The organism is Bradyrhizobium septentrionale (assembly GCF_011516645.4).
Classification (GTDB): Bacteria; Pseudomonadota; Alphaproteobacteria; order Rhizobiales; family Xanthobacteraceae; genus Bradyrhizobium; species Bradyrhizobium septentrionale.
This window is the reverse complement of sequence record NZ_CP088285.1, coordinates 2496174-2553844: the sequence shown is the minus strand read 5'-3', so window position 1 is coordinate 2553844 and position 57671 is coordinate 2496174. Positions and strand designations below refer to the sequence as shown.

The window sequence follows — 57671 nt, the reverse complement described above, 5'->3', positions numbered from 1 at the left end:
GCTCGACAACCGCGCCAGCGACATCAACAACCTGCTGGACGGCATCGGCAACGGCGTGCAGGTGCTGCAGGCGGCCAACACCGGCATCACCTCGCTGCAGAAGCTCGTTGACAGCGCCAAGTCGGTCGCCAACCAGGCCCTGCAGGCCGCGGTCGGCTATTCCCAGAAATCGCAGGTGACGACCGCAGTGGTCACCGGCGCGACCACCGACGATATTCGGGGCACCGCCACCTACAGCAATGCCACCCTCGCTGGTACGGCCGTCAACAATAATCTCACGACGCCTGCGGCGATCACGACCGCCACCAAGCTCGTCAGTGCGACCAACGCGGATACCCTGGCGACGACCCCGACCGGTGTGATCAACGTCAACGGCAAGTCGATCACGTTCTCGACCTCGCAGACCACTTCGACGACCGATTCGGCCGGCAACGTGACCCTCGGCACCGGCACGGGCAGCACGCTGACGGTCGGCGACCTGCTCACGGCGATCGACGGCATCACCGGCGCGGCCACCGCCTCCACCGTGTCGGCTGGTGGTGCGCTCCAGATCAGCACCGGCACCGCCCAGGATCTCAACATCTCCGGCTCGGGGCTGGCCGCCTTCGGTCTTACGGCCGGAACCACGGCACGCACCGTGGCAACGCCTTCACCGCTGGATGGTTTGACGCTGACGATCGGCGCGACCGGCAACGGCACCGCCACCAACATCACCTTCGGCAGCGGCACGGGCAAGGTGAAGTCCCTCAACGACCTGAACGCCGCACTGTCGGCCAACAACCTGCAGGCGTCGCTCAGCGCGGGCGGTGCGCTCACCATCAGCACCACCAACGATGCTGCGTCCGCGACCATCGGCACGATCGGTGGCACGGCAGCCGCTTCCGGCAAGCTGTTCAACGGCCTGGCGGGCAGCGCCCCGGTGCAGGATCCCAATGGGCTGGCGAACCGCGCCAACCTGGTCAACCAGTACAACAACATCCTGGATCAGATCACCACGACGGCCCAGGACGCGTCGTACAACGGCATCAACCTGCTCAATGGCGATCAGCTCAAGCTGACCTTCAACGAGACGGGCTCCTCGACCTTGAAGATCCAGGGCGTGACCTTCGATGCCTCCGGCCTCAACCTTACCAAGCTCGTGGCCGGCACCGACTTCATCGACAACGCCTCGGCCAACGCCACGCTGAAGACGCTCAACTCGGCGAGCGGCCTGCTGCGCACCCAGGCTTCGACCCTCGGTTCGAACCTGTCGATCGTGCAGATCCGCCAGGACTTCTCGAAGAACCTGATCAACGTGCTGCAGACCGGCTCGTCCAACCTGACGCTGGCCGACACCAACGAGGAAGCGGCCAACAGCCAGGCGCTGTCGACCCGCCAGTCGATCGCGGTGTCCGCGCTGGCGCTGGCCAACCAGTCGCAGCAGAGCGTTCTGCAGCTGCTCCGCTAAGCGTAGCCACGACAGACATCAAATAGCGAGGCGGCGGAGGAAACTCCGCCGCCTTTGCTTTTGCGTGCGTTGATCACCCCGCCGGTTTCAACCAATGGGCGATCGCGCGCTGATGCGATCCGACGTCATGGCCGCGAATGTTTCGCAGGGCTTATCGATCCTTCGCGCTCATTTGGTTCAAATTGCGATGACCGTTGGAACGGCCTCTTTCCCGTCCGGGTGGTAAGGGCCTGTCCTGGTGAGACTGTCCGTGATGTCGTGATGCTCGTCCGACGGCTTGAGAGCTTCACCGTCCGTAGTTGCACGGACGGCAAAATTAACGTCGCCGTGAAGCCGGCCAAGTTATCGATGCGAGGCGAGCGTTCTGTAGCACCTTGAGGGGACCGATTCATGGACGATCTGTTGCGCGAGTTCCTGACGGAGAGCAGCGAGAGCCTGGATACGGTCGACAACCAGCTGGTGCAGTTCGAGCAGGATCCGAACAACGCGAAGATCCTGGATAACATTTTCCGCCTGGTGCACACCATCAAGGGCACCTGCGGCTTCCTCGGGCTGCCGCGGCTGGAAGCGCTGGCGCATGCCGGCGAGACCCTGATGGGCAAATTCCGCGACGGCATGCCGGTGAAGGCGGAAGCCGTGACGCTGATCCTGTCCTCGATCGACCGCATCAAGGAGATCCTTGCAGGGCTCGAGGCCACCGAGGCCGAGCCTGAAGGCAACGACCGCGGTCTGATTGATCAGCTGGAAGCGATGGTCGAGCGCGGCATGGCCGCAATGGCCGCTGGTGAGACGGCCGAAGAAGACGTGCCTGTCGTCGAAGCGCCGTCCGTGCAGGCTGACATGACCCAAGCGATGACTGAAGGCACGCTGGTGGTGCAGACGCTGGAGCGTCCGCTGCGTCCGGGCGAGGTCTCGCTCGACGAGCTCGAGCGCGCCTTCCGCGAGACCGCGACCGAAGTCGCCGCACCCACTGCCGTTGCCAAGCCTGCGGCCGTGGCTCCCGCTGCCGAAGCTGCCGAGCCCGCGAAGAAGCCGGCCCGCAAGGCCGCCGGTGAGGATGTCCAGGAAGGCGACAAGATCGCCAACCAGTCGATCCGGGTCAATGTCGACACCCTCGAACACCTCATGACCATGGTCTCCGAGCTGGTGCTGACCCGCAACCAGCTGCTCGAGATCTCAAGGCGCAACGAGGACACCGAGTTCAAGGTGCCGCTGCAGCGGCTCTCCAACGTCACCGCCGAGCTGCAGGAGGGCGTCATGAAGACGCGCATGCAGCCGATCGGCAATGCCTGGCAGAAGCTGCCCCGCATCGTCCGCGACCTCTCCGGCGAACTCGCCAAGCAGATCGAACTGGAAATGCACGGCGCCGACACCGAGCTCGACCGCCAGGTGCTCGACCTGATCAAGGATCCCCTGACGCACATGGTGCGCAACTCCGCCGACCATGGCCTGGAGACCACCGCCGAGCGGGTCGCGGCCGGCAAGCCCGAGCAGGGCACCATTCGCCTCTCCGCCTATCACGAGGGCGGCCACATCATCATCTGCATCGCCGACAATGGCCGCGGGCTCAACACCGAGCGGATCAAGGCCAAGGCGCTCCAGAACGGCCTCGTCACCGAGGCTGAGCTGGAGAAGATGACCGAAGCCCAGACCCACAAGTTCATCTTCGCGCCGGGCTTCTCGACCGCAGCGCAGGTGACCTCGGTATCCGGCCGCGGCGTCGGCATGGACGTGGTGCGCACCAACATCGACCAGATCGGCGGCACCATCGACATCAAGAGCGTGGCCGGCGAGGGCGCCTCCGTCACCATCAAGATCCCGCTGACCCTGGCGATCGTCTCCGCCTTGATCGTTGAAGCCGGCGGCGACCGTTTTGCCATTCCGCAGCTCTCGGTCGTTGAGCTGGTACGGGCCCGCGCCAACTCCGAGCACCGCATCGAGCGGATCAAGGACACCGCGGTCCTGCGGCTGCGCAACAAGCTGCTGCCGTTGATCCATCTCAAGAAGCTGCTCAAGATCGACGACGGCGCGACCACCACCGACGCCGAGAACGGCTTCATCGTGGTCACGCAAGTCGGCAGCCAGACCTTTGGCATCGTGGTCGACGGCGTGTTCCACACCGAGGAGATCGTGGTCAAGCCGATGTCCACCAAGCTGCGTCACATCGACATGTTCTCCGGCAACACCATTCTGGGCGATGGCGCCGTGATCATGATCATCGATCCCAACGGCATCGCCAAGGCGCTCGGCGCCTCCGGCTCCTCGGCCCATGACATGGCCGAGGACAATGCGAATGCCCACGCCTCGAGCGGCGAGCAGCTGACCTCGCTGCTGGTGTTCCGCGCCGGATCGAACCAGCCCAAGGCGGTGCCGCTCGGCCTCGTCACCCGGCTGGAAGAGATCGCAACCGACAAGATCGAGCTCAGTAACGGCCGCTACATGGTGCAGTACCGCGAGCAGCTGATGCCGCTGGTGCAGATGGCCGGCGTCGAGGTGCAGACACAAGGCGCGCAGCCGATCCTGGTGTTCGCCGACGACGGCCGCTCGATGGGGCTCGTGGTCGACGAGATCATCGACATCGTCGAGGAGCGGCTCAACATCGAGGTCGCAGGCTCGCAGGACGGCATTCTGGGCTCGGCCGTGATCAAGGGCCAGGCCACCGAGGTGATCGACGTCGGCCACTTCCTGCCGATGGCGTTTGCCGACTGGTTCTCGCGCAAGGAGATGCGCCCGTCGGCGTCGGCGCAGTCGGTGCTGCTGGTCGATGACAGCGCGTTCTTCCGCAACATGCTGGCGCCGGTCTTGAAGGCCGCCGGCTACAAGGTGCGGACCGCGCCGAACGCCCAGGAAGGGCTCGCCGCGCTGCGCTCCGGGCAGGCCTTCGACGTGGTGCTGACCGACATCGAGATGCCCGAGATGAACGGCTTCGAGTTCGCCGAGAACATCCGCTCGGACCACAATCTGATCGGGCTGCCGATCATCGCGCTGTCGGCGATGGTGTCGCCGGCGGCGATCGAGCGCGGCCGGCAGGCCGGCTTCCACGACTATGTCGCCAAGTTTGACCGTCCCGGACTGATCGCGGCGCTGAAAGAACAGACCGCCGAGCTGCGTCGGGCGGCCTAGAGCATGATCCGGAAAAGTGGGAACCGGTTTTCCGATCGGATCATGCTCAAACAAAGGACTCGAAGGAAACAGGATCGATGACCAGCAAGACCGAGACCAGCGAAGGCGCGATGGCCGAATACGTCACCGCCGTGATCGGCGGGCAGCTGTTCGGGCTGCCGATCTCGCGGGTGCAGGACGTGTTCATGCCGGAGCGGCTGACGCGCGTTCCCTTGTCGTCGGCCGAGATCGCCGGCGTGCTCAACCTGCGCGGCCGCATCGTCACCGTGGTCGACATGCGCGCCCGGCTCGGGCTGCCGAAGGCCGCTGACGGCCAGCCGCCGATGGCGGTCGGGGTCGACCAGCGCGGCGAATCCTATGGTCTCCTGATCGACCAGATCGGCGAAGTGCTGCGGCTGCCCGACGACAGCCGCCAGGACAACCCGGTCAACCTCGATCCCCGCATGGCCAAGCTCGCCGGCGGCGTCTACCGCCTCGACGGCCAGCTCATGGTCGTCCTCGATATCGATCGTGTGCTCGAACTGGTGCCCAAGACAGCTGCTGCAGCGTAACGCTCCGTCGCGTAGACGGCGGATTCTACAAGGAGGCCAACACATGAAGACATGTCTCGTCGTCGACGATTCCGGTGTGGTGCGAAAGATCGCGCGCCGCATCCTCGAAGGAATGCAGTTCACCGTCATCGAGGCCGAGGACGGCGCGGTGGCGCTCGAAGCCTGCAAGCGGGCGCTGCCCGACGCGGTGCTGCTCGACTGGAATATGCCGGTCATGGACGGTTTCGAATTCCTCGTGCAGCTTCGCCGCATGCCCGGCGGCGATCAGCCCAAGGTCGTGTTCTGCACCACCGAGAACGGCATAGACCACATCTCGCGGGCGCTGCATGCCGGCGCCAACGAGTACATCATGAAGCCATTCGACAAGGACATCGTGATCGCGAAATTCCAGGAAGTGGGCCTGCTGGCGCTCGATGCGTCGGCCGAAGCCTGATAGCCAGTTTCACCCTTTTGTCCTTGCGAGGCTCCCGTGACGCCCCCCGACTACGAGTATCTGCGTAAACTCCTGAAGGACCATTCCGGCCTCGATCTGTCTGCGGACAAGCAGTATCTGATCGAGAGCCGCCTGTTGCCGCTGGCGCGCAAAAGCGGCCTGTCCGGCATCCCCGACCTGGTGGCGAAGATCAGGGCCGGCTCGTCCACGCACACCGTTCAGGTGGTCGAGGCCATGACCACCAACGAGACCTTCTTCTTCCGTGACAAGGTGCCGTTCGAGCATTTCCGCGATACCATCATGCCGGAGGTGCTGAAGGCGCGTGCCGCGCGCCGCAGCGTCCGGATCTGGTGCGCCGCCGGCTCGACCGGGCAAGAGCCCTATTCGCTGGCGATGAGCCTGAAGGAAATGGGCGCGGCGCTTGCGGGATGGCGGGTCGAGATCATCGCGACCGATCTGTCGCAGGAGGTGCTGGAGAAGGCGAAGGCCGGCATCTACAGCCAGTTCGAGGTGCAGCGCGGGCTGCCGATCCAGATGCTGGTCAAGTACTTCAAGCAGTCGGGTGAACTCTGGCAGATCAATCCCGAGTTGCGCTCGATGGTGCAGCACCGTCAGCTCAATCTGCTGCACGATTTCTCCGCGCTCGGCGCTTTCGATGTGGTGTTCTGCCGCAACGTGCTAATCTATTTCGATCAGGACACCAAGATCAACATCTTCAACCGTCTCGCCCGCTCGATGGAGACCGACGGCTTCCTGGTGCTGGGCGCCGCCGAGACCGTGGTCGGTCTGACCGACACGTTCAAGCCGATTCCCGAACGCCGCGGCCTGTACCGGCCGAGCGGGGTACGGCCGGCGCTCGCCATGCCGAGGGCCGCCATGGCGGCCGGATATTGAGCGATGACTGAAGACGGCAAATCCGTTGAGCGGGTCACGTTCAGCCGGGGCGTCGATGTCTGCATCATGGCCATCGACGGCACCTGGCGGCGCGACTGCCAGCTCAACGCCATCTCCGATAATGATGCGTCGCTGACGGTCGAGGGTTCCATTCAGGGGCTCAACCTGAAGGAGTTCTTCCTGCTATTGTCCTCGACCGGGCTTGCCTACCGCCGTTGCGAGCTGGTCCGCGTCAACGGCACCGAAATGGACATCAGCTTCCTCAAGGGCAAGCCGAGCAAGCGCCGGGCGACCGCCGACGAAGAGCGGGCCAGAGCCTGACCTGACTTGACCTGATCTGAATTGGCCCGACCCGGCCAGGCGGGCACGGCCTGCCGTCAATCCGAATGCGTGGAACGGATGGTCGTCCCAAGGGTTGGCGCGTGTTGGGGCGTCGTCGGACGATCTGCATGATGGCGCCAAACCCGGGGGCTGCCGGCCCTGCGGGTCAATTCAGAAGGCGCGCCGGTGCCTCAGAATAGCGCATCCGATCGAGTGCCATGCCGAGGCCGGCGTCGCAGGCTCTCAGGGCCGTGGATGCGGCCTCGTAGCGTGGGGTGACGTCGTCAAGCACGGCGATGTTGGCGGCGGCGTCCTGCTCGGCCAGCAATGCCTCGCGCGCAATCGCCGCTTCGATCAGTCGCAGGCTCGCCCGGAGATGGCCGATCAGCGCGACGAGGTCCGTCACGATCAGGTTGCAGGGATCGTTGCCCTCGTCCAAACGCCCTGCAACGCCGTCCGCCGCTGCATTTACCATGCATGTTTTCTCCACCGTCCCCGGTTTTAGGGAACGCGGTGCTACTTGTGCGTTAAGCGGACGTCCCGTACAAATACGGGTCCATTGATCGAGATGGTCGAGTTACTTCTTGTGCGGTCGGGTCAGCACGCTTCACCACTGATGGACGATGCAAATGGTTGAGAATGGCGCTCCTCGCGGGGAAATTTTCGTGGTCGACGACGAGCCCGCCGTCCGCGAGACGCTTTCCGTGGTCCTGTCGACCGCTGGTTACAAGGTGATCTGCTTTGCGGATGGTGCGGCGCTGCTCTCGGTGGCGCGCAGCAGGACGCCGGCCTGCATCCTGCTCGACGTGCATATTCCAGGCAAATCCGGCCTCGATATCCTGCGCGAGCTTCACGGCGAGGATTATCCGGCGCCGATCTTCATGATCTCCGGTCAGGGCGACATCCAGATGGCGGTCAGCGCCATCAAGAACGGCGCGCTCGATTTCATCGAGAAGCCGTTCCGCGGCAACGAGATCGTCAGCCGTCTCAATGAAGCGATCGACGCCTACACGCGGCGCCAGGCCGAGGCCTCGGCGTCGCGCATCGCCGCACTGCACTTCCCGGGGCGCGAGCCGCTGACCCGCCGCGAGCGCGAGGTGCTCGAGCAATTCACCGCGGGCGCCTCCAACAAGGAGGCCGGGCGTCATCTCGGCATCAGCCCGCGCACGATCGAGGATCACCGCGCAAACATCATGAAGAAGCTCGGCGCGCGCAACGCCGCCGATCTCGTCCGCATCGTGATGACGGCGCAGCGCCAGAGCTAGCAAAGGCTGCATTCCGCGCTGATTTCCAGATTGCGGAGTTTGTGCGGAGCACGCCCGGCACACCGGCGGCGAACGGCACGTCTGCGCCTTGCGCGGGGCGACAGGTCCCGAAATCGAGTATATGCGTTGCGCAGGGCATGCGCTGAGACGACGCGCGTGCAGGCAATCTCGAGACACGCAATATCGAAGCACGCAATATCGAGCACATGGCGCACCGAAGATGACGAAGAAGAACAAGACCCCCGATCAATTGCGCAGCGCGCGCTGGTTTGCGCCCGACGATCTCAGAGCCTTCGGCCATCGCTCGCGCGCGATGCAGATGGGCTACGCGCCGGAGGAGTGGCGCGACCGGCCGGTGATCGCGATCATCAACACCTGGTCGGACGCGCAGCCCTGCCACATGCACTTCAAGAGCCGGGTCGACGACGTCAAGCGCGGCGTGCTGATGGCCGGCGGCTTTCCGCTCGAGCTGCCGGCGCTGTCGTTGTCGGAATCGCTGCTGAAGCCGACCACAATGCTCTACCGCAACATGCTGGCGATGGATGCCGAGGAGCTGTTGCGCGGCCATCCGGTCGACGGCGTGGTCTTGATGGGCGGCTGCGACAAGACCACGCCAGGGCTCCTGCTCGGCGCCACCAGCATGAATCTGCCGGCGATCTATCTGCCAGCGGGGCCGATGCTGCGCGGCAACTGGAAAGGCCGCACGCTGGGCTCCGGCTCGGACGCCTGGAAATACTGGGACGAGCGCCGCGCCGGCAAGATTTCCGACAAGGATTGGGTCGACATGGAGGCCGGCATCGCCCGCAGCTATGGCACCTGCATGACGATGGGCACGGCTTCGACGATGACCGCGATCGCGGAAGCGATCGGCATGACCTTGCCGGGGGCCTCGTCGATCCCCGCGGCCGACGCCAACCACATCCGCATGAGCTCGGAGGCCGGCCGCCGCATCGTCGAGATGGTATGGGAGGATCTCACGCCGCAGAAGATCCAGAGCCGACGAGCGTTCGAGAACGCGATCACGGTCGCGATGGCGATGGGCTGCTCGACCAACGCCATTATTCACCTCATTGCGCAGGCGCGCCGGGCCGGCCAGGATATCTCGCTCGATGATTTCGAGACGGCGAGCCGCAAGGTGCCCGTGATCGCCAATGTGCGGCCGAGCGGCGACCACTATCTGATGGAGGATTTCTTCTATGCCGGCGGGCTTCCCGGCCTGATGAACCGGATCAAGCAGCATCTGCATCTCGATTGCGTGACCGTGTCAGGCAAGACGTTGGGCGAGAACATCGCAGGCGCCGAAGTCCATATTGACGACGTCATCCGCACCGTCGACAATCCGATCTACAAGGAGGGCGCGCTTGCGGTGTTGAAAGGCAATCTCGCGCCCGACGGCTGCGTCATCAAGCCTTCTGCCTGCGATCCACGCTTCCTCAAGCACACCGGGCCGGCGCTGGTGTTCGACGATTATCCGTCGATGAAGAAGGCGGTCGACGATCCCGATCTCGATGTCACGGCCGATCACGTGCTGATCCTGCGCAATGCCGGGCCGCAGGGCGGGCCGGGCATGCCGGAATGGGGCATGCTGCCGATCCCGACCAAGCTCGTGAAGCAGGGCGTGCGCGACATGGTGCGGCTGTCCGACGCGCGGATGAGCGGCACCAGCTACGGCGCCTGCATCCTGCATGTCTCGCCGGAATCCTATATCGGCGGTCCGCTGGCGCTGGTCAGGAACGGCGACCGCATCACCCTCGACGTCGCCGCGCGCACCATCAATCTCGACGTGCCGGAGGCGGAGCTGGCCAGGCGCCGCGCCGAATGGAAGCAGCCCGAAAAGCGCTTCGAGCGCGGCTATGGCTGGATGTTCTCGAAACACATCAAGCAGGCCAATGAGGGCTGCGACTTCGATTTCCTGGAGACCGGTTTTGGCAAGCCGGTGGGAGAGCCTTCGATTTACTGACCGTCGTTCCGGGGCGCTGCGCAGCAGCGAACCCGGAACCTCGAGATTCCGGGTTCGCTCGCTGTCGCGACCATGAGAAAGCAACGCACCGATGTCAAAACTCAGCGACGCCACCCGCAACAAGCTGAAGACCGTCTCCACCGCAACGGTTGCAACCGCACTGTTCAAGCGCGGCTTCCGCATCCAGATGATCCAGGACGTTCACCCCCTGAGCCCCGATCAGCCGACCATGGTTGGCGAGGCCTTCACGCTGCGCTACATGCCGGCGCGCGAGGACCTCAACACGATCGAGGTGTTCCGCGATCGCGCGCATCCGCAGCGCAAGGCGATCGAGGACTGCCCGGCCGGCAGCGTGCTGGTCATGGACAGCCGCAAGGACGCGCGCGCGGCCTCGGCCGGCGCCATCCTGGTGACACGGCTGATGAAGCGCGGCTGCGCCGGTGTCGTCACCGATGGCGGTTTTCGCGATTCTGCCGAGATCGCGCGGCTCGGCTTCCCGGCCTTCCATCACCGCCCGAGCGCGCCGACCAATCTGACGCTGCATCAGGCGATCGACGTTCCGATCGGCTGCAGCGACGCGCCGGTGTTTCCCGGCGACGTGGTCCTCGGCGACAGCGACGGCGTCATCGTCATCCCCGCTCATCTCGCCGACGAGATCGCCAATGAGACCTTCGAGATGACCGCGTTCGAGGATTTCGTCACCGAGCAGGTTCAGAACGGCCGCGGCATCTTCGGCCTCTATCCCGCGACCGACGAGCAGACGCTGAAGGATTTTGCGGCGTGGCGGACGGCCAAGGGGCGGTGACACGCCTCACTCTCCGCCGTCGTCCTGGCGAAAGCCAGGACCCATGACCACAGGGAGGAGTTTGGCGAAGGCCGGCTGTTCCGCACCGTGGTACTGCTACCTCTTTGCTCGATAGATCACGCGGTTGATGGTGTGGACGGCCCCCTACGGCATCAGTGTGCCAGAATGAGGTTGTCTAGATCTCATACATGGGAGCCGTCCGTGAACCAGATTATCCGCATTGGGATTGATACGTCGAAGTATATTTTTGTGTTGCATGGGGTTGATGCGAGGGAGCAGGTGGCGCTGCGCAAGAAGCTGTCGCGCAAACAGGTGCTGGAGTTCTTCGCCAAATTGCCGCCGACCGTGATCGGGATGGAGGCATGCGGGGCTTCGCAACATTGGGCGCGGGAGCTTTCCAAGCTCGGTCACGAGGTGAAGCTGATGGCACCGCAATTGGTTAAGCCCTACGTGATGCGGAACAAGAATGACGGGCGGGATGCAGAAGGTCTGTGTGAAGCGATGAGCCGGCCGAGCATGCGCTTCGTGCCGGTGAAGACGGCCGAGCAGCAGGCTGCGCTGATGCTGATGGGTGTCCGCGACGGATTGATCGTCCGGCGCACCCAGCTGACCAATACGATACGCGGCCATGCGGCGGAGTATGGCCTGATCGCACCCAAGGGATTGGACGCGATCGAACCACTGCTGGCGCGGATCGCGCAGGACGAGACGCTTCCCGTTCTGGCGCGCGAGCTGTTTGTGGTGCTGGGCCGGGAGCGCATCAGGCTCGAGGGTGAGTTGGAGGCGATTGAGGCCAAGCTGATGGCCTGGCACCGCGCCGATGCCACGGGCCGGCGCTTGGCTCAGATCCCCTCGGTCGGTCCGATCGTTGCAACCGCGCTGGTGATGAAGACACCTGATCCGCGCGCGTTCCGTTCTGGTCGTCATTTTGCGGCCTGGCTGGGATTGACACCCAAGGACCACTCCACCGCTGGCAAGACCAGGCTTGGCAAGATCACGCGGGCGGGCGATGAGGACCTGCGCCGTCTGCTGGTGGTCGGGGCCACAGCGGTGATCCAGCAGGCGAGGCGGGGACGCGGTCATCACTCGCGCTGGCTGCTGGCGCTGATCAAGCGCAAGCCGCCGAAGCTTGCGGCCGTGGCGCTCGCCAACAAAGTGGCCCGCATCGCCTGGAAGCTGATGGCGACGGGCGAGAGTTACGAGGCGGCACGGATGAATCCCATGACAGCCGCCGCCTAATAGATTGGCCAGCCGGCGGGCTCGCTCGCCGACCGACCGGAGCTGCAAGAGCAGATGGAGCGATCGATCGAGCAACGATGCGAGACAGTCCGCAGGACCCATCGGCCGCCAACAGGTCGCGTGGTTGTTTGGAACTCGCATCGCGCAAACCATCTTGGCCAGCGATCCATTCGATCGCACTCAAAAGGCCGGACATATGGATGCAAGCGATCCGATCTCACCAAACAGCTCTTGTGCCACGGGGGCCGTCCACATATGGGTCCTGGCTTTCGCCAGGACGACGATGGGGAGGTATCCGGGCTACGATGTCCTACACCTCCGCCTTGTCCGCCATCCCGACCGCCCACAGCGCGAACGCGTAGACGATCGCGACCTCGTCGAGGCGGTTGAAGCGGCCGGATGCGCCGCCGTGGCCGGCGCCCATGTTGGTGCGCAACAGCACTGGGCCGCCGCCGCGCATGGTGGCGCGCAGCCGTGCGATCCATTTCGCCGGCTCCCAATAGGTGACGCGCGGATCGGTGAGCCCGCCCATCGCAAGGATCGCGGGATAGTCCTTCGCCGCGACATTGTCGTAGGGCGAATAGGACAGGATGGTACGAAAATCCTTCTCGCTCTCGATCGGGTTACCCCATTCCGGCCATTCCGGCGGCGTCAGCGGCAAGGTGTCGTCGAGCATGGTGTTGAGCACGTCGACGAACGGCACCTCGCCGACGATGCCGGCGAACAGCTCGCCGGAGCGGTTCGCCACCGCACCCATCAGCATGCCGCCCGCCGAGCCGCCATGACCGACGATGCGCTTGGCGCTCGTATATTTCGCATCACACAGCGCGCGGCCGGCGGCGGCGAAATCGTCGAACGTATTGGTCTTCTTTTCGCGCTTGCCGTCGAGATACCAGCCCCAGCCCTTGTCGGCGCCGCCGCGGATATGCGCGATCGCATAGACGAAACCGCGGTCGACCAGCGAGAGCCGGTTCGCCGCAAACGACGCCGGCATCGCCATACCGTAGGAGCCGTAGCCATAGAGCAGCAGCGGCGCGTTGCCGTCGCGGGCAAAGTCCTTGCGATGCAGGATCGAGACCGGCACCTGCGCGCCGTCATGCGAGGTCGCCATGATGCGCGTGGTGACGTAGTCGGCCGGGTTGTGGCCGGATGGGATCTCCTGCCGCTTGCGCAGCACCCGCGTCCGCGTCGCCATGTCATAGTCATAGACTTCCGACGGCGTCGTCATCGACGAATAGGCAAAACGTAGATTGGTGGTCTCGAACTCGTAGCCGCCCATGGTGTCGAGCGAATAGGCCGCCTCGTCGAACGCGATCGCGTGCTCCTCGCCCGTCTTGAGGTCGCGGATGATGATCGCCGGCAGCGCGTTGGCGCGCTCCAGCCGCACCATGTGGCCGGCATAGAGCTCGACGTCGAGCACATAGACGCCCTCGCGATACGGGATCAGGTCGTGCCAGTTGGTGCGCTCCGGCGCCGCCAGCGGCGCGGTGACGACCTTGAAGTCGATGGCGTCGTCGGCATTGGTCAGGATGAAGAGTTCGTCGCCGCGGTCGGCGATCGAATATTGCACGCCTTCCTCGCGCGCCGCGACGAGCCGCGGCGGGGCGTCGGGATTGGCGATATCGATCAGCCGCTGCTCGGAGGTTTCGTGGTCGCCGCCCGCGATCACGCAGAAACGGCCGCTGGCGCTCTCGTGCAGATGGGTGAACCAGCCGGGATCCTGCTCCTCATAGATCAGGATGTCGTCGGCCTGTTTGGTGCCGAGCTTGTGCCGCCACACCTGCATCGGGCGGTGATTGTCGTCGAGCTTGACGTAGAAGAAGCTCTTGGAATCCGCGGCCCAGACCACGCCACCATCGGTTTCCTCGACGATATCCTCGAGATCGCCGCCATCGGCCCAGCCGCGCACCCGAATGGAAAAGTATTCGGAGCCCTTGGTGTCGGCGCTCCAGGCGTGCAGCCGGTGATCGTTGGAGTGCCGGCTGCCGCCGAACTTGAAATATTTGTGGTCCTTCGCCAGCGCATCGCCATCGAGCACGACATGCGCGTCGCCGCCGTCGCGCGGCGTGCGGCAGAACAGCTCGTGCTGACCGCCCTCGCGGAACTTGCGGAAATAGGCGAACGGGCCGTCCGGCGACGGCACGCTGGAATCGTCTTCCTTGATCCGCCCGCGCATCTCCTTGACGAGCTGCTTCTGCAAGCCGTCGGTATGGCCGAGCAGGCTCTCGGTGTAGCCGTTCTCGGCTTCGAGATAGGTCCGGATATCGGGGTCGAGGATCGAGGGATCGCGCAGCACCTCCTGCCAGTTCGGATCCTTGATCCAGGCATAGTCGTCCGTCACCGTGATGCCGTGGGTGGTGAAGGAATGCGGCCGGCGCGGCGCGACAGGGGGTGAATTCTTGGTGGTGGATTTGGTCACACGATCCTCATATGCGGGGTTCCGCCTTATATCGGGATGAATGTGGCGATTGCCAGATCGACAGGTCCGTGAGGTGCACCATGCTCACATGTCCGTGCCCCGGACGCAGTGCAGCGCGCAGCGATGCACTGCTGAGCCGGGGCCCATGTTTGCCGGGTCCCGGCTCTGCGCAGCAGCGTTGTCACGCTGCAGCGCGTCCCGGACACGAGATCGAATTACCCGTTCCTCAGCTTCGCGCCCGAATTGCCGCCGGACATCGGGATCTGGTTCACCGCCAGCACCACGGCAAATGTAATCACCAACATCGCGATGCCGAGCACCGCGATCGCGGCGAGGTCGCCGCCTTCGTTGAGATCGTAGATCAGGACCGACAGCACCTTGGTCTGCGAGGTGAACAGCACGATCGCGGCCGACAGTTCCCGCATCACGCCGATGAAGATGAAGCACCAGGTCGCGATCACGCCGGTGCGCAGCAGCGGCGCGGTGATCTGGCGCAGCGCCTGCAGCCGCGTCGCGCCGAGGATGCGGCTTGCCTCCTCGAGCTCAGGATGGATGGTCGCGAACGCCGCCTGCAATTGCTGATAGGCCGAGGGCAAATTGATGGTGAGGAACGCCAGCAGCAGGATCCACAGCGTGCCGTAGAGCACGAAGGGTGGCCGCGTGTAGCTCAGGAACAGGCCGACGCCGAGCACGGCGACCGGCGCGGTGGCAAGGAAGCCGAGCACGCGATGGCCCGCGATCACCTTTCGCGTCGTCACATAGGCGATGACCAGCGCCAGGATGGTGCCGATGGTCGCGGTCGCGGCGCCCAGGATCACGGTGTTCTTCAGCGCCAGTTGCGTCGACGACAGCTCCGTGAACACGAAGACGATGTTGTGCAGCGTCAGCGTCGACGGCGTCACCAGCGTGGTCGCATTCGGCGAGAACGCGGCGTTGAGCAGCGCGAAGTAGGGCAGGAACACCGGGTTGAGCAGCACCAGGAGGCAGAAGCCGAGCGCGGCCCAGCGCCATCCTTTCAGCTCCACGCGGCGCGGCGCGCCATATTTGCCGCCGATCACCGAATAGCCGCGCCTGCCGAGCAGCGCCTTCTGGCCCTGCAGCAGCAGGATGGTCAGCACCAGCAGCGGCACCGCGGCGGCGGCCGCCAGCTCGAGTTTTGGCGGATACTGGAACAGGCTCCAGATCTTGGTCGTCATGGTGTGGAAACCGGCCGGGAGCGCCAGGATCGCCGGCGAGCCGAACAGCGTCATCGCCTGCAGGAAGGCGATCAGGGCGCCCGCCACCAGCGCGGGCATGGCGAGCGGAATCGTCACCCGCCGCGCCGTGGTCCAGGCATTGCCGCCGAGGATCGCGGAGGCGTCCTCCAGCTCGCCCGGCATGGTGTCGAGCGCATTCGCCACCAGCACGAACACGAACGGGAAGGTGTAGCAGGAGATCACGAAGATGATCCCGGTCATCGAATAGATGTTGAACAGCGCGTCCGCGTCCTCGCCCGCGAACAGCCGGTAGAGCTGGTTCAACAGCCCCGAATTCGGCGCTGCCAGCAATTCCCAGGCGACCGCGCCGAGGAACGGCGGCGTCACGAACGACGCCGTCACCAGCGCGCGGATGGTCTGCCGGCCCGGCATGTCGGTGCGCGACACCAGCCAGCTCAGCGGCGCCGCGACGATGCAGCAGATCACCGCCGACGTGGTCGCGATGATCGCAGTCGTCAGCAGCGGATCGAGGAAGTCGGGATTGCTGAACAGCGTGACGAAGTTCTGCAGCGTCGGATGGCGGTTCTTGTCGGTGAAGGCAAACACCGCAAGCCATGACAGCGGCAGCAGGATCAGCAGGATGAGCACCGCCGCGAACAGCCAGAGCACCGGACGCGTCCAGTCGATGCGGGCGCGGGGGGCTGGGGAGGTGGTTGTGGTTGTCGTCATGTTGACCCGCGGTGAACTTTCTCAGCTCCCTCGCCCCGCTCTTGCGGGGAGAGGGTTGGGGTGAGGGGCTGCTTCAGCGAGCACGGTACGTGGAGGGCCCCCTCACCCGCCGCGCATCTTGCGATGCGCGGCGGCCTCTCCCCGCAAGCGGGGCGAGGCAGGGAAGCATGCGCCGCGGCTCGCATCCTCACACCCGAAACAACTGCGCATAGCGCGTCTTGATCTCTTCGGTCATCGCCTCCACCCCCGCCGGATCCTCCTTCATCAGCTTGATGTCGGCGAGCCTGCGCCGGCCGGCCTTCGGCTGCACCTGGGCGTGCAGCGAATATTGTCCGGTGAAGTCGACGAAGAATTGCTGGGTCTCGCGGGTGTGCAGCCAGGCCTGGAACAGCTTTGCGGCGTTCGGATGCGGCGCGCCGGCGAAGATGCCTGTCGGTCCCGAGATCGTCGGCGTGCCCTCGGTCGGATAGACCGGCTCGACCAGCTGTCCGGCCTCCTTCAACAGCACGATGCCATATTCATTGCCGTCGGCCATCACGGCGCGTTCGCCGAGCGAGAGCTTCTTCGGCGGGTCGGTCGAGGACTGCACCTGCATCACGCGCTGCTTGGCGAGCTTCTCCAGATACGGCCAGCCGAGCTCGCGGACGATCTGGAACGTCGTGGTCATGATGGTCCCGCTATAGGCCGGATGGCCCTTCACCATCTTGCCCGCCCATTTCGCGTCGAGCAAATCGGTAAAGCTTTTCGGCGCGTCCTCGGCCTTCACCAAATTGGTGTTGTAGGCGATCGACGACAGCCACAGCCGCGTGGTCACGGCCATCCCGTCCGGATCGCGATAATTGTCGGGAAAATACTTCGCGACGTCCTCGGGCACGAACGGCATCAGCCAGCCGCTCTTTTTCCATGGGATAAAGTGCGAGGCATCGGCGCTGTTAACGACGTCGGCGGCATGGATGTTGGCGTCGAATTCCTGCGCGACGCGCTGGAACAGCCGCTCCGAGCCGGAGCGCTCGATCTGCACCGCGATGCCGGGATACGCGGCCTCGAACGCCTTGCCGAGCTTCTCGCCGACCGGCAGGTCCATCGACGAATAGAACACCAGCGTGCCGTCCTTCTTCGCGGCGGCGACGAGGCCGGGCGTGATCGCTGTCGACTCGGGCGCTGCGGCGCGCGCGGGCGATGCGAACACCGTGCCGGCTGCAAGCGCCGCAGAGCCTTTCAGGACATCGCGTCTGGAAATTGGTTTCCGCATCGCGTCCCTCCGTTTCTTGTTCATTAACGGCTGAGCGCGCGGCAGCGCTCGGGCGGCAGTGTCAGCCAGACCTCGCTGCCTTTCTCGACCGCGGTTTCCGCTGGCGTGGTCACGCGCAGCGAGGTGCCGTCGGAGGTTTCCACCATGTAGTCGCGGTTCATGCCGAGATAGACCTGCCGCGTCACGATGGCCTTGAGCGTGTTCTGCGTTGCGGCCGGCGCGTGCGTCGAGAGCTGGATCTCGTGCTGGCGGATCGCGACCGGCGCGCTCTGGCCGGCTGTCAGTTTCGCGCCGACCACCTCGAGCGTCGCGCCGGCGAATTCCACGTGGGTCGCATCGCGCGCGGTGCCTTTGATGACATTGGCAGCGCCGATGAAGCGCGCGACGAATTCGGATTCCGGCCGCGCATAGATGTCCTCAGGCGCGCCGAGCTGGTCGATCTTGCCGGCGTTCATCACCGCGATCAGATCGGCTGTCGTCATCGCCTCGGATTGATCGTGGGTGACGTAGACCGTGGTGTAGCGATATTCGTCGTGCAAGCGGCGGATTTCGAACCGCATCTCCTCGCGCAGATTGGCGTCGAGGTTGGACAGTGGCTCGTCGAGCAGCAGCGTCTCGGGGCCGACGATCAGCGCCCGCGCCAGCGCGACGCGCTGCTGCTGGCCGCCGGACAACTCGCCCGGATAGCGCTGCGCCAGCGGTTCCAGCTTGGTCGTCGCCAGGATCGCGCCGAGTTTTTTCGCGATGGTGTCGCGATCCATTTTGCGTAGGCGCAGGCCGTAGACGATGTTCTCGGCCACCGTCATATGCGGCCACAGCGCGTAGCTCTGGAAGATCATCGACATGTTGCGCTGCTCGGGCGGCAGCGTGCGCGCTTTCGACGACACCACGCGATCGCCGACGCGGATTTCGCCGTCGGATGGTTCGAGGAAGCCGGCGATCAGCCGCAGCGTCGTGGTCTTGCCGCAGCCGGACGGCCCGAGCAGGCAGACCAGCTGGCCGTGATCGATCGTCAGCGAGACATCATCAACTGCGACAAACGATCCAAACCGCTTGACCAGGCCGCGCAACTCCACCGATGCCAAGCGATCCCCTCCATTTTGTTGTCTCGCAGGGATCCGTGCCCGGCTGTTGCCGGCAGTAAAGCTGAAAATGATGACGGCGAATAGTGTTCGTGCCCCGTAATAAAGTCGTGGCTCCTGTTCGTTGCGTATCCCCCACCACTCTCCCGTCATCCCCGCGCAAAGGCTTCGCCTTTGTCGCTGGAGGAGCGCGCTCTTGCGCGCGTCTCGAAGGATGCACGGCCCGGATATCTCGGCGTACTCCGATTCTCTCGCGGCGGGGGCTCGGCCGTCGATCCTTCGAGACGGCGGCTTCGCCGCCTCCTCAGGATGACGGGGAAGGGGTTACTCTGCGTCGATGAGCCAGTCGGCTGATCGTGCCCCAATCCGACTGAATCAGCGCTTCCTTCTTCGCCCGGCTCCAGCCCTTGATCTGCCGTTCCGCGGCGATGCCATCGGTGATGCGCTCGAAATACTCTGACCAGACGAGGACCACTGGTCGACGGTTCAGAGTGTAGCCGGGGAAGGTACCCGCATTATGCTGATCGATGCATGGCGCAAGATCGTCGCCCGTGGCACTGCCGACGTAGAAGGACTCGTCGGCACAGCGAAGCATGTAGACGTAGATGCTCATGGCGATGATCCTGCCCTTGCGCGTGGATCAAGAATGGCGTGAATGTGGCCACGGTCAATGAGCAATGCTACTCCATCATCCCGCGAACACCTCGACCCGTCATCCCCGCGCAAAGGCTTCGCCTTTGTCGCTGGAGGAGCGCGCTATTGCGCGCGTCTCGAAGGATGCACGGCCCGACTATTTCCGCGTCCAGAGTTCTCGCGGCCACTGCGGGGCCGTCGATCCTTCGAGACGCCGCGCAAAAACGCGGCTCCTCAGGATGACGGGCTTCAAGCCGCGGCTTTCTGCTCCTACGCCTTCACGTTCTCGCCGAGCCACTGGATCGCGGCGTCGGCACCGGCCTTGCCGTGTGGAATATTCAGCGCGGTGAGCGCGACCTCGACGACGCCGAGCGTGCCGAGGATCATCGGCGCGTTGACGTGGCCCATATGCGCGATGCGGAAGGCCTGACCCTGCAAATCGCCGATGCCGGTGCCGAGCACCACGCCGCATTTCTCCTTGGCGTAGCGCTGGATCGCGGCGGGATCGGCGCCCTTCACGGTCACGGTCGTCACCGTGTTGGAACGCTCGGCGGCTTCAGTGATGTTGAAGCCGAGCACCTGGCCTTCGGCCCAGGTGGCAACCGCGCGGCGCACGGCTTCGCCGAGCAGCCGGTGCCGTTCGAAGGCATTCTCCAGGCCTTCGGCATGCAGCATGTTGATCGCCTCGCGCAGTGCGAACAACAGATGCACCGGCGCGGTGCCGGCATATTTGCGGTAGTGCTCCGAGCCTTCGCGCTCGGTCCAGTCCCAATAGGGCGTGCGCAGATCGGCCTTCTTGTGTGCGTCCCAGGCGCGGTCATTGGCGGCGACGAAGCCGAGGCCGGGCGGCGTCATCAGGCCCTTCTGCGAGCCGGACATCGCGACGTCGACATACCATTTGTCCATCTCGAACGGCATGCAGCCGAGCGAGGCGACTGTGTCGACCATGAACAGCGCGGGATGGCCGGCGGCCTTGATCGCCCTGCCGATCGCCTCGATGTCGTTATAGGCGCCCGACGCGGTGTCGACCTGCACGGCGAGGATTGCCTTGATGTTGTGCTCCTTGTCGCGGCGCAGCCGCTCCTCGACCTCGGCCGGACGGATCGCGCGGCGCCAGTCACCCTTCAGCACCTCGACCTCGGCGCCCATCGCGGCCGCCGCCTGGCCCCAGCCGATCGCAAAGCGCCCGCTCTCCAGCACCAACACCTTGTCGCCGCGCGACAGCACGTTGGAGAGCGTCGCCTCCCAGGCGCCGTGGCCATTGGCGATGTAGATGTAGGATTTGCCCATGGTGGCGAACAGTTTTGAGAGATCGCGCAGAAGGCTCTCGGTCAGTTCGACCATCTCGGCGGAGTAGATATCGAGCGCCGGGCGATGCATCGCCTGCAGCACCTGATCAGGCATCGTGGTGGGCCCGGGGATGGCCAGAAATTCCCGGCCCGCGCGAACGGTCATCGTCCTGTTCCTTATGGGTAAAGCAACGCAAATCATGCGTGTGAGGGGTCAAGTGCCGAGGATATTCCATCGCGGCTGCGATTGCGAGCCGGACAAAGCAATCCAGCGTTTCCAAAACCGCGGGACACAGCCCTCATTTACCGATCGCTTTGACCACCGCGCGCCAGACCTGGTCCTTGAACTCCGTCGCGGCGGGGCTTGGGATCTGCGCGACCGTGCCGTGGTTCTTGCGACAGGCCTCGACCAGCCGCAGCACCCAGATTTCGCCGTCGGTGTAATAGAGGTCGCCGCCGCCGTTGCGGCCGGCGAGGGTCGGGCCGATGCCGGTCACCTGATATTTCGCGGTGACCACGCCGGCGGACTCGAGATCGGTGGCGAGCAGCGCACGTTCGGCGTCGAGATCGGCGGCGATATGATGGGTCACCGCGCCGGTGTAGTGGCTGACGCCGACGCCGCGGTCGAGCGTCGCAGCGCCAAGCCACACCGGACGCTTCTCCTCGCCCTGATCAAGCACCTTCCAGAAGCGGACATGGTTGCGGCGATCCGCGCTCGTTCCAACCGGTTTCTCGAAGGCAAGGTCTTCACGGCGATCGAGATAGAACAGGTTGCTCACCGGCGCATCCTTGTAGGGACGATCGAGCAGCACGGAGCCTACGATTTCGATCGAGGATTTCAGCGTGACCGGATCGGCGGGATACCAGCCGGCCTCGTGCATCGCGCAGACCACGTCCCTGGTGTCGCCGATCAGCCCGACATTCATCGGATCGCCGGGAATGCCCTGCGCGGTGCGCGTCACCATCGGCAGATTGGCAAGGCCCTTCTGGTGTTCGTAATGCGTCCACAGTGCGGGCAGCAGCACATAGGCCGCGATCAGGTAGATGACGAGGGCGCACAGAAACAGCTGCAGATAGCGCAGGCGTTTGCGCCGGCGCGCCACGGACGGATTGATCTCGAGATCGGTCACAGCGGCCTCCTTACCTCTCCCGCTTGCGGGGGAGGTCGGATTGCATCGAAGATGCGATCCGGGTGGGGGCTATTTCCGCAATATGACTCGTGGAGAGAGCCCCCACCCCGACCCTCCCCCGCAAGCGGGAGAGGGGTGCACTGACGGTGCGGAACGATTCAATCTCACCTCTGACTAGCGCCGCGTCTCGCGGCAGCCGGCGGCCTCGGCTTCCTCGACCGAGCAGAACCAGCGCGTACCCTTGCTGATCTTCATCTCGATCTTGGCGTACCAGCGGCTGGTCGGCTGGTGAAAGATGCATTCGCCGGAGCGATTGACGTTGCCCTTGATGGTGCAGTCGGGCGAGGGCGCGACGGGGCCGGAGGCCGAGGCGAGCAGGATCGAGCTGGCTCCGTCCGGCGGCTTCACCGCCCCGAGCACATTGGTCTTCTTGTTGCGCACGCGCCAGTCCCACGGCGCGATGAACGCGCCCTGCCACATCCCGGCCTTGGCCTCGCGCGCCGCCTTCTCGTCCGCTTCGTAATCATGCGAGGCGCGGGTGTAGGCCAGCGCCCAGCCATTGCTGACCAGCCATTTCTGGATGTCCTCGCCGTCGACCTCGCAGCGCGCGATAGTGCGGCCGCGGCGATCGACCGACCGGGGATGGCAGGTCCAGCTCTTGTTGCCGGCATGCTTGATCAGCTCGTCGCGCGCGGCGACGCCGCAGGTCCAGCGTTCGCCCTTGGTGTTGAGGCAGAGCTGGTCGGTCGATGGCGCGTCGACACCGCCGAGCCGGATGCGGGCGCTGCCGATCTGGATCTGGTCGCCGTCGCGGATCTTCGGCACGCCGGTGATGTCGGCGGCGACAGCCAGGGTCGGCAGCGCGAGCAGCAGGCCAGCAGTGAGCAGCGTCTTGAACATCGGCATTCCCGGCCAGATTCTTGTCGTTCAAAGGGCTTGAGCGTCTCGACGTCGGTGCACAAGGATTGTGCGGGCAATTGGGCAACCGTGCCAGTGCCGGAGTGTTTCCGCCAGTTTCAACTTCGCGTCATCCGCTTCTTCGCCAGCGCGAGACCCATCAGCACGAAGGCCGACGTCACCTCGGGCCCGCCGACCAGGATGCGGGTCGGGGTTTTCATCTTATTCCATTCATAGGCCTTGTAAGGCCCCTTGCGGCCGCCCTCGCCGAGGCCCTGCACGATGCAGTGCAGCGCCGGCGTGAAGGTCGAGACCGCGGCGCCAAGATGCGCCAGTGCCATCAGCGCCAGCGCTGCGTCGAACGGGTTCATTTCGTGGGCGATTAGCTCGTTCGTGACGTAGCCGAGCACGCGGGCGCGGATCAGCGCGAACACGTTGCCGGGATCGATGATCCGTTGCGCCGCCAGCGGCAGCGCGACGAAGGCGGCGTAGCAGCGGCCGAAATAGGCCGAATAGAGCTCCGGCAGATAATAGATGTGCGAGCGCGGATTCTTGAACGCGCCGCTTTCGACCAACCTCTTCTGGAAGGCGATGATGCGATGCACCGTCTCCAGCCGCTGCGGCGTCTCGATGATCTTCCAGCGGGTGAGGTTGCGGAACGAGACCTCGAGGATGTCGAGGTTCAGCGTCGGATCGAGGTCGTTGCCGTAGGGGCGGTCGCCCGCGAGATTGTCGATCCAGGTGACGACGCCGCCCTCATAGTCGATGTTGTCGTTGAGCGGCACGGTGACGCGCGGCTCGTTGGCGCCCGCGCGCACCTGGTAGCCGCGGTAGAAGTCGAGCAGCGGCTGGGCGAGGATCGGATCGTCGGAGCCGGCCTGGGTCGCGGCAGAGAACGAGCAGGCCGTGGTGTCGCAGTCGGGCACATAGATGCCGAAGCCGAGGTCCTGCTTGATCTGGGCGAAGAAGCGCGAGAAGCGCGGATGCCGCCCCGGCGCCAGCGCGGTGATGACTTTCACGACGGAGCCGTCATGCGACGGCACCTCCTCGGCGCTGGTCTTCAGGCAGAACTCGACCATGTCAGAGATCGCGCGCCGCGCCGCGCTGGTCTCATCCGGCGACGCCAGCCCGGTCTCGACAAAGCCGAGCAGCGCCTCGGTGAAGAACGCGTCGTAATAGGCCGAGCGGTGGCGGATCTGCACCGGCTCCCACATCGGCTCGGCGATCCCGCGCCAGGCCGGGTTGATCAGCATGCGCGCCGGCGAATGGGCGATGAAGATCCGCGCCAGGCTGAACAGCAGGGTCGAGTTCTTGTAGCCGCGCGCGTTCAGCCCGGTCAGCGCCATCAGCATCTCGCGGCCGCCGACGTCGGGGTCGCCGATCAAATTGAAGGCGGCATAGGTCGGGATGAAGCCGCCGTTCCTGCGGAACGAGCGTACGAGATGCGCGCCGGTCAGGCGGATCACGCGGTCGATCTCGGCCATCCCGGGCACGCGCCCCGGCGCCGGCGCGGCCGGCGGGGCCGGGTGGCGGACGCCGATATCGTCCATCAGTGCCGCGACGGGCGCGCCGATCGCGGCCCAGTCCGGCGCCTCGGCATCGCGCGCCTCAATCAGCGCGGCGCGCAGGCTGGCAAGCCGCGCGGGGTCCTTCAGCGCGGGCAGGCCGGTGCGGCGGAGCAGCGCGCGCAGCGGCGGATTGCCGAGCGCGGTCCGGTAAAACTTCCCGAGATGGGCATCGCCGCCGCGATAGGACTGCAGCACGGGGTCGCAGACGTCGTACAGCGACGGGCCGTCCTTGGCTGCGGTCAGCGACCGGCACACGGCGCCTGCGATCTCGTGAAAGCCCATGAAACTCTTTCTGTTGGAACCGGTTAACGCTGCCATCAGGCAGTGTTTCCCGCGCCCCGCCCCGGATTCCGGCAAGTCGTTGGAAAGCTACATGAATCCTTACAAAATACAAATGTGATCGAAGTCACGTAACGGGATCTTAACGGCGTCAATGGCCTCTGCCGGGCGGCAGCATGCGGCAAACCGGGTTGCTCCGGCCGCCCGGTCGGGTTAATGGAATGTTTGTTGCAGCGCCGCAAATTGAGCTCAATCGACGGCACACAGGCTTCAACCCCATTAAACCTGAATGTCTCTGACGCGACTAACTGGCGCGATCTCGTGTGAGCATGATCGGGATAAAGATTGGGACTAGGAACGCTATGAACCTTAGGCAGCCTCATATTTCCCGTCGCACCATTGCCTTCGCTGTGGCGGTGGCCGGCACGGTGTCGCTGGCGATCGGCGCCCATGCCGCGCTCAACAAGCGGACGATGGATATCGCCAAAGGGACCGTCGGGGCTGTCGCCACCGACACCACCGGCAGCATCCCGGCCGGCACCTCCCGCCTCGCGCTGATCATCGGCAACGGCCATTACCCGGACGCTGCGGCCCCGCTGGCCCAGCCGATCAACGATGCCCGCACGCTGTCGTCGGCGCTGCGCCGCGAGGGTTTTGACGTCGACGTGGTCGAGGACGCGACCCGCGACGACATGGTTCGCGCGGTCGAGCGCATGAAGGCCAAGATCCGTCCCGACACCGTCGTGATGCTGTTCTTCGGCGGCTACGGCGTGCAGGTGGGTCGTGAAAGTTACATGATCCCGGTCGACGCCACGATCTGGAAGGAAGCCGACGTCAAGCGCACCGGCGTCAGCGTCGAGTCCGTGCTCGATGCGATGAAGGAGCGCGGTGCCAAAGCCAAGCTCGTGGTGCTCGATGCCTCGCGCCGCAATCCCTATGAGCGCCGCTTCCGCGCCTTCTCGCACGGCCTCGCGCCGATCTCGCCGCCGGAGAACACGCTGGTGCTGACCTCGGCGACGCCGGGCAAGGTCGCCGACGATTCCAGGGCGCCGAACAGCGTGCTGGTCTCCGAGCTGATCAACAACCTCAACGCCCAGGCCGGCGCCGAAACCGCCTTCAACAAGACCCGCGTCGCGATCTCGCGCGCCAGCGAAGGCGAGCAGGTGCCGAGCGTGTCGTCCTCGCTCTTGGAAGACATCAAGCTCGGCGGCTGAGCCCCGGCCTGTCCTGCGCGGGCGTGGCTCGTGCATTCATTCCCAAAATTGCGAGCGGCGTATGTGGAGAGAACCCCTCTCCCCAACCCTCCCCCACAAGGGGGGAGGGAGCCTGACATGCGTGCTCACCTCACATCGCGCGGCGGCTCATCGCTCATCTGTCTCGGTTTCTTGATCGCGTAAGGAAGCCACCAGCGGAACGGTTCCCTCTCCCCTTGTGGGAGAGGGTTAGGGAGAGGGGTGCCGCTTGCTCTGCTGCGAGACGTATCGCGGAGCCGCCGCGCGACGCTGACGACTGTATCGCTGCTCAAACTGCGCGAGCACTCTTCGCACTACTTCGCGTCCGCGCTCGCGCCCACCGGCCGCACCGGATCGCCTTCGCGCAGCAGTGCGCCGGCGCGGGCGACCACGATGTCGCCTTCCTGGATGCCGTCGCGGATCTCGACCTGGCCGGCCGACATCAAGCCGGTCTCCACCCGCCGCGTCTCGACCCGGCCGCCGCGGATCACCTGCACCACGGTGCCGGCGGTGGAATACAGGATCGCGGTCAGCGGCACCGCGACGCCGCAGCTCTGCCCGGTCTTGATCTGCGCCCGCCCGCTCGAATTCACCAGCAGCCGCTTGTTGGCGCTGATGGCGATGAACACCTGGCCGAGCTGGCTGTTCGGCTCGATGGTCGGCGCGATCCGCCGCACCTTGCCGTCGACCTCGCCGGCGCCGATGATCTTCAGCCGCGCGGTCTGCTCGGTCTTCAGCTTGGCGATGTCGCGGGTCGGCACCATGCCGACCAGGTCGTACTCGCTCTTGGCGATGATCGAGAACAGCGCGTCCTTGCCGGAGGCCGGCGCGCCGACGATCGCCGACGACGCCGAGATCGTGCCCGCCACCGGCGCGGTGATATTGGTCGAGTTGGTGCCGTCGGTCAGCTTCGCCAGCACCTGGCCGGCGGTGACGGTGTCGCCGGGATCGGCATTCACGTCCGCCACCTTCAGCCCGAACCGTTCGGGCCGGATCTGCTGCTCGTCGCGCGGCAGCACGATGCCGGACACCTCGACGATATTGCCGAAGCAGAATTTTGAGGCCTTCAGCACCGTCACCGCCGCGCCCTTCGGCACAGCGTCCGTCTCGCCCGCGGCGGACGCGGGCGCGGCGGTGAGCAGCAACAGCGCGGCGGCGGTCAGCGCAGAGGCGCGCATGCGAGGCAAAATCATCGGCGGACTACTTCCACAATGAGGGCCTCCTGAATACCAGATGCGGCCTGGCCGGGCCAGCCGGCTGCGCTGCGTCGGCCGCGCCCGCATCCGCCAGCCCCAGCTTCGCCAGCTCCTCGGCGCGCCAGATGTGGCGCAGGATCTCCGGGTTGACCCGCTCGGCATGCGTCACCGGCAGCATGTGGCCGGCGGCCGGCAGATGCCGCAGCTCGGCGCCATCAATCAGCAGGGCGAGCTTGGCGACAATGCGCTGCGTCACATGGGGCGACAGCCCGCCCGACAGCAGCAGCGTCGGCACCCTCAAGCCGCGGGCGGCGGCCGCCACCCCGTCCAGATCGAGCGCGGCGTTGAAATCGTAGGGCAGCTTGTCGGCCTGCTCGATCATCCGCAGCCGCCCGCTGGGCGAGAACTGCTCGCGCGGGCCGGAGCCGGCCCAGAACGCGGTGAACGCCTCGACCGCCTCCATCACGGCGCCGTCGAAAACATCCTGCGACACGATCTGCGCCGTGCGCGCGAAGCGATCGTAGAGCCGCGCATCGGCGGGCGAGTCGAGCAGCGTGTGATCCGGGAAAGGGCGAAGCGGTTCAAACGACGAGCTGTTGCGTGATGACCCGTCACGCAACAGCGTGGGAAGCACCGGCTCGATCAGCGTCAGGCTGCAGATGCGCTGCGCGTAAGCCGACGCGGTCGCCAGCCGAAACGCGATCGCCCCGCCAAAGGAATGCCCGATCAGATGGATCGGCCCCTCGGCCTTTGCGAGCCAGGGCTCGAGCAGCGCGATCTCGCCATCCAGCGTCCGCGGCCAGTCGCGCCCAATGGCAGCAACGCCATAGCCGGAAATATCCGGGGCCATGAACCGGTAGCCGCCGAGCGCGGCCGCCAGCTTCGTCCATTGCCGTCCCGACCCCAGCGAGCAGTGCAGTGCCACCACCGACGCCGCCTCAGGCGTCCCGTTCAAACCCGTCATCAAACCCATCCTGCTTGTTCTTGTTTACGCGACCGCGCGTCGCGTCATGACGCGAACGACGCGGGGGATGGGTTATTCCTGGGACGGGCGGGAGGGTCGTGATCGTGATCACGGAGGGAGTGGGATTCACTGGATGGTGATGGGGCGCTCCGCAGATTCAACTACTAAAAATGGCTGCGATGAAGGAAGCGGGCTCGCAAGCTTTGTCGACCGGCGCAACGGTAACCAGTTTGGCCGTCCAAAACTGCGCCAATCGTGACGCCCTGCTTCGAATCAGACATCCTCGTCTCCCGCACCGGCTAGTTTGGCCCGATCAGGTCGATATGACCCGGAAATATCCTTCCTATTAGACATCTGTCTAACGTCGTAGTGCAAATGCACGCTTGAGATGTTGAGGAATGTTGCTGCAAACTGCAATTGAGGGGCGTCATTTTTTATGAAGATGCGGGCAAAGAACGAACGTCGTCAGGCACCCCGAGCGAAGGCAAAAAAGGTAGATGTAGTCTATCGAACTTCGCACGGCAGGATGCTCGTCGGGCGGATCGAAGATGCGCTTGCCGGCGCAGCGCTAGATTCTGTGCGCGGCAAAGTGAATCTGATCTTCACATCGCCGCCTTTTCCGCTCGTGTACAAAAAAAAATACGGGAATGAGACCGGCGATACGTATCTAAAATGGTTGAAGGGATTGGCGCCTCAGTTGTCGGAGATGCTAGCGGACGACGGCTCGATAGTAATTGAGATCGGGAATTCGTGGGAGCCGGGCGTGCCAGTCATGTCTACGCTTGGTTTGGAGGCCCTTTTGGCGTTCAAGCGTGCTGCAAATCTTCATCTTTGCCAGCATGTCATCTGCCATAACCCGGCTCGGTTGCCGAGCCCTGCTCAGTGGGTCAATGTCACGCGAGAGCGGCTATCCGCCTTAGGATGTTCTGTACGCGACATCCACCATACGTGAGTGAATGAGTCCTTTAAGGAGTTAGCCGTAACGGAGCTGACGACGAAAAGACTGTTGCTCTCCTTCTCCGTCGAACTCGGTTGATGAATCTGAGCGTCAACCGCATCCGTCTAGCGCTTAGAATCATAGGTGCTCACAAGGGCGCTCGCACAATCGTCTTCCATGAAGATATCGAAGCATGCGGCGTCATTCAGGAAGTCCTTTCGGCGGCAAACGTGTTGGCGGGCGTCTATCATTCAAAGATGACGCTCCGCGACCGTGCAGAAGTCCTGTCCTCTTATCGCCACGGAAAGATTGATGTGCTCGTCACGTGCCGAGCTCTCGACGAAGGCTTCAACGTTCCTGAGACCGAGATTGGAATTATCGCGGCAAGTACAGCGACACGCCGCCAGCGTAACGGCGTTCAAGCTGTGGAGGTTGACGGTAGGCTCGTCGCGCAACGAGAGCATCTAGGTTTTGGTCAATACACTGCGGCCGATCATTCGCTGAGGTTTCACCGCACGGTTGCTCTGCCGGACGGCGAGATAATGATAGATGATTTGTCCGGCGTGGGGGGCTTATGGACGGTTGTTCGAGATCAGCGGTTTGCTTGGGTTAGTAAAAAAAACTGGAACTCCAGACATTTCCAACGGATCCATGGTCCAGTTGATCAGGACGTTCGCAGGGCGATTGTCGATCCGCATCAATGAGCGATGAAGTGCGCCGGAGCCATTCTCCAAATATGAGTTCTGATTTCCGGAATTCTCCTTGACGCCTCCCCCAACTCACCGCTACAACTTCCCCCGTCCCGCCCGGCAAGAGGGGCGTATCGCGATCGTCACGAACGTGCGGCGGGATGCGATGGACGCTGGCGGCGCGCGAGACGAAGCGCGTTAGCCGGCGGACGGTGAAGTCGTGTGGTTCTGGCGCCCCAGTGGCAGGTGCCTCCTCTCCGAAACGCGAACGCGTTTCGTTGAAGACGGTGACAAGAAAGCCCGGTCTCACCGGGAAGAGCACGAAGTAAGCCGTAACCCATTGCGCAGGGAAGGCCGGATGTTCCGGTTTCACCTGTGGTCCTACCTCCCGTGCTTTTTGTTGCACGGGACCCGCGGGTGCAATCGGCGCCCGGCCTTCCCTGCGCCCTCTCCTTACGAATGAGGGTGGGTTGATCGCATGACTCGGGCGCAATGCGCCGCGAGATTGCGAGCGCATATCCTCACGCTGTTTGAAAATTGAATCAGGAACGCGGCCACACATTCGGTGTCGTCCCGGCCTAGTGCGCAATTGCGCCCGGGGGCCGGGACCCATTACCACCGCTGCTTGCGGTGGCGTTGAGTTGGGGCCGCAGCCACGTTCAATCCGAAGATCGGTGTTTATGGGTCCCGGGTCGCGCTTCGCTTGCCCGGGACGACGAGGAGGGAGCGCGGCCACAGCGCAGCGTCAGCGCACGATGCGTTTCACGCGCGCCTTCTTCTTGGCGATGGGGGCTGGCGCCAGTTCGGCCTCGGCGGCGGCCTGGGCCTCGCGCGCTTCGCGCAGCGCGCGCAGCCGCTCCATGTTCTTGCGGATCGCGGCCGCGTCGCGCTCGACCTCGGCGATGGCGCGGGCGCCTTCCTCGGCCGCCATCCGCTGGCGGTCGGCTCTTGCAAGGCTTGCGGGCGATGGAGCGGGCTTCCTGGCGTTCATCGGCATCCTCTCAAGGGCATGATCCCCCGCGCAAGCGCGTCGCGTCTGTGTCCCGCGGCGCAGCCGTCTCGCCAAACGGCGCGACGCAGCGTTCTCAGGGATCACGCGCAACAGCACATGCTAAAACCCGCCCAATCCGGGTGGATCGAGCGGGCAGCAACGTCATCCCAGTACATCCGTGGAATGACGAACCGGCATAATCTCCGCGCAAACGCTAGCGTTTGTCGCGAGCGAAAAGCGCGTCGCGCTTTCCGCCAAAATCATGCCCAAGCAGGAATCTCAGACGATCTGAAGATTCTCGGCGCTGGTCTTGCCGCGCATCTTGTCGGTCTTCAGCTCGAACGAGACCTTCTGTCCTTCAGCGAGGCCAGTCAGACCGGCACGCTCGACCGCGCTGATGTGAACGAACACATCCTTGCTGCCGTCGCTCGGCTCGATGAAACCAAAGCCCTTCTGGCCGTTGAACCACTTCACAGTACCTGTCGCCATCTTCTCTTCTCCAAAGCGCGTAAGCGCGTTTTTGCGCAATACTGCGCGTCACATCCATTCAACTGGCGATGTCTTTGGAGGAGGGCCGTTCTGACCATTCAACAAGGCACAACGGCTAATCGAATGGGACGAATATACACACTTTCCCCGCGAATGCAAGGTTCCGGCGGTAGCGGGTTCCCGCCGATGGATGATCGCTGCTGTTGAGCCGTCACCCTGATGAGCCTGCGCAGCAGGCGTCTCGAAGGGTCGACGGGCACGAGCGGGGCCGTGCATCCTTCGAGACGCCGCTTCGCGGCTCCTCAGGATGACGGGATTGGGTGGATGCGTCCGGTGAGGAGTGATGTGCGCGCCGGCTACTCCGCCGCCGCCTCCGCGCTCGGCTCACCCTTCCAGCTCAGAATCTCCGCGGCGAGGATCGGGTGATTGAATCCCTTCAGCACGAGGTCGTCGATGGCGCGGCCCTCGACATGGGGCTCGACGATGCCGTAGACGCGGCGGCTCACCACGATCTGGCCGGCCTTGGCATCGCCGCACAGGCGGGAGGCGAGGTTGGTGACGCTGCCGATCGCGGCATATTCCAGCCGCTGCTCGAAGCCGACCTGGCCGAGCGTGGCGTAGCCGACGGCGATGCCGATGCCGAACCCCAGGCTATGCCCGCGGTTGCGCCAGCGCTCGGTCAAGGGGCCGATGGTGTCGCGCATCTCGAGCGCCATCTTCACCGCGCGCAGCGTGTGGTCTGCGAGCAGGATCGGCGCGTTGAACAGGATCATCACGCTGTCGCCGGCATATTTGTCGAGCGTGCCCTCATACTTGAAGATCAACGTGCCGAGCGCCGCGTGATATTCGCGCAGCACGTTCATCGCCTCTTCCGGCTCGGTCGCCTCGGTAAAGGCGGTGAAGCCGCGCAGATCGCAGAACACCACGGTGACCTCGCGGCGGTGGCTGGCGAGCAGCCCCTCGGGACTGTCGGAGGAGGCGATCAACTGCGCCACCTGCGGCGCCAGGAAGCGCTCGAGCTTGCGGATGCGCTCGATCTCGGAAAGCTGGGTCTCGACGCGGGCCTCCAGCGACTTGTTCCAGTCCTTGAGCTCCTCGGTCTGCTCGCGGAGCTTGTCGGCCTGCTCGCGCACGGTGGAATGGGCCTGTTCCAGCGCGTGGCTCTTCTGGTCCACTTCAGTGAACAGCCGCGCGTTGCGCATCGCCAGCACCGCCTGGTGCGCAAAAGTCTTCATCAGGCCGATCAGGCTCACGGGGAAGTCGCCCGCCGCCTTGCGCAGCACCACCAGCGAACCGAGCACGCCCTGCTGGTCGACCAGCGGCACCACCAGCACGGAGTGGAAGCCGGCGCCGACCACGACATCGCGCAACGGATGATCGCCCTCGCCTGCGAGATCGGGGAAGGCCAGCGGCTCGCCATTGGCCGCGGCATCAGTAAGCGGGCTGTTCGCCGCATCGATCGCGCGATGACGGCCCTCCGCTTCAGCATCGATGCCGATCGATTGCGTCAGGTTGAAGCTGCGGTGTGCCGCGTCATAGCCATAGATCAGCACGGCGTCGGCATGGGTGATCTCGAGTGCGCGGGCGGCGACCGTCGGCAGCACGGCGTTGAGATCGAGCGAGGACGCCACTGCGCGGCCGACCTCCTCCAGCACCTTCAGCTCGTTGATCGATTGCGCGAGATCCCGCGTGCGCTCCTTCACCTTCCATTCGAGGTCGGAATAGGTTTCCGCAAGCTGCGAGGCCATGCTGTTGAATTGCCCGGCAAGCTCTTCCAGCTCGTCCGCGGTCTTGACCTCGATGCGATGGCCGAAGTCGCCGGCGCCGAGCCGCCGGGCGCCGGTGCGCAGCGCTGTGATCGGCACCAGCATGCGGCGCGCCAAAATCGTGCCGGCGATGATTGCGACCAGGAGGCCGAGCGCGATCAGCAGCGCGATGCGCACCAGCTGGTCGCGGATCGGGGAGAGCGCCTGCGACGTCGGCTGCTCGACAAACACGTGCCAGCCGAGATTCGGTGCCGCGCTCGCTGTCGTCAGCACCGCGGCGCCGTTGATATCGGTACCGGAGGCGAGCCGCTTGCCGGGGGGCGACAGCACTGCTGCGACCTGTGGCAGCGCGGCGAGATCCCTGCCGACTTCGGGGCCCTTCGACGAACTCGCCAGCACGCGCCCCTTGGCGTCGACGACATAGGCGAAGGCGAGACGGCCGACCTGGGAATCGCCGAAATAGTCGCTGAGGAAGCGCAGGTCGATCTCGGCCACGGTGACGCCGGCATTGAAGCCGGAATGCTGCTCGCCGATCGACATAAAGGGCCGCCCGTCGCGGAAAGTGGCCGGCGCGTAGGCGGTGCCGCGGCTCACTGCCTCGATGAAACGGGGGTCGCGGGACAAGTCGGCGTTGGAGTTCAGCGTGACGGTCTGGCGCGACAGCCGCAGCAGCTCGCGGCCCTGGCCGTTGATCAGCATGAGCTGGCTCACCGCCGGCACCTGGCCGAGCAGCTGGGCATAATCGGCGCGGCGCAGCTCGATGGTGTTGGAGGAGGCGCGGGTCACCCAGGAGATCTGCCGCTCGAGGTCGGAGATCGCCTGCTCGATGCGCTTGGCGGTGGCGTCCGCCTTCTCGCTCATCGCGTCGGTCAGCGTGCTCCTGATGCCGCGGTAGCTGATCCAGGTCTCCAGCGCGCCGTTGACCGCCAGCACGAATACGACAAGCCCGACCAGCGCGAGGACGTATTTGGCGAACAGGCCGCCGCGCAGGAACCAGATCTTGCCGTTGTCCGTCACCCCGTTCATCCAGTCTCGTCCGCCCCCTCGCAATCGGGTGCGCCGCATCATCCGGCGCTGTTTAGCACGGATCGGCGGGGCAGGGCGGAGCCTCCCGTCGCATGGTTAGCCCCGGATATTGGCGGGGGATATCCGGGAATAATCAGCGATTGAACAGCTGGCGCAGCACGTCGTTCATCGCCGGATTGTCGTGCTGCTCGGCGGTCGTGCCCGGCGGGGGATTGGGCGGCGGGGGTTGGTCGGCGGCCGGCGGCGCGTCGGGCGCTGATGGGGCCAGGTTGCGGCTCGGGCGGGACGCGTTGCCCTGGTTCATGGTGGAGAGGCCCTGCTGCAGCAGGTTGCCGATGGTCTCGCCAAGCTGTCCGCCGAGCGGGTTGCTCTGGCCGCCGCCCCCTGGAGGCTGGCCGGTGCCGGGCTTTGCGCCGGTTCCGCCGCCCTGCGCGCCGTTGAGCAGATTGCTCAGCCCGCTGAGGCCTTGGTTCAGACCTTGGGTCAGACCTTGGCCATTCGCGCCGAACAGGCCCTTGCCCATTTCCTTCAGCTTGGCATAGGCGGCCTCGGGATTGTCGAGGATGCCCTGCATCTCCGGATAGATCCGCGGGCTGACCCAGGGGCCCTCGACCATCACGGGAATGCCGAGGCCGACCGGATTGCCGGCGCGGCCCTGGCCTTCGGTGGTCATCACGAGCTGCGGCTCGACGCGAAACCCGATCTGCCTGGTGTTGAGGTCGACGGTGCCGACCCCGCTCATCTTCACCAGCGGGCCGATCAGATTGAGATCGGTGGTGACGGCCTGGCCCTTGTCGATCTTGAACGACGCCGAGAGCTGGCTGAGATCGGTCGAAAGCTCCTCACTTTCCTGCCAGCCCGACAAGGTGCTGGTGGTGAGGCTGCGGATCATCTGCGCGATGTTGAGGCCGATGATCTTGCCGTCCTGGAACACGACGAAGGCGGTGCCGCCGAGATTGCCGACGATGGCGCGCTCGCTTCCGCCCTGCGAGGTGAGCGCGATCTTGGCCTGCATGCGTCCGTCGAGCTTGTCGAACTCGGCGAGGCTCTTCAGCACCGGCAGCGCGCGCACCCCGGCAAGGTCGAGCCGCAGCGCGTAGGTTGGAGCCGCGCCCCTCGCGTCGATCGTGAGATCGCCATTGGCGGTGCCCTCATAGGCGCCGAGATTGGTGAGCCGCCCCTTGAGCACGCCGCTGTCGACCGAGGCATCGATCGCTGCCGACGCGAAGCGGCCGTCGCCGATCACGAGCTCGGCCGCCGAGATGCGCGCCTGCGCGTCGACATAGTTGAGCCCGCCAAGGTCGATCGAGGCGTTGCTCCAGCTGTTCGTGCCCAAGGGCTGCGTTGTGCCGGACTGGCTCGGCGTCATCGCGATCGCAATGCGCTGGAAGTCGAGATCGAGCTTCACCAGCGGCTTGTTGCTGGCGAAGTCGACCGAGGCCCAGCCGGTGAAGCCGCCGTCACCGAGCGTGCCGGACACGCCGTTGAACATCACGACCGTGCCGTTCAACCTCAACTCGGCATTCGCCTTGATCGCCGCGGGCAACAGGCCCGGCGCATCGATGTTGAACTCGGCCGGCACGCTCTGACGCTCCAGCGGCGCTTGCGGTTTGGTCGCGCGGATCTCGAACTTCAGCGGCTTGTCGCTTGCGCGCGCGTCACCCGTGACCACGATCTTGCGGTCGGCGGCGATGGTCGCGTCGGCGTTGAGCGTCTCGATCCGGTTCTCGACCCGATCGCGCACATTGGAAAACACGATGGTGCCGCCGCTGACGCTGACATGCCGGATCGTGATGCCGCCATTGTCGGACGCGGCAGACTTCGCCGGCGGATTGTGGTCGCGGGTGCGCTCGCGCTGCAGCGGCAGGTTGATCACAGGCTTGACGATGATGAGGTCGGTGATATCGGGCCGGCCCGACCACAGGCTCGACAGCGTCATCTCGGCTTCGACACTGGCGGCAGCGAACCGGTTGTTGACCTCGCGCTCCCGCGGGTCCTGCAACACGACGTCGTTCAGCGTCACATTGACGGTCGGCCAGAGGCCAATCTTGGCGCCGCCATTGATCGCGAGCTTGTAGCCGGTCTCACGCTCGACCCGCTCGGTGATACCGGAGGTGAGGTAGGAGGTCGGAATCCCGACCGCCGCCACCAGCGCGATGATCACAATCACGGCAGCAATGGCGGCCCCGGCAAATCTCAGTGCTCTCATGTCGTCGTTCCAGGCCGGGCAAGCGGGGTTCCGCCGCAGAAAAACACGGCCGATCGCACGAGATTATCCCGCAAACGGGACCTCGCTCCAATGAGGCGAAAAATAATCCGTTACCAGCATGAACTTATGTGACCTCTCACACACTCCCATGAGGGTGATTTTTGCTAACCGAGCGTCGGGGACTGCTTGGATCGATTTGGAAGGCAGTACAATGAACAAACAGGCCGAATTTGCGGTCATTCTGAAGATGAACCCGATGTTCGCCGATCTCGGTGCGGACGAGTTGCAGCGGCTTTCGGGCCTCTGCCACACCCAGCAGCTCTCGGCCGGCGAGGTGTTGTTCCAGAAAGGCGATCCCGGCGACGCCCTGTTTGGGGTCCGCCGCGGCCAGATCCGGATCGAGACCGGGGCCTCCGACGGCAGCCGGCTCACGCTGAACTTCATGGGATCCGGCGATCTGTTCGGCGAAGTCGCCGTCCTCGACGGTCAGGATCGCACCGCGGACGCGACCGCGGGCGAAGCCAGCGAATTGTTCGTGCTTCGGCGGGAGGATTTCCTCAGCTTCCTCGAGCGTGAACCGAAGGTCGCGGTCAGGCTGATCGAATTGTTGTGCCAGCGCATCCGCTGGCAGAGCGAGCGGATGGAAGAATCCGTGCTGCAGCCGTTGCCGGTCCGCCTCGCACGCCGGCTGTGCGCACTGGCCGAGGATTTCGGCTCCGAGGTGCACATCTCGCAGGAACAGCTCGGCATCTTCGTCGGCGCCGCGCGCGAAAGCGTCAACCGGCAGCTGCAGACCTGGCGCAGGGACGGCATCGTCGACCTGCAGCGCGGCCGCATCATGCTGCACAACATGACCAAGCTGACGGCGGTCGCGCGCAACGACTAGAGCGTTTTCGAGCGAAGTGGATACCGGTTCGCGTAAAGAAAACGCGTCAAACGAGAAGCTAAGCGAATTGCCTGCAACGCGCGCGCGAGGGCCGCGAATGTCTCGCGCGCGCTGCTTCTCCTGCCCAAAAGACTTGCTTGCGGGAACAGGCCGGAGTCGCTTTCATTGCAGCCGGTTCTTGGGGTGACACCCAGCCTTGCTGGCCTCACGCCATCCACCAGCAAACCCCTGCGGTCTATTCCCGTTGACCGCAGGGGTTTTGCGTTCCTCGCCGTCGGCGCGACCGCGTCATCGCTCTGCAGAGCGGTAGAATCGTCGAGAAAAGCACTGCGGCTGAAGCCCGCATGCGCCGCAGCGGGCATCAATTCAGGCATCGACGTGGTATAGACCGACCAAAGGGAGTCGGTCATGGACAGCCAGAACACGGACGGCAAGCCGCCGGTCAAGTCGCAGGAGGATCTGCGCGCGCATTTCGGGCAAGTGAGCCCGCTCGCGGAGAAGAAGGTCCTCAATCATCTCGACAAGTTCTGCCGCGATTTCATCGCACTGTCGCCGTTCCTCATCATCGCCACCAGCGACGGCAAGGGCCATGCCGACGCCAGTCCGCGCGGTGATGCGCCGGGCTTCGTCTCCGTGATCGACAACAAGACGCTGCTGATCCCGGACCGGCGCGGCAACAACCGGGTCGATACGTTCGGCAATATCCTGGCCTCGCCCGGGGTCGGGCTGATCTTCCTGGTGCCCGGCATCAACGAGACGTTGCGCGTCAACGGGCGGGCGGAGATCTCGCAGGAGCCGGATCTGCTGACCCCGCTCACGGTGCAGAACGTCACGCCGATCATCGGCGTGAAGGTGCATGTCGATGAGACCTACTTCCATTGCGGCAAGGCGCTGATGCGCTCAAAGCTCTGGAATCCCGCCACGCAGGTCGAGCGCCACAGTTTCCCGACGCTGGGCCGGATCATCGCCGAGCAGACCGCCGCCGTCGAGGTCGATGTCGCCGAGAAGGCGATGGAAGAAGCCTATCGCACGAGACTTTACTAGACCGCGATGAGATTGGGTTGAATCGTCATCGCGCTTTAGCTCTTTGTTTGAGCATGATCTTTTCGGAAAACCGCTTCGCACTTTTCCGGATCATGCTTTCGGGCTTGACGTGATTATCTCGAACAGCAGCCATGACGGCGCTGCGCTCTCTCGCCCCGTTCTTACGGGGAGAGGGTTGGGGTGAGGGGCTGCCTCCTCAAATTCAATGCAGGGGAGTGCGCGGTGAGTCCCCGTCACCCGAAACTCAAGCTGCGCTTGAGTTTCGACCTCTCCCCGCACGCGGGGCGAGGTGAAGCGGAGTCCGATGCTCGGTTCGTGATCTGGCTCTAGCCCCACCACCAGCGAGGCGCGATCTCGGCTCACTCCGCGGCAGGTGAGATCATGCTCGGCGGGCCGGGCGGCTTCTTGGCCTCGTCGGCCGGGTGCTCGCTCGGGGTCAGCTCGTGGTCGGCGTGCGAGACGACGAGCCGCTTGCCGAAGCGCCAGATCAGGCTGCCGATATCGTCCATCACCATGAACATCGCCGGCACGAACACCAGCGACAGCACGGTCGAGAAGATCAGGCCGCCGATCACCGCGAGCGCCATCGGCGAGCGGAATTCGCCGCCGGCGCCGAACGCAAGGGCCGACGGCATCATGCCGGCGGCCATCGCGATCGTGGTCATCACGATCGGGCGGGCGCGCTTCATGCCGGCGTCGATCATGGCGTCTTCGCGCGCCTTGCCGTCGCGGATCGCCTCCACCGCGAACTCCACCAGCATGATGGCGTTCTTGGTGACGATGCCCATTAGCATCAGGATGCCGATCCACACCGGTGTGGTGAGCTGCTTGCCGGTCAAGAGCAGCGCGCCGATCGCACCGCCGATCGAGAGCGGCAGCGAGAACAGGATGGTGATCGGCTGCAGGAAGGTGCCGAACAGCAGCACCAGCACGGCATAGACCATCATCAGGCCGGCGGTGATCGCGGTGGCGAAGCCGTCGGACAGTTCGGCGAGGCTCTCGGCGTCGCCGGACGGGCTGACCTTCACGCCCTTGGGCAGGCTCTTCATGACCGGCAGGTCGTAGATCAGCTTGGTGGCGTCGCCGAGCGCGGCATTGCCGACCAGATCGGCGGCGACGGTGGCCTGCCGCTCGCGGTCGTAGCGGTTGATGCTGGTCGGGCCCTGATCGAGCTGGATGTCGGCGACCACGGACAGCGGCACGCCGCCGCGTTCGCCACGCTGGCCGAGCGGCACGCGCAACTGCTCGAGCATCTGCAGGTCGCTGCGCGCATTGTCCTCGAGCTGGACGCGGATCGGCACCTGGCGGTCGCCGGCGTCGAACTTGGCCAGCGCCGGGCCGACGTCGCCGATGGTGGCGACGCGGATGGTCTGCGACAGGCTCTCGGTCGAGACGCCGAGCCGCGCCGCGAGCTCGGCGCGCGGACGGATGCGCAACTCGGGCCGGTCGAGTGCGGTCTCCGAGATCACGTTGGCGATGATCGGGATCCGCTTCATCTGCGTCGCCAGTTCGCTCGCGACGTTGTTGACGATGTTGCTGTCGGTGCCGGTGACGACGAGCGAGATGGCGCGCAGGCCGTTCTCGTCGAGGAACCAGAATCTGATATCGGGAACGTTCTCGAGCTCCTTGCCGATCGATAGCTCGAGCTCGCGCTGGGTGATCTTGCGGTCGGCCTTCGGCGTGTAGTTGATGATCAGCGCGGCGCGGCGCACTTCTTGCGTGCCCGGCGGCACGCGGCCGCCGTCGACGAAGATGCTTCTCACCTCGGGCCGCTTGCGCAAGCGAGCCACGATTTCCTCGGTCACCTTCTCGGTGTAGGCGAGCTGCGAGCCGGGCGGCAGCTCCATCGCGAGCAGCGAGCGCGCGGTGTCCTGCGCGGGCAGGAAGCCCTGCGGCAGCAGCGTGATGCTCCAGATCGACGCGGCAAAGACCGCAAAGCCGATCAGCACGGTGACGTAATGGTGCTTCACCGACCAGGCGACGAGGCTGTGATAGCCGCGCAGGATGGGGCCGGGCGGCGGGTCGTCGTGGTCGTGGTGCTTGAGAAAATAGGCGGCCAGCACCGGCGTCACGAAGCGCGCGGCGAGCAGCGAGAAGAACACCTGCACCGACACGGTGATGCCGAACTGCTTGAAGAACTGTCCGGCGATCCCCGACATGAAGCTCGCCGGCGCGAAGATCGCGATGATGGTGAGCGAGATCGCGATCACCGCAAGGCCGATCTCGTCGGCCGCTTCAAGCGCGGCACGATAGGGCGACTTGCCCATCCGCATGTGGCGGACGATGTTCTCGATCTCGACGATGGCGTCGTCGACCAGAATACCGGTCGACAGCGTGATGGCGAGGAAAGAGACCAGGTTGAGCGAGAAGCCGAGCAGGTCCATCGCCCAGAATGCCGGGAAGATCGACAGCGGCAGCGAGACCGCCGCGATGATGGTGGCCCTGATATCGCGCAGGAACAGCAGCACGATGATGACGGCGAGGATCGCGCCCTCGAACAGGGTCGAGATCGCGGCTTCGTAATTGCCCTTGGTGAACTCGACCGAGGTGTCGATCAGCTTGAGGTCGACGTCGGGATAGGCCACCTTGAGCGCGTCGATCCGCTTCTGCACCGCGGCCGCGACCACCACGTCGCTGGCGCCCTTGGAGCGCTTGATGCCGAGCGCGACCACCGGTTCGCCGTTGAAGCGGGCGAAAGTGCGCCGGTCGGCGATGGTGTCGGTGACGGTGCCGAGGTCGTCGAGCCGGATTTCGCCGCCGCCGAACAGCGGAATCATCGTGCCGGCAAGCTCGTTCAGCGTCTTGGCGCCGGCCAGCGTCCGGATCGCCTGGTCGTTCTTGCCGATCTCGGCGCGGCCACCGGCGACGTCGACATTGGTGCCGCGCAGGATCTGGCTGACATTGACCGCGGTGAGCCCCACCGCCTGCAGCTTGTCCGGATCGAGCGAGACCAGGATCTCGCGCTCGACACCGCCGATGCGCTCGACTTGGGCGACGCCGCGAACGCCCTGCAGCGCGCGCTTGACCACGTCGTCGACGAAATAGGAGAGCTGCTCCGGCGTCTTGCCGGGCGAGATCGCGGCATAAGTCACGATCGGCAGGCCGATGACGTCGACGCGCTGGATCAAGGGCTCGGTGACGTTCTGCGGCAGGTTGGCGCGGACCCGCGTCACGGCGTCCTTGACGTCGTTGAGCGCGCGGTCGGTGTTGGTCTCCAGCGCGAACTGGATCGTGGTCACCGACAGGCCGTCGGTGATCGAGGACGAGATATGGCGCACGCCCTCGACGCCGGAGACGCCGTCTTCGATCGTCTTGGTGACCTGCGACTCAAGTTCGGACGGCGCGGCGCCGAATTGCGAGACCGCGACCGAGATCACCGGAATGTCGGCGCTCGGCAGCCGCGTCACCGCGAGCTTGGTGAAGGAGACATAGCCCAGCACGAGCAGGATGATCGAGAAGACGATCGAGGGAAGCGGGTTCCGGATCGACCATGCCGAGATGTTCAAAGCCATTAGCGTGCCCGATTACCGTGTCCGAGTGCGATCGAGTTCGTCGGCGAACATGGTCTTGATCTGGTCGCCGTCATGCAGCGAGGTGCCAGCATCGGCCACGACGATTTCGCCGACGTCGAGGCCTTCAAGGATTTCGGTCGAGGTGTCGGAGGTCAGCCCGACGCGCACCCTGCGGGTCTCGACCGTGTTGCCCTTGACGACCTGCAAGGTCAGGCGGTCGATCGCGGTGCGCGGCACCGCGACGCCGCAGGAGCGCTTGGCGTCGATATTGGCGCGCGCGAACATGCCGACCTTCAGCGTCGGATTGTTGTTGATGGTGATGCGGACATGCCCGAGCTGGGTGGCGCGGTCGATCTGCGGCGAGATCAGGCGGACCTTGCCGACCATGTCGGGCGCATCGTCGCGGCTGATCCGGACATTGGCGCCGGGGTTGAGCTTCAGCAGCTGGAAGCCCGGCACCTCGGCGTCGAGCTCGATCTCGTTGTTGATCGATATCCTGAACATCGGCGGCGCCTGCGGCGAGGCCGGCGCGCCCGGTGCGGTGCGCACCTCGGTGACGAGGCCGGCCGCCGGAGCGCGCAGCACGATCGGCTTGGCATTGCCCTGGGCGGCCTGCTGCGGCGGCGGGGTCAGCCGCGCCAGTTCCTGGTTCTCGGTCACGGTGTCGCCCTCGCGGACCAGCACGTCGGTGACCTTGGAGCCGTCCTGGTCGACATTCACCTGCGCCTCGCGGCGCGGCACGATGAAGCCGGTCACGCGGACCATGTCGGAGAAGCAGGCATTGGTCGACTTCGTCACCACCACCAGCGCCTGGCCCGGCGTCTCCTTCTCCTCCGGATGGGAGCGGTGCTCGAAGGCGTAATAGGCGACAGCGAGGATGATGACAAACAGCGTGCCGAGCGCAGGCTTGAGGTACTGGGAAAAATTCATCACCGGATCAATCCAGAACTTGTCGCGCCAGAACTTGTCGCGCCAGAACGTGTCGCGCCATGGGCGCTCGTCGAAGTCTCATCCCGCCCGCCATCATATTGTCTGAGCATGCGAAAGGCCGGTGTCCATTGTTGGGGATCATGCCCTGACGTCATGTGAGGCGGGTCACGTGTGGGCCGCTTTGGACCTTGGTCCAAAGCATTGACCCAAAAGCAAATGCGCCCCGCCGGGGTGCGGGACGCATTGTAACCTCAAAAAGGCGGTCCGCCACGCCCATCGCTTCCAGATCGCTTGGAGGTCACTTGGAGGCGGTGGCCTTGTTTTCCATGTTCACGACCTGCACGCGCCGGTTGACGTCGGCCATCGGGTGGCCCGGGTCCTTCAGCTTGCTCTTGCCATAGCCGACGGTGACGAGATCGGTGCCGTTGATGCCGTATTTGTCGACGAGATAGCGCTTGATGGCGTCGGCGCGGCGCTCCGAGAGGCCCTGATTGTACTCCTCGCCGCCGGCGGCGTCAGTGTGGCCGGCGACCACGAAGGTCGAGCCCTTCAGATCCTGATTGGTCAGGGCGCGGCCAAGCGCCTGCACCGACGCCAGCGACTTGGCGCTGATGTCGGCGGAGTTGTAATCGAAGTTGATCTCGAGATCGATCTTGGGCTTGTCCTGGACGATGGTCGCGATTTCCTCGCGTTCGGCCGAGGACAGCGAGCGGGTGGCGCGGCCGCGGACGCTCTGCACGAATTTGGCCTGGTCGGCGTTCAGCTCGGGCGAGGTGGTCTGCGGGCCGGCCGACAGGCCGCGGGTCAGCGACTTCTTCTCGGGCGTCAGCGCCTTGATGATCTGGTCCTCGGTGACGTTGTCACCGGCGCGGACGGCGGTCATGCCGAACGACAGCACGGCGCCGGCGGTCATGATTGAAAAGATCGCGGCCTTTGCCGACGGTTTGAACATCTCGGTCCCCTCCTGCGCGAGCTGGCGCGGTTCCAGGTAATTATTCAGATTGATTGCCGGCAGCGGCAGCCGGCACGCACCCTCTGATTAGTCGCGCAATTCCATCAGCGGTTCGAGCGGCGGGCAGGCCTCGTTCGATGGGTCATTGCACGCCGTAGTCGGCGAATTCCTTGACGATATTCGGATCCATCGCCTTGGCGTTGGCGATGTCGAGATCGCCTTCCGCGACCGATCCGTTGCGCTTCTTGGCAAGGCCGCGCCCGTACAGCGACGAGGTCAGCCGCGGGTTGATCTTCAGCGCGGCGTCGAAATCGGCGATCGCGTTCTTGTTCTGCCCGCCCTTCAGGTTCATCAGCCCGCGGCTGTCGAGCGCATCGACGAAATTCGGACGCAGCCGCAGCGCCTCGTTGCAGTCCTTCAGCGCCGCCTGCAGGTCGCCGATCACGGTGCGGACCCAGCAGCGGTTGTTATAGGCCTCGACGTCCTTCGGGTTCAGCCGCAGCGAATTGGTGAAATCCTTCACCGCGAGGTCGTAGGCACCCTTGCTGGCATAGACCTGGCCGCGGCGGTACAGCGCCGCCGCATCATCAGGGTTCTTGTCCAGCTTTTCGCTCAGGCTCTTGATCGTCGGATCGTCGGCAAGCACAGGCGAACTGCTTGGCGCCGGCGTCGGCTGGATCACCACCGGCGGGGGAGGCGCAGGCGGCGGCAGGGCGATCTCGGGCGCCTTTGGCGGGGGCGGCGTCGAGGTCGGCGCGGTGGCGACGGGCGCCTTTGGCGGCGCTGGTGCCGGCGTCGGCGCGGTCGCCGCTGGTGGCGTCGGCGTTGCCGCGGGCGGCGCCGGCGGAGGTGAAACCGGTGGTGCGGCTGCCACCTCGGGCGACGGCGATGCGGCAGGCGCGGGAGCCGGTGCAGCGGTCGACGGCCCCGCCGCGCCGCCTGGACTGGCTGCGCCGCCTGGAATGGCTGCGCCGCCTGGAATGAACGAGAAGTCCTCGGCCAGCGACGAGGAGATCCACGGCACCTGTTCCTGGCGCGAGGCCCGGGTGACGCCGACGCGGGTGCGGTTCAGCGTTTCCTCCGCCATCAGGTCGGGGGTGCGGATCTCCTTCAGGAGTTCCCGCACGAACAGGCTGTGGTCGTTGCCATTGTCCGAGATGACGGACGACAGTGCCGCCGAATACATCACCAGCGTACCGTTGGGCGCGATCACCGGGGCGAGCCCCGCCGAGAAGCTGCGGAAACGGCGCTCGAACGGGTTGCGCCTCGAGGCGTCGACCAGGGCGATCTTCACCCCGGCGCCGCGGCTGTTGATCTCGCCGAGCACGGTCTCGAGGCTGAAACCGTCGCGGCGGACGTCGGCCTCGGCCCAGATCTGGGCATCGACCGGGATCATGTAGCTCTGCCGGTTCGACTGGATGCCGTAGCCCGAGAAGAAGACCAGGGCGACCGAGCCCGGCTTGATCCTGCCGTAGAGCCTTTCGAAGGCGCGGCGCATGCCGTCGCCGGTCAGGTTCTCGCCGACCTCGACGGTGAAGCCGTCGCGCTTGAGCTCGTCGGCGACGTCACGCGCGTCGTTGATCGGTTCCTTCAGCGGCGCGTCGGCGTCGGGATATTTTGCGTTGCCGATCACCAGCGCGAAGCGGTCGCCGGCGGCGAAGGACAGGGTCGGCGACGCGATTGAAAAGATCAGCGTGGCGAGCAAGGCAAGGCGGATTTTCATAATCGCGGCAAATCCAGATCGCGGCTTCCAATGAAATGGCGCCGCTTCGAGCCTGCGCCTCGGGGACCTTACTCTAGAGCCATTTCCGTTCCGATGGAAATCGGAACGGGGCTCTAGATTCTTGTTTTGACGCGTTTTCTTGACGCGAAGCGGTGGCCATCCCGCATCAAGTGCGGGACAGGCTTCGCTCGAAAACGCTTGGGCGAAAACCCATTATCAAACCACGGCCAAACCCCCGTCAACGGCTTGCGGCGCCATCGCTAATCGCGGCAGTGGTGGCGAGGCCGCAGTGCAACAGCCGCGATCATGGCCGCCATCGCCGTCGTGGCATGGTGCGGGTTCCTGCGACCGGATAATGTGATTGCACTCACAGAGGCGCTCGCCCCCTTTTGTGCGCTCGTCGCACTTCGCGCGGTTTGACCTTTGCGCGGTGCGATGGCTTTGTGTCCGGGACGGCAAGCCGTGCATAACAAGCCTTCAAAGCAAAACAAGCCACGCAAACAAGAGCGAAACCGATGGGAAACGCCTACGAAATCTACGCCCTGCGCTATGCGACGATGTCGCCGCGCACGCCCCACCTCAACTTCCTGGTGCCCGATCCGCACGACACCACCGCGCAGGATCTCGATTATTTCGTCTGGCTGGTCCGCGGCCACGGACGCGACATTCTGGTCGATACCGGCTTCAATGCCGAGGAGGCCAAGGCGCGCGCCCGCAAGCTGACGCTCAATCCGGTTGATGCGCTGGCCGGCTTCGGCGTCAGCGCGGATGCGATCCGCGACGTCATCGTCACCCATCTGCATTATGACCACGCCGGCAATCTCGACCGCTTCCCGAACGCCAGATTCCATCTGCAGGAACGCGAGATGAGCTACGCGACCGGCCGCTGCATGTGCAACGGCATGCTGCGCCATCCGTTCTCCATTGAACACGTCACGCAGATGGTGCGTCACGTCTATGGCGAGCGCGTCACCTTCCATTCCGGCGACGGCGAAATCGCGCCCGGCGTCACCGTGCATCGGGTCGGCGGCCATTCCGACGGCCTGCAGGTGGTGCGGGTCGAGACCGCGCGCGGTCCGGTCGTGCTGGCATCCGACGCCGCGCATTACTATGCCAACCTGCACAAGCGCAGCCCGTTCCCGATCGTCTACAATGTCGGCGACATGGCGCAGGGCTGGGAGACCGTCGAGCGGCTCGCCGGGCATCCGGACCGCTTCATCCCCGGCCACGATCCGATCGTCAGCGAGATCTATCCGCGCGCCAGCGACAAGGTCGATGCGTTCGCGCTGCATCTGGCGCCGTCGCGATCGTTCGCGAAATAGCCTCGCCGGTTCGGCGAGGCGCGTCCACAGCACCTCAAGAAACGTCAAAAAGAAGAAACGGTATGACTGACACCAAAACTCTCGGGTTCATCGGCCTCGGCGTGATGGGTGAGCCGATTTGCCGCAACCTGGTCAGGAAGAGCGGCAAGCGCGTCGTGGTGTTCGACCTGTCGGCCGAACCGCTGCAGCGCTTGCGCGCCGACGGCGCCGAGGTGGCTGAGACGGTCGCCGATGTCGTCAGGCAGAGCGACGTGCTGTTCCTCTGCCTGCCGAGCGCCAAGCATGTGCGCGCGGTGTTCGAGGGCGACGGCGTCTTGAAGCATGCGAGGAGCGGCCAGGTGGTGGTCGATCTCGGCACGTCGTCGGTCAGCCAGACCCGCGATTTCGCCGGGCAGTTGCAGGCCAAAGGCGCGGCCTGGGCGGACGCGCCGATCGCGCGCACCCGGCAGGCAGCGCAGGACGGCACGCTCAGCGTGATGGTCGGCGCGGAGCCCGCGCTCTATGCCGCGATCGAGCCGTTGATCCGCTGCTTTGCCACCGACGTCACCCATTGCGGCGACGTCGGTGCCGGGCAGGTGACAAAAATCCTCAACAACATGGTGCTGTTCGAGACCGTGAACGCGCTGTCCGAGGCCGTCGCGGTGGCGAAGCACAATGGCGTCGATCCGAAGCTTTTGCTCGATACCCTGTCGAAGGGCTCGGCCGACAGCTTTGCGCTGCGTAACCACGGCATGAAGGCGATCGTGCCAGGCGTGTTTCCGGAGCGCGCGTTCTCGACTGAATATGCACTGAAGGATTTGTCCTACGCACTGGAGCTCGCGGCCGATGCCGGCATCAAGATCCGCGGCGCGGAGCTGATTGGCACGGTGTTGCAGGAGGCGATCGACAAGGGATCGAAGGACAATTACTTCCCGGTGATTGCGAAGCATATCGGCGGGGCGTAATTCCCTCCGTCGTCATTCCGGGGCTCGCGAAGCGAGAGCCCGGAATCCATTGAGCCACTTACTTGCGGATGAATGGATTCCGGGTTCGTGCTTCGCACGCCCCGGAATGACGGGGAGATAGAGCTGCGTAGGGCGGGGCGCGAAGCCAACCCCCAGCGTCGTCCTGGCGAAAGCCGAGACCCATTACCACAAATGTCGCTCGTTGCGCTTCGCTGGAACGACGATTCGCCTTCACAACACCGGCCGCGGAGTATGGGTCCTGGTTTTCGCCAGGACGACAGCGGAGTGCGTGGCCTAATACGCATCCTTCGCGTCGGCCTCTTCGCTGGTTTGCACCAGTTCGAGGCTGGTCTCGATCTTGCCGAGCAGGCGTCCGAGATCACGGCGTTCCTGCGCGGACAGGCAGGAGATGATCTCCTGCTCCTTACGCAGCAGGCGCGGGATCAATTCTTCGTACAGCGCCTGGCCCTTCTTCGTCAGCTGCAGGCGGAATTCGCGGCGGTCGTCGGCGTTCTCGACGCGCTCGACGATCTCGCGCTCCATCAGCGCCGATACCGCGCGGCTGATGGTGGATTTATGCGTGCGGGTGCAGTGCGCGATGTATTGCGCGCTGCAGGGATCGCTGCGGAAGCCCAGCGTGGCGAGCACCCGCCATTCCGGAATGTCGAGGCCGTAGCGCGCCTGATATTCGCTCGATAGCGCCGAGCTCACCTCGGCCGCCAGCCGGTTGAGGCGAAACGGCATGAAGTGGAACAGGTCGAGGCGCTTCTTTCCTGGCGCGGCATTGTCACGCACGTCCGCCTCCACGGCGCTGCGCGGCCGCGCTGGAGGCTGGCTTGCAGAGGTCCTGGCCAAAAATCTCTCCAATTTGAGTTGACGGCGGCCCCGACTGGGGGTTTAAGATAGTTGCAAGTGAGACTAATTTAGCAAGGTCGCGGCCGACCCGCAAGGTCCTGGTCGCAAGCCGGTCACACAGAACCGCAGCCAAGGGCCGCGGCGCAAGGGAACATCCAGGGTCATACGATGGCACAAGCCAATGCGGCAAACGCGAATACGGCACAGGCCAAAACCCAGTTCGGCTATCACCGCCACCCCGACCAGGAGCGCTCGGGCGCCAACATGGCGGAGCATCCGGTCGTCGTGGTCGGTGCCGGGCCGGTGGGGCTGTCGCTTGCGATCGACCTCGCGCAGCGCGGACAGCGCGTGGTGCTGCTCGACGATGCCGACCGGATCGGCGAAGGCTCGCGCGCGATCTGCTTCTCGAAACGTTCATTGGAGTTCTGGGACCGTCTCGGCGTCGGCGACCGCATGGTCGCGAAGGGCGTGGTGTGGAGCGTCGGCAAGATCTTTCACGGCGCCTCGCAGCTTTATCAATTCAACCTACTGCCCGAGGAGGGTCACAAGCGGCCCGCCTTCATCAACCTGCAGCAGTTCTATGCCGAGGCCTATCTGGTCGATCGCGTCGAGCAGCTGCCCGGGATCGATCTGCGCTGGCGCAACAAGGTGATCGCGCTGGAGAGCCGCAATGATGGCGTCGCGCTGACCGTCGCCACTCCTGAAGGCTCATACCAGGTGCATACCTCTTTCGTCGTCGCCTGCGACGGCGCCCGTTCCTCGCTGCGCCAGATGGTCGGCGCGGATTTCGCGGGGCAGGTGTTCGAGGACCAGTTCCTGATCGCCGACGTCAAGATGACCGCGGCGTTCCCGACCGAGCGCTGGTTCTGGTTCGATCCGCCGTTCCATGCCGGACGTTCGGCGCTGCTGCACAAGCAGCCCGACGACATCTGGCGGATCGATCTGCAGCTCAATCCGGATGCCGATCCGGTCGCCGAGAGGCAGCCGGAGAATGTGCGGCCGCGGATCGAGCGCATGCTCGGGCATGACAAGTTCGAGTTCGAATGGATCTCGCTCTACAAGTTCCAGTGTCGCCGGATGGCAAAATTCATCCACGGGCGGGTGATCTTCGCCGGCGATTCCGCGCATCAAGTCTCGCCGTTCGGCGCGCGCGGCGCCAATTCCGGGCTCGAGGATGCCGAGAATCTGGCGTGGAAGCTCGACCGCGTGCTGCGCCGGCTGTCGCCGGAAGGCTTGCTGGAGAGCTATCATATCGAGCGCAGCGCAGCGGCGGATGAGAACATCCGCGAGTCCACCCGCTCTACCGATTTCATGGCGCCGGCGACGAAGCAGGAGGCGCGGCTGCGCCAGGCGGTGCTGTCGCTCGCAGAGGATACCGAGTTCGGCAAGCGCATGGTCAATGGCGGCCGGCTGTCGGTGCCGTCGGTCTATGACACGCCGCTGTCGAGCGGCGATCGCGACAGCTGGCGCGGTGGTCCGCGGCCGGGCGCCTCGATGCTGGATGCCCCAGTGACCGAGCAAGGCGGCGGTTCCACCTATCTGACCGACGTTTTCATCAAGCAGGGAACGCGTTTCACGCTGCTGGAGTTTGGCATTGGCGCGGCTGCCGATGTTCCCGATGGCGTCGGGAGCATCCGGGTCGGCGGCGAGGGCGGGTTGGTCGACACGCAGGGCCTTGCCGGCAAGCGCTACGATGCCGAGCCCGGCACCGCCTATCTGCTGCGGCCGGACGGCTACGTCGCGGCGCGCTTCCGCAACGCGGCGCGGCCCGCGCTCGATGCGGCGCTGGCGCGCGCCGCCGGCCTGAACTGAGGAGCGGTCATGGCGCTGTCGACCAGTTCGAACTTCGCAAAGCCCGATGACGCCTTTCGCGCCATCGTCGAGGCGCATCGCGGCCTCACCGAGGCGCAGAGCGCTGATCTCGATGCCGCGCTGGTTTTGGTGCTCGCCAACCATATCGGCGATCTCGACGTGCTGCATGAAGCGATCACGCTGGCGAAGCGGCGGATGCTGGACGCGAGCCAGCAGCAACAACAGCAACAACAATAGACTGATCAAACGGACAGGATTGAACTGATGGCCAAAGGTTTTGCATCGACCACGGATCTCGCGGAGAAGAAGGTCACCTTCTCCGAGATCGGCACCGATCTCTACGCCTTCACCGCCGAGGGCGATCCGAACACCGCCGTCATCGTCGGCGAGGACGGCTGCCTGGTGTTCGACGCGCAGGCAACGCCTGCGATGGCGAACAAGGTGATCGAGCGGGTCAAGACCGTTACCGACAAGCCGATCAAATATGTCGTGCTGTCGCACTATCACGCGGTGCGCGTGCTCGGCGCGTCGGCCTATCACGCGCAGGGCATCGTGGCCTCGCAGGAGACCTACCGGCTGATCCAGGAGCGCGGCCAGCAGGACTGGGATTCCGAATATGGCCGTTTTCCCCGTCTGTTCCAGGATGCCGCGAGCATTCCCGGCCTGACTTGGCCGACGTTGACCTTCGAAGGCGAGATGTCGATCTATCTCGGCAAGCGCGAGGTGCGGCTGATGCAGCTCGGTGCCGGCCACACCTCCGGCGACATCGTCGCCTGGGTGCCGGACGCCGAGGTGATGTTCTCCGGCGACCTGATCGAATATCACTCGGCCTGCTATTGCGGCGATGCGCATCTGCGCGAATGGCCGATGACCTTGAACGAGATCCGCGCCTTCAATCCGAAGGCGATCGCGCCGGGCCGCGGCGATGCGCTGAAGGGCCTGGAGACCGGACGCGATGCGATCGCGATGACCCGCGATTTCGTCACCACGCTGTATGGCGCCGCAGAAAGCTCGGTCGCCAAGGGCCGCAGCTTAAAGGAATCGATGGCCGCGACGCGCGAGGTGATGGATCCGAAATTCTCGAAGTTTGCGATCTACGAGCACTGCCTGCCGTTCAACGTGTCGCGCGCCTATGACGAGGCATCCGGGATCGACGATCCCGTGATCTGGACCGACAAACGCGACCAGGAAATGTGGGCCGCCCTGCAAGGAGGAGGATAGAAATGAACATCAACACCTCGCCTGATCAGATCGTTCGCAGCTCGGGGCAAGTGACGCCGGGCTACATGTCCGGCTTCGGCAACAGTTTTGAAACCGAGGCATTGCCCGGCGCGCTGCCGATGGGGCGCAACTCGCCGCAGCGCTGCGCCTACGGGCTCTATGCCGAGCAGCTCTCGGGTTCGCCGTTCACGGCGCCGCGCGGCACCAATGAGCGCTCCTGGCTGTATCGCATCCGCCCGTCGGTGCGGCATTCCGGCCGCTTCGCCAAGGCCGACGCCGGGCTGTGGCGCACCGCGCCCTGTCATGAATACGACATGCCGATCGCGCAACTGCGCTGGGACCCGGCGCCGATCCCGAAGCAGGACATGACCTTCCTGCAGGGCGTGCAGACCATGACCACGGCGGGTGATGCCAACACCCAGGCCGGCATGGCGGCGCACATCTATCTCATCACCAAATCGATGGTCGATCAGCATTTCTACAATGCCGATGGCGAGATGATGTTCGTGCTGCAGCAGGGCAATCTGCGTCTGGTCACCGAGTTCGGCCGCATCGATGCCGAGCCGGGCGAGATCGTGGTGATCCCGCGCGGCGTCAAATTCCGCGTCGAGATTCCCAATGGTCCGGCGCGCGGCTATCTCTGCGAGAATTACGGCGGTGCGTTCACGCTGCCGGAGCGCGGCCCGATCGGCGCCAACTGCCTGGCCAATTCGCGCGACTTCCTGACGCCGGTGGCTGCTTACGAGGACCATGACACGCCGACCGAGCTCTACGTGAAGTGGGGCGGCGCGCTGTTCAAGACGCAGCTCGCCCATTCGCCGATCGACGTGGTCGCCTGGCACGGCAATTACGCGCCCTACAAATACGATCTGCGCACCTTCTCGCCGGTCGGCGCGATCGCGTTCGATCATCCCGACCCGTCGATCTTCACGGTGCTGACCTCGCCGTCGGAGACCGCCGGCACCGCGAATATCGACTTCGTGATCTTCCCGGAGCGCTGGATGGTGGCCGACAACACCTTCCGCCCGCCGTGGTACCACATGAACATCATGTCCGAGTTCATGGGCCTGATCTACGGCGTCTACGACGCCAAGCCGCAAGGGTTCGTGCCGGGCGGCATCTCGCTGCACAACATGATGCTGCCGCACGGTCCCGATCGGGAGGCGTTCGAGCACGCCAGCAATGGCGAGCTGAAGCCGGTGAAGCTGACCGGCACGATGGCCTTCATGTTCGAGACCCGGTTCCCGCAGCGCGTGACGCAGCATGCCGCGACGTCGTCGACGCTGCAGGATGATTACTCGGATTGCTGGAAGGGGTTGGAGAAGAAGTTCGACCCGAACAAGCCGTAGAACTTGTGTCACTCGTCATCGCCGGGCTTGACCCGGCGATCCATCGCACTTTCGGAAGATGGATGCCCGGGTCAAGCCCGGGCATGACGACTTTCTGATTGGAGAAATCAGTGCCCCACCCCAACGACCCAAAACTCCGCTCCTTCATCGACGTCGCGCCGACCTCGGACTTCCCGATCCAGAACCTGCCTTACGGCGTGTTCTCGTCGAAGGATGGCCTCGCGCCGCGCATTGGCGTTGCGATCGGCGACTTCGTGCTCGACCTCTGGGAGCTCGAGCAGGACTCGCGGCTCGATGTCGGGCCACTCGGCGTGTTCTCGCAGCCCTCGCTCAACGCCTTCATGGCGCTGGGGCCAAAGGTGTGGTCGGCGACGCGGGCGCGGATCAGCGAGCTGTTGCGCTCGGATCATCCGGAGCTGCGCGATAACAGGGAATTGCGCGCGCGAGCGCTGGTGCCGATGGCTGACGTCAGGCTGTACATGCCGTTTGCCGTTTCGGGCTACACCGATTTCTATTCGTCGAAGGAGCACGCCACCAATGTCGGCGTCATGTTCCGCGGCAAGGACAATGCGCTGCAGCCGAACTGGCTGCACATGCCGATCGGCTATAACGGCCGCGCCTCGACGGTGGTGGTGAGTGGCACCAAGGTCCGGCGCCCTCGCGGCCAGCTGAAGCCGCCGACCGCGGAGGTGCCGAGCTTCGGCGCCTGCAAGCGGCTCGATTTCGAGCTGGAGATGGGCGTGGTGGTCGGCCAGGCATCGCCGATGGGCGAGATGCTCACCGAGAAGCAGGCCGAGGAGATGATCTTCGGCTTCGTCATCCTCAACGACTGGAGTGCGCGCGACATCCAGCAATGGGAGTATGTGCCGCTCGGGCCGTTCCAGGCCAAGGCATTCGCGACTTCGATCAGCCCGTGGGTGGTGACGCGCGAGGCGCTGGAGCCGTTCCGGATGCGGGGCCCGGCGCAGCAGCCGGAGCCGCTCGCCTATCTGAAGCAGGCACAGCCGAACAATTATGATCTGCAGCTCGACGTCGCGCTGCGCGCCGGCGCGATGAACGAGGCGAAGACGATCTGCAGCACCAACTTCAAATACATGTACTGGTCGTCGGTGCAGCAGCTGGTGCATCACGCCTCGAGCGGCTGCGCGATGAATGTCGGCGATCTCCTAGGCAGCGGCACGATCTCCGGCCCCGAAAAGCACCAGCGCGGCAGCCTCTTGGAAATCAGCTGGAACGGCACCGAGCCGGTCGAGCTTGCCAGCGGCGTGACGCGCACGTTCATCGAAGATGGAGATTCGCTCGTGATGCGCGGCTGGTGTCAGGGCGACGGCTATCGCGTCGGCTTTGGCGAGGTCGAGGGCACGATCGTTGCGGCGGAGTAATTCGCGCGGGCACTTCTTCACCTCCCCTTGAAAAGGGGAGGTCGGTTTGCGCAGCAAACCGGGTGAGGATCTTTTCTCTCGACGAACGCCAGCGCCCGCGGCTGACCCCCATCCCACCTTCCCCCTTTCAGGTGGAAGGAGCCCGAGAGCAGGGCAGCCTCACCGCTCCTCTGGCCTGATATCCTTCAGCCGTGCCGTATTCGCCGCGACATCGTCGAGGCTGTATTTCAGATGCACCCGCTTGTCCGACGGTGGCTGGTTCACCGTGCAAACGCCTGGCCGCCACGGCTTGGCGGGGCGGATCGGCCGCGGCGCGAAGCCGCCGCCGCAGTTCGGGCAGACATTGCCGAGCCTGGTCTCGGCGCAGTCTGCACAGAACGTGCATTCATAGGAGCAGATCCGCGCGTCCACAGCGCTCGGCGGCAGGTCCTTGTCGCAATATTCGCAGTTCGGTCGCAGCTGCAGCGCCATGGCTTTCCTCAGCTTCTTGGATGCCGCGCACACCGCCGCACCTCTCCCCTTGTGGGAGAGGTCGGATCGCAAGATGCGATCCGGGTGAGGGGTTGCGGTCTCTCGACAGAGGATGCTTCGCGGAGAGAACCCCTCACCCCAACCCTCTCCCACAAGGGGAGAGGGAGCCCACTGCCGATGCCGCGGCATCGAACCAATTCGCACAGATGATCGCAAGTCGCGCCACCGAAGCGAACGGCGTATTTCCCTCGATTTGTGCCATCACGTCTGTAGCGACTTAAGCGGCAGCTTGGTGCTCTCCTTCAACCGGTCGAGCACGATCGAGGAGCGCACATGCGCGACGCTCTGATGTGGCATCAGCACGTTGTTGACGATATCGGACAGGCTCTTCAGGTCGCGCAGCATCACCTTGAGCACGTAGTCGGCATCGCCGGTCAGCGCATAGGCCTCCTGGATGTCGTCGACGCGGTTGACCAGCTCGCGAAACCGCTTGGCATTGTCGGGCGAATGGGTCGCGAGCGTGATGTGGATGAAGGCGATCAGGCCGAAGCCGAGCGCCTCGCCGGCGAGGTCGGCATGGTAGCCGGCGATCACCTTCTCCTCCTCCAGCCGCATCCGGCGCCGCGAGCATTGCGAGGCCGAGAGTCCGACCAGGTCGGCCAGCTGCTGGTTGGTCAGCCGGCCGTCATCCTGCAGCGCGGCGAGCATTTTGAGGTCGAAGGCGTCGACTTCTGGCATGCGTAAAATGTCCATTTCATGCACGGATCGTGCGCGATATTAGCAAAACAGGGTCCATTTTGCACGCACGTTGCGCGGCAAGTGACGGAAACTGATCCCCAGACAAATCAGGGAGTTACCGTCATGGGTCCGTTTCCGCACGATGCGCCGCCAGCCGAGATCAGCGCCGACAATCCGATGGGCACCGACGGCTTCGAGTTCGTCGAATATGCCCACCCCAATCCCGGCGAGCTGCACGCGCTGTTCAAGCTGATGGGCTTTGTCGCGGTGGCTCGCCACCGGACCAAGAGGATCACGGTCTATCGCCAGGGCGACATCAACTATCTCGTCAATGAGGAGCCGGGCACCGACGGCTTCAACTTCGTTGCCGCGCACGGCCCCTGCGCGCCGTCGATGGCGTTCCGCGTGGTCGATGCCAAACTCGCCTATGAGCGCGCGATCGCACTCGGCGCGGAGCCGGCGGATGTCTCGTCCGCCGGGAAGACGCTCGATGCGCCCGCGATCAAGGGCATCGGCGGCAGCCTGCTTTATTTCGTCGATCGCTACGGCGCCAAGGGTTCGGCCTATGATGCCGAGTTCGAATGGTTAGGGGCCGCCAACCCGCGCCCCGCGGGTTCGGGGCTCTATTACATCGATCACCTCACCCACAACGTCCATCGCGGCCGCATGGATGTCTGGACCGGCTTCTATGCAAAGCTGTTCAACTTCCGCCAGATCCGCTTCTTCGACATCGAGGGCCGCGCGTCCGGCCTGTTCTCCCGCGCACTGACCAGCCCGGACGGCAAGATCCGGATTCCGATCAATGAGGACGCCGGCGATTCCGGGCAGATCGAGGAATATCTTAACATCTATCACGGCGAGGGCATCCAGCACATCGCCTGTGGCGCACGCGACATCCATGCGACGGTCGAGACGCTGCGTTCGTCCGGCCTGCCGTTCATGCCGTCGCCGCCCGAGACCTATTTCGAGCGGATCGACGCCCGGCTGCCGAAGCATGGCGAGGACGTCGCACGGCTAAAGACCAACGGCATCCTGATCGACGGCGAGGGCGTGGTCGAAGGCGGCCAGACCAAGGTGCTGCTGCAGATCTTCTCGGCGAACGCGATCGGGCCGATCTTCTTCGAATTCATCCAGCGCAAGGGCGACGACGGATTCGGCGAAGGCAACTTCAAGGCGCTGTTCGAATCGATCGAGGAAGACCAGATCCGCCGCGGCGTGCTGAAGGTCGATCACGCGGCGTGACAGCTGAGTGCAGCCTCGCCGCATGACTTCGTCATTGCGAGCGAAGCAATCCATCGCACCGCTTGTGGAGGCATGGATTGCTTCGTCGCTTCGCTCCTCGCAATGACGGCAGAGATTATTTCCCCGCTTTCCACGCGCTCGTCACGTCCCCGATATCAGCCAGCTCCGGCTCGCGGATCGCGGACGGCGTGCGCGAGAAGCGCGGCGCGGGGGCGGGCTGGGTGACGCCGTGGCGCTCGACGAACACCTGGCGGGCGGCCATGTGCGGATGCTTCGGCGCTTCCTCCATGGTCAGGATCGGCGCGAAGCAGATGTCGGTGCCTTCCATGATCGTGCACCAGTCGGCGCGCGACTTGCTCTTGAAGACCTTTTCCAGCTTCGCCTTCAGCGCCGGCCAAGCCTTGCGGTCCATCTGGGCATCGAAGTCGGCGTCGGAGAGGTCGGCATGCTTGCGCAGCAGCGCGTAGAACTGCGGCTCGATCGAGCCGATCGAGATGAAGTTTCCGCAGGAGCATTCGTAGACGCCGTAGAAATGCGCGCCGCCGTCGAGGAAATTCTGGTCGCGGCCGCCGCTCCAGCGGCCCTGCGCGCTCATGTCGTAGAACATCGACATCAGCGACGCTGCGCCGTCGCACATCGCGGTATCCACCACCTGGCCCTTGCCGGACTTCTGCGCTTCCAGCAGTGCCGCGAGCACGCCGACCACGAGATAGAGCGCGCCGCCGCCGAAATCGCCGACCAGGTTGAGCGGCGGCACCGGCTTCTCCTTGGTGCCGATCGCGGCCAGCGCGCCTGTTATCGAGATGTAGTTGATGTCGTGGCCGGCGGCGTTGGCCAGCGGGCCTTCCTGGCCCCAGCCGGTCATGCGGCCATAGACCAGCTTCGGATTGCGTGCGAGCACGACATCGGGGCCGAGACCGAGGCGCTCCATCACGCCGGGGCGAAAGCCTTCGATCAGCGCGTCGGCATGGCTGAGCAGGTCGAGCGCTTCGGCAATGGCGGCCTTGTTCTTCAGATCGAGCTCGATGACCTTGCGGCCACGCGTGGCCACCGCCTTCAGATTCTTGCCTGCGCCGACCCGGTCGAGGGTGATGACCTCGGCGCCCATGTCGGCGAGCAGCATGCAGGCGAACGGGCCGGGGCCGATGCCGGCGAATTCGACGATGCGGAAACCGGCGAGCGGGCCCGAGGCGCGAGCGGCGGTCTGGGAGGCAGGTTTATCGAGCACTTTGCTGTTCCGTTGGTTGTCGGGTGTTAGGCGGCTGAGATGGTGCGGC

General features: G+C 64.8%; 48 protein-coding genes (1 of these 48 only partly in view). 23 read left to right on the top strand and 25 right to left on the bottom strand.

Features of this window, described 5'->3' with window-relative positions; genetic code table 11:
* The 6 genes from HAP48_RS13855 to HAP48_RS13830 form a co-directional block, all read left to right on the top strand.
* Positions 1-1447, top strand: the 3' portion of a protein-coding gene (locus HAP48_RS13855) for a flagellin N-terminal helical domain-containing protein (protein ID WP_166213330.1). Its footprint begins 155 nt before the window's first position; only the last 1447 of its 1602 coding nucleotides appear in the window; its start codon lies beyond the left edge, outside the window; its stop codon occupies positions 1445-1447.
* Positions 1448-1837: 390 nt separating this feature from the next.
* Positions 1838-4570: a hybrid sensor histidine kinase/response regulator gene (locus HAP48_RS13850; protein WP_166208962.1), complete on the top strand. Its 2733-nt coding sequence runs from the start codon at positions 1838-1840 to the stop codon at positions 4568-4570.
* Positions 4571-4647: 77 nt separating this feature from the next.
* Positions 4648-5121: a chemotaxis protein CheW gene (locus HAP48_RS13845; RefSeq protein WP_166213331.1), complete on the top strand. Its 474-nt coding sequence runs from the start codon at positions 4648-4650 to the stop codon at positions 5119-5121.
* 43 nt (positions 5122-5164) lie between these two features.
* The gene (locus tag HAP48_RS13840; protein ID WP_029084260.1) at positions 5165-5554 is read left to right on the top strand and encodes a response regulator; all 390 of its coding nucleotides are present in this window, start codon (positions 5165-5167) and stop codon (positions 5552-5554) included.
* Between the two features lie 36 nt (positions 5555-5590).
* Complete coding sequence (locus tag HAP48_RS13835) at positions 5591-6448, top strand: CheR family methyltransferase (protein ID WP_166213332.1); 858 nt, start codon at positions 5591-5593, stop codon at positions 6446-6448.
* A 3-nt stretch (positions 6449-6451) separates the two neighbouring features.
* Complete coding sequence (locus HAP48_RS13830) at positions 6452-6769, top strand: PilZ domain-containing protein (protein ID WP_166213333.1); 318 nt, start codon at positions 6452-6454, stop codon at positions 6767-6769.
* A 166-nt stretch (positions 6770-6935) separates the two neighbouring features.
* Here HAP48_RS13830 and HAP48_RS13825 read toward each other — a convergent pair whose 3' ends face one another.
* On the bottom strand, positions 6936-7208 hold the full coding sequence (locus tag HAP48_RS13825) for a hypothetical protein (protein WP_224497048.1): 273 nt from the start codon (positions 7206-7208) through the stop codon (positions 6936-6938).
* A gap of 190 nt (positions 7209-7398) precedes the next feature.
* Here HAP48_RS13825 and HAP48_RS13820 point away from each other — a divergent pair, with 190 nt between their 5' ends.
* From HAP48_RS13820 to HAP48_RS13805, 4 genes are all read left to right on the top strand, one after another.
* A complete protein-coding gene (locus HAP48_RS13820; RefSeq protein ID WP_166213335.1) occupies positions 7399-8034 on the top strand; it encodes a response regulator transcription factor in 636 nt (211 codons plus the stop codon).
* Between the two features lie 220 nt (positions 8035-8254).
* The gene (araD, locus tag HAP48_RS13815) at positions 8255-9994 is read left to right on the top strand and encodes an L-arabinonate dehydratase (RefSeq protein ID WP_166213336.1); all 1740 of its coding nucleotides are present in this window, start codon (positions 8255-8257) and stop codon (positions 9992-9994) included.
* A 91-nt stretch (positions 9995-10085) separates the two neighbouring features.
* A complete protein-coding gene (locus tag HAP48_RS13810) occupies positions 10086-10799 on the top strand; it encodes a ribonuclease activity regulator RraA (protein WP_166213337.1) in 714 nt (237 codons plus the stop codon).
* A 201-nt stretch (positions 10800-11000) separates the two neighbouring features.
* Positions 11001-12038 (top strand): IS110 family RNA-guided transposase, encoded by a 1038-nt coding sequence (locus HAP48_RS13805; protein WP_166211463.1) that lies wholly within the window; start codon positions 11001-11003, stop codon positions 12036-12038.
* 310 nt (positions 12039-12348) lie between these two features.
* Here HAP48_RS13805 and HAP48_RS13800 read toward each other — a convergent pair whose 3' ends face one another.
* The 9 genes from HAP48_RS13800 to HAP48_RS13760 all read right to left on the bottom strand — a co-directional run bounded on the left by HAP48_RS13800 (position 12349) and on the right by HAP48_RS13760 (position 24515).
* Complete coding sequence (locus HAP48_RS13800) at positions 12349-14457, bottom strand: S9 family peptidase (RefSeq protein WP_166213338.1); 2109 nt, start codon at positions 14455-14457, stop codon at positions 12349-12351.
* A 215-nt stretch (positions 14458-14672) separates the two neighbouring features.
* On the bottom strand, positions 14673-16382 hold the full coding sequence (locus HAP48_RS13795) for an ABC transporter permease (RefSeq protein ID WP_166213339.1): 1710 nt from the start codon (positions 16380-16382) through the stop codon (positions 14673-14675).
* A 187-nt stretch (positions 16383-16569) separates the two neighbouring features.
* Positions 16570-17634: a substrate-binding domain-containing protein gene (locus HAP48_RS13790; RefSeq protein ID WP_166213340.1), complete on the bottom strand. Its 1065-nt coding sequence runs from the start codon at positions 17632-17634 to the stop codon at positions 16570-16572.
* A 23-nt stretch (positions 17635-17657) separates the two neighbouring features.
* Positions 17658-18710: an ABC transporter ATP-binding protein gene (locus HAP48_RS13785; RefSeq protein WP_224497158.1), complete on the bottom strand. Its 1053-nt coding sequence runs from the start codon at positions 18708-18710 to the stop codon at positions 17658-17660.
* Between the two features lie 310 nt (positions 18711-19020).
* Positions 19021-19329, bottom strand: a complete 309-nt coding sequence (locus HAP48_RS13780; RefSeq protein ID WP_166213342.1) for a GIY-YIG nuclease family protein — start codon at positions 19327-19329, stop codon at positions 19021-19023.
* A 290-nt stretch (positions 19330-19619) separates the two neighbouring features.
* Positions 19620-20804 carry a pyridoxal-phosphate-dependent aminotransferase family protein gene (locus HAP48_RS13775; protein ID WP_166213343.1) on the bottom strand — a complete coding sequence of 395 codons (1185 nt, stop codon included), beginning with the start codon at positions 20802-20804 and terminating at the stop codon, positions 19620-19622.
* A gap of 133 nt (positions 20805-20937) precedes the next feature.
* Positions 20938-21768 (bottom strand): LssY C-terminal domain-containing protein, encoded by an 831-nt coding sequence (locus HAP48_RS13770; protein ID WP_166213344.1) that lies wholly within the window; start codon positions 21766-21768, stop codon positions 20938-20940.
* A 174-nt stretch (positions 21769-21942) separates the two neighbouring features.
* The gene (locus HAP48_RS13765; protein WP_175612327.1) at positions 21943-22668 is read right to left on the bottom strand and encodes a thermonuclease family protein; all 726 of its coding nucleotides are present in this window, start codon (positions 22666-22668) and stop codon (positions 21943-21945) included.
* A 116-nt stretch (positions 22669-22784) separates the two neighbouring features.
* Positions 22785-24515: a hypothetical protein gene (locus HAP48_RS13760; protein WP_166213346.1), complete on the bottom strand. Its 1731-nt coding sequence runs from the start codon at positions 24513-24515 to the stop codon at positions 22785-22787.
* A 359-nt stretch (positions 24516-24874) separates the two neighbouring features.
* Between HAP48_RS13760 and HAP48_RS13755 the strand changes: the two genes are divergently transcribed.
* On the top strand, positions 24875-25726 hold the full coding sequence (locus HAP48_RS13755; RefSeq protein ID WP_166213347.1) for a caspase family protein: 852 nt from the start codon (positions 24875-24877) through the stop codon (positions 25724-25726).
* Positions 25727-26058: 332 nt separating this feature from the next.
* Here the strand turns inward: HAP48_RS13755 and HAP48_RS13750 are convergent, their stop codons facing one another.
* Both HAP48_RS13750 and HAP48_RS13745 read right to left on the bottom strand, forming a co-directional pair.
* The gene (locus HAP48_RS13750; RefSeq protein ID WP_166213348.1) at positions 26059-26937 is read right to left on the bottom strand and encodes an efflux RND transporter periplasmic adaptor subunit; all 879 of its coding nucleotides are present in this window, start codon (positions 26935-26937) and stop codon (positions 26059-26061) included.
* A 7-nt stretch (positions 26938-26944) separates the two neighbouring features.
* On the bottom strand, positions 26945-27904 hold the full coding sequence (locus HAP48_RS13745) for an alpha/beta fold hydrolase (RefSeq protein WP_166213349.1): 960 nt from the start codon (positions 27902-27904) through the stop codon (positions 26945-26947).
* A 436-nt stretch (positions 27905-28340) separates the two neighbouring features.
* Here HAP48_RS13745 and HAP48_RS13740 point away from each other — a divergent pair, with 436 nt between their 5' ends.
* Positions 28341-28856: a DNA methyltransferase gene (locus tag HAP48_RS13740; protein ID WP_210292839.1), complete on the top strand. Its 516-nt coding sequence runs from the start codon at positions 28341-28343 to the stop codon at positions 28854-28856.
* Positions 28857-28939: 83 nt separating this feature from the next.
* Positions 28940-29545: a helicase-related protein gene (locus HAP48_RS13735; protein ID WP_166213350.1), complete on the top strand. Its 606-nt coding sequence runs from the start codon at positions 28940-28942 to the stop codon at positions 29543-29545.
* Positions 29546-30275: 730 nt separating this feature from the next.
* Here HAP48_RS13735 and HAP48_RS13730 read toward each other — a convergent pair.
* The 4 genes from HAP48_RS13730 to HAP48_RS13715 form a co-directional block, all read right to left on the bottom strand.
* Entirely contained in the window at positions 30276-30521 is a 246-nt protein-coding gene (locus HAP48_RS13730) for a hypothetical protein (protein ID WP_029084279.1), read from the bottom strand.
* 279 nt (positions 30522-30800) lie between these two features.
* Positions 30801-31010, bottom strand: a complete 210-nt coding sequence (locus HAP48_RS13725; protein ID WP_029084280.1) for a cold-shock protein — start codon at positions 31008-31010, stop codon at positions 30801-30803.
* A 356-nt stretch (positions 31011-31366) separates the two neighbouring features.
* Positions 31367-33802, bottom strand: coding sequence for an adenylate/guanylate cyclase domain-containing protein (locus HAP48_RS13720; protein ID WP_166213351.1), 2436 nt, complete (start codon positions 33800-33802; stop codon positions 31367-31369).
* Positions 33803-33935: 133 nt separating this feature from the next.
* Positions 33936-36011 carry an AsmA family protein gene (locus HAP48_RS13715; protein WP_166213352.1) on the bottom strand — a complete coding sequence of 692 codons (2076 nt, stop codon included), beginning with the start codon at positions 36009-36011 and terminating at the stop codon, positions 33936-33938.
* A gap of 211 nt (positions 36012-36222) precedes the next feature.
* On the opposite strand from HAP48_RS13715, the gene HAP48_RS13710 reads away from it, so the two are divergent.
* The gene (locus tag HAP48_RS13710) at positions 36223-36897 is read left to right on the top strand and encodes a Crp/Fnr family transcriptional regulator (protein ID WP_166213353.1); all 675 of its coding nucleotides are present in this window, start codon (positions 36223-36225) and stop codon (positions 36895-36897) included.
* On the opposite strand, the gene HAP48_RS13705 is transcribed toward HAP48_RS13710, so the two are convergent.
* Positions 36894-37307, bottom strand: a complete 414-nt coding sequence (locus HAP48_RS13705; protein WP_166213354.1) for a hypothetical protein — start codon at positions 37305-37307, stop codon at positions 36894-36896. The two genes, HAP48_RS13710 and HAP48_RS13705, sit on opposite strands and share 4 nt — an antisense overlap.
* Here HAP48_RS13705 and HAP48_RS13700 point away from each other — a divergent pair.
* Positions 37306-37941 (top strand): pyridoxamine 5'-phosphate oxidase family protein, encoded by a 636-nt coding sequence (locus HAP48_RS13700; protein WP_166213355.1) that lies wholly within the window; start codon positions 37306-37308, stop codon positions 37939-37941. The genes HAP48_RS13705 and HAP48_RS13700 overlap by 2 nt on opposite strands.
* A 359-nt stretch (positions 37942-38300) precedes the next feature.
* Here HAP48_RS13700 and HAP48_RS13695 read toward each other — a convergent pair whose 3' ends face one another.
* From HAP48_RS13695 to HAP48_RS13680, 4 genes are all read right to left on the bottom strand, one after another.
* Positions 38301-41453 carry an efflux RND transporter permease subunit gene (locus tag HAP48_RS13695; protein ID WP_166213356.1) on the bottom strand — a complete coding sequence of 1051 codons (3153 nt, stop codon included), beginning with the start codon at positions 41451-41453 and terminating at the stop codon, positions 38301-38303.
* Positions 41454-41465: 12 nt separating this feature from the next.
* Complete coding sequence (locus HAP48_RS13690) at positions 41466-42383, bottom strand: efflux RND transporter periplasmic adaptor subunit (protein WP_166213357.1); 918 nt, start codon at positions 42381-42383, stop codon at positions 41466-41468.
* 298 nt (positions 42384-42681) lie between these two features.
* Complete coding sequence (locus HAP48_RS13685) at positions 42682-43335, bottom strand: OmpA family protein (protein ID WP_166213358.1); 654 nt, start codon at positions 43333-43335, stop codon at positions 42682-42684.
* Between the two features lie 142 nt (positions 43336-43477).
* Positions 43478-45058, bottom strand: coding sequence for a caspase family protein (locus HAP48_RS13680; RefSeq protein ID WP_166213359.1), 1581 nt, complete (start codon positions 45056-45058; stop codon positions 43478-43480).
* Positions 45059-45573: 515 nt separating this feature from the next.
* On the opposite strand from HAP48_RS13680, the gene HAP48_RS13675 reads away from it, so the two are divergent.
* Positions 45574-46380, top strand: a complete 807-nt coding sequence (locus HAP48_RS13675) for an N-acyl homoserine lactonase family protein (RefSeq protein ID WP_166213360.1) — start codon at positions 45574-45576, stop codon at positions 46378-46380.
* Positions 46365-47324, top strand: a complete 960-nt coding sequence (locus HAP48_RS13670; protein ID WP_338029003.1) for an NAD(P)-dependent oxidoreductase — start codon at positions 46365-46367, stop codon at positions 47322-47324. Before HAP48_RS13675 ends, HAP48_RS13670 begins: the two co-directional genes overlap by 16 nt.
* A 294-nt stretch (positions 47325-47618) precedes the next feature.
* Here HAP48_RS13670 and HAP48_RS13665 read toward each other — a convergent pair whose 3' ends face one another.
* Positions 47619-48179: a MarR family winged helix-turn-helix transcriptional regulator gene (locus HAP48_RS13665; protein WP_210292838.1), complete on the bottom strand. Its 561-nt coding sequence runs from the start codon at positions 48177-48179 to the stop codon at positions 47619-47621.
* Positions 48180-48347: 168 nt separating this feature from the next.
* On the opposite strand from HAP48_RS13665, the gene HAP48_RS13660 reads away from it, so the two are divergent.
* The 5 genes from HAP48_RS13660 to fahA all read left to right on the top strand — a co-directional run bounded on the left by HAP48_RS13660 (position 48348) and on the right by fahA (position 53943).
* Positions 48348-49991, top strand: coding sequence for an FAD-dependent oxidoreductase (locus HAP48_RS13660; RefSeq protein ID WP_166213361.1), 1644 nt, complete (start codon positions 48348-48350; stop codon positions 49989-49991).
* A gap of 9 nt (positions 49992-50000) precedes the next feature.
* Entirely contained in the window at positions 50001-50228 is a 228-nt protein-coding gene (locus HAP48_RS13655; RefSeq protein ID WP_166213362.1) for a DUF2783 domain-containing protein, read from the top strand.
* A 27-nt stretch (positions 50229-50255) separates the two neighbouring features.
* Positions 50256-51212, top strand: coding sequence for an MBL fold metallo-hydrolase (locus HAP48_RS13650; protein ID WP_106324797.1), 957 nt, complete (start codon positions 50256-50258; stop codon positions 51210-51212).
* 2 nt (positions 51213-51214) lie between these two features.
* Complete coding sequence (gene hmgA / locus HAP48_RS13645) at positions 51215-52561, top strand: homogentisate 1,2-dioxygenase (protein WP_166213363.1); 1347 nt, start codon at positions 51215-51217, stop codon at positions 52559-52561.
* A gap of 110 nt (positions 52562-52671) precedes the next feature.
* A complete protein-coding gene (gene fahA / locus HAP48_RS13640; protein WP_166213364.1) occupies positions 52672-53943 on the top strand; it encodes a fumarylacetoacetase in 1272 nt (423 codons plus the stop codon).
* Between the two features lie 159 nt (positions 53944-54102).
* Here fahA and HAP48_RS13635 read toward each other — a convergent pair whose 3' ends face one another.
* Together HAP48_RS13635 and HAP48_RS13630 are read right to left on the bottom strand one after the other, a co-directional pair.
* Complete coding sequence (locus HAP48_RS13635) at positions 54103-54414, bottom strand: DUF1272 domain-containing protein (RefSeq protein WP_166213365.1); 312 nt, start codon at positions 54412-54414, stop codon at positions 54103-54105.
* A 261-nt stretch (positions 54415-54675) separates the two neighbouring features.
* A complete protein-coding gene (locus HAP48_RS13630) occupies positions 54676-55152 on the bottom strand; it encodes an Lrp/AsnC family transcriptional regulator (protein ID WP_166213366.1) in 477 nt (158 codons plus the stop codon).
* A gap of 123 nt (positions 55153-55275) precedes the next feature.
* Between HAP48_RS13630 and hppD the strand changes: the two genes are divergently transcribed.
* Positions 55276-56394 (top strand): 4-hydroxyphenylpyruvate dioxygenase, encoded by a 1119-nt coding sequence (gene hppD / locus HAP48_RS13625; protein ID WP_166213367.1) that lies wholly within the window; start codon positions 55276-55278, stop codon positions 56392-56394.
* Between the two features lie 115 nt (positions 56395-56509).
* Here hppD and HAP48_RS13620 read toward each other — a convergent pair whose 3' ends face one another.
* Positions 56510-57622, bottom strand: a complete 1113-nt coding sequence (locus HAP48_RS13620; RefSeq protein ID WP_166213368.1) for a CaiB/BaiF CoA transferase family protein — start codon at positions 57620-57622, stop codon at positions 56510-56512.
* Positions 57623-57671: the final 49 nt, after the last annotated feature.

Bases quoted from the DNA above. Each gene is read 5' to 3' on its own strand.
- HAP48_RS13850 (WP_166208962.1), top strand. From the start codon at position 1,838: ATGGACGATCTGTTGCGCGAGTTCCTGACGGAGAGCAGCGAGAGCCTG.
- HAP48_RS13845 (WP_166213331.1), top strand. From the start codon at position 4,648: ATGACCAGCAAGACCGAGACCAGCGAAGGCGCGATGGCCGAATACGTC.
- HAP48_RS13840 (WP_029084260.1), top strand. From the start codon at position 5,165: ATGAAGACATGTCTCGTCGTCGACGATTCCGGTGTGGTGCGAAAGATC.
- HAP48_RS13830 (WP_166213333.1), top strand. From the start codon at position 6,452: ATGACTGAAGACGGCAAATCCGTTGAGCGGGTCACGTTCAGCCGGGGC.
- HAP48_RS13820 (WP_166213335.1), top strand. From the start codon at position 7,399: ATGGTTGAGAATGGCGCTCCTCGCGGGGAAATTTTCGTGGTCGACGAC.
- araD (WP_166213336.1), top strand. From the start codon at position 8,255: ATGACGAAGAAGAACAAGACCCCCGATCAATTGCGCAGCGCGCGCTGG.
- HAP48_RS13810 (WP_166213337.1), top strand. From the start codon at position 10,086: ATGTCAAAACTCAGCGACGCCACCCGCAACAAGCTGAAGACCGTCTCC.
- HAP48_RS13795 (WP_166213339.1), bottom strand. From the start codon at position 16,382: ATGACGACAACCACAACCACCTCCCCAGCCCCCCGCGCCCGCATCGAC.
- HAP48_RS13790 (WP_166213340.1), bottom strand. From the start codon at position 17,634: ATGCGGAAACCAATTTCCAGACGCGATGTCCTGAAAGGCTCTGCGGCG.
- HAP48_RS13780 (WP_166213342.1), bottom strand. From the start codon at position 19,329: ATGAGCATCTACGTCTACATGCTTCGCTGTGCCGACGAGTCCTTCTAC.
- HAP48_RS13775 (WP_166213343.1), bottom strand. From the start codon at position 20,804: ATGACCGTTCGCGCGGGCCGGGAATTTCTGGCCATCCCCGGGCCCACC.
- HAP48_RS13765 (WP_175612327.1), bottom strand. From the start codon at position 22,668: ATGTTCAAGACGCTGCTCACTGCTGGCCTGCTGCTCGCGCTGCCGACC.
- HAP48_RS13760 (WP_166213346.1), bottom strand. From the start codon at position 24,515: ATGGGCTTTCACGAGATCGCAGGCGCCGTGTGCCGGTCGCTGACCGCA.
- HAP48_RS13755 (WP_166213347.1), top strand. From the start codon at position 24,875: ATGAACCTTAGGCAGCCTCATATTTCCCGTCGCACCATTGCCTTCGCT.
- HAP48_RS13750 (WP_166213348.1), bottom strand. From the start codon at position 26,937: ATGATTTTGCCTCGCATGCGCGCCTCTGCGCTGACCGCCGCCGCGCTG.
- HAP48_RS13745 (WP_166213349.1), bottom strand. From the start codon at position 27,904: ATGACGGGTTTGAACGGGACGCCTGAGGCGGCGTCGGTGGTGGCACTG.
- HAP48_RS13740 (WP_210292839.1), top strand. From the start codon at position 28,341: ATGAAGATGCGGGCAAAGAACGAACGTCGTCAGGCACCCCGAGCGAAG.
- HAP48_RS13735 (WP_166213350.1), top strand. From the start codon at position 28,940: ATGAATCTGAGCGTCAACCGCATCCGTCTAGCGCTTAGAATCATAGGT.
- HAP48_RS13730 (WP_029084279.1), bottom strand. From the start codon at position 30,521: ATGAACGCCAGGAAGCCCGCTCCATCGCCCGCAAGCCTTGCAAGAGCC.
- HAP48_RS13725 (WP_029084280.1), bottom strand. From the start codon at position 31,010: ATGGCGACAGGTACTGTGAAGTGGTTCAACGGCCAGAAGGGCTTTGGT.
- HAP48_RS13720 (WP_166213351.1), bottom strand. From the start codon at position 33,802: ATGAACGGGGTGACGGACAACGGCAAGATCTGGTTCCTGCGCGGCGGC.
- HAP48_RS13715 (WP_166213352.1), bottom strand. From the start codon at position 36,011: ATGAGAGCACTGAGATTTGCCGGGGCCGCCATTGCTGCCGTGATTGTG.
- HAP48_RS13710 (WP_166213353.1), top strand. From the start codon at position 36,223: ATGAACAAACAGGCCGAATTTGCGGTCATTCTGAAGATGAACCCGATG.
- HAP48_RS13700 (WP_166213355.1), top strand. From the start codon at position 37,306: ATGGACAGCCAGAACACGGACGGCAAGCCGCCGGTCAAGTCGCAGGAG.
- HAP48_RS13705 (WP_166213354.1), bottom strand. From the start codon at position 37,307: ATGACCGACTCCCTTTGGTCGGTCTATACCACGTCGATGCCTGAATTG.
- HAP48_RS13695 (WP_166213356.1), bottom strand. From the start codon at position 41,453: ATGGCTTTGAACATCTCGGCATGGTCGATCCGGAACCCGCTTCCCTCG.
- HAP48_RS13690 (WP_166213357.1), bottom strand. From the start codon at position 42,383: ATGAATTTTTCCCAGTACCTCAAGCCTGCGCTCGGCACGCTGTTTGTC.
- HAP48_RS13685 (WP_166213358.1), bottom strand. From the start codon at position 43,335: ATGTTCAAACCGTCGGCAAAGGCCGCGATCTTTTCAATCATGACCGCC.
- HAP48_RS13680 (WP_166213359.1), bottom strand. From the start codon at position 45,058: ATGAAAATCCGCCTTGCCTTGCTCGCCACGCTGATCTTTTCAATCGCG.
- HAP48_RS13675 (WP_166213360.1), top strand. From the start codon at position 45,574: ATGGGAAACGCCTACGAAATCTACGCCCTGCGCTATGCGACGATGTCG.
- HAP48_RS13660 (WP_166213361.1), top strand. From the start codon at position 48,348: ATGGCACAAGCCAATGCGGCAAACGCGAATACGGCACAGGCCAAAACC.
- HAP48_RS13655 (WP_166213362.1), top strand. From the start codon at position 50,001: ATGGCGCTGTCGACCAGTTCGAACTTCGCAAAGCCCGATGACGCCTTT.
- HAP48_RS13650 (WP_106324797.1), top strand. From the start codon at position 50,256: ATGGCCAAAGGTTTTGCATCGACCACGGATCTCGCGGAGAAGAAGGTC.
- hmgA (WP_166213363.1), top strand. From the start codon at position 51,215: ATGAACATCAACACCTCGCCTGATCAGATCGTTCGCAGCTCGGGGCAA.
- HAP48_RS13635 (WP_166213365.1), bottom strand. From the start codon at position 54,414: ATGGCGCTGCAGCTGCGACCGAACTGCGAATATTGCGACAAGGACCTG.
- HAP48_RS13630 (WP_166213366.1), bottom strand. From the start codon at position 55,152: ATGCCAGAAGTCGACGCCTTCGACCTCAAAATGCTCGCCGCGCTGCAG.
- hppD (WP_166213367.1), top strand. From the start codon at position 55,276: ATGGGTCCGTTTCCGCACGATGCGCCGCCAGCCGAGATCAGCGCCGAC.